This is a genomic window from [Scytonema hofmanni] UTEX 2349 (genome assembly GCF_000582685.1).
GTDB lineage: Bacteria > Cyanobacteriota > Cyanobacteriia > Cyanobacteriales > Nostocaceae > Hassallia > Hassallia hofmanni.
This window is the reverse complement of sequence record NZ_KK073768.1, coordinates 1,980,002-2,035,215: the sequence shown is the minus strand read 5'-3', so window position 1 is coordinate 2,035,215 and position 55,214 is coordinate 1,980,002. Positions and strand designations below refer to the sequence as shown.

The 55,214-nt window shown below is 40.3% G+C and carries 48 protein-coding genes and 3 tRNA genes; 23 read left to right on the top strand and 28 right to left on the bottom strand.

Annotated features, from left to right (window positions below):
• Positions 1–153: 153 nt before the first annotated feature.
• Entirely contained in the window at positions 154–282 is a 129-nt protein-coding gene (locus TOL9009_RS49335) for a hypothetical protein (protein ID WP_260675894.1), read from the top strand.
• A 178-nt stretch (positions 283–460) separates the two neighbouring features.
• Here TOL9009_RS49335 and TOL9009_RS47285 read toward each other — a convergent pair whose 3' ends face one another.
• A complete protein-coding gene (locus tag TOL9009_RS47285; protein WP_186227555.1) occupies positions 461–622 on the bottom strand; it encodes a hypothetical protein in 162 nt (53 codons plus the stop codon).
• Between TOL9009_RS47285 and TOL9009_RS0114165 the strand changes: the two genes are divergently transcribed.
• Together TOL9009_RS0114165 and TOL9009_RS0114155 are read left to right on the top strand one after the other, a co-directional pair.
• Positions 612–971, top strand: a complete 360-nt coding sequence (locus TOL9009_RS0114165; RefSeq protein WP_029633388.1) for a VOC family protein — start codon at positions 612–614, stop codon at positions 969–971. The two genes, TOL9009_RS47285 and TOL9009_RS0114165, sit on opposite strands and share 11 nt — an antisense overlap.
• A gap of 147 nt (positions 972–1,118) precedes the next feature.
• Complete coding sequence (locus TOL9009_RS0114155) at positions 1,119–2,411, top strand: recombinase family protein (RefSeq protein ID WP_029633387.1); 1,293 nt, start codon at positions 1,119–1,121, stop codon at positions 2,409–2,411.
• A 67-nt stretch (positions 2,412–2,478) separates the two neighbouring features.
• On the opposite strand, the gene TOL9009_RS0114150 is transcribed toward TOL9009_RS0114155, so the two are convergent.
• The gene (locus tag TOL9009_RS0114150; protein WP_029633386.1) at positions 2,479–4,044 is read right to left on the bottom strand and encodes a hypothetical protein; all 1,566 of its coding nucleotides are present in this window, start codon (positions 4,042–4,044) and stop codon (positions 2,479–2,481) included.
• 263 nt (positions 4,045–4,307) lie between these two features.
• Between TOL9009_RS0114150 and TOL9009_RS0114145 the strand changes: the two genes are divergently transcribed.
• Positions 4,308–5,921: an ArnT family glycosyltransferase gene (locus tag TOL9009_RS0114145; RefSeq protein WP_029633385.1), complete on the top strand. Its 1,614-nt coding sequence runs from the start codon at positions 4,308–4,310 to the stop codon at positions 5,919–5,921.
• An 8-nt stretch (positions 5,922–5,929) separates the two neighbouring features.
• A complete protein-coding gene (locus TOL9009_RS45635) occupies positions 5,930–6,163 on the top strand; it encodes a hypothetical protein (RefSeq protein ID WP_144238236.1) in 234 nt (77 codons plus the stop codon).
• Here TOL9009_RS45635 and TOL9009_RS49330 read toward each other — a convergent pair.
• Positions 6,080–6,451, bottom strand: coding sequence for a hypothetical protein (locus tag TOL9009_RS49330; protein WP_072022135.1), 372 nt, complete (start codon positions 6,449–6,451; stop codon positions 6,080–6,082). The genes TOL9009_RS45635 and TOL9009_RS49330 overlap by 84 nt on opposite strands.
• Positions 6,452–7,129: 678 nt before the next feature.
• On the opposite strand from TOL9009_RS49330, the gene TOL9009_RS0114135 reads away from it, so the two are divergent.
• On the top strand, positions 7,130–9,028 hold the full coding sequence (locus TOL9009_RS0114135; protein WP_029633384.1) for a chloride channel protein: 1,899 nt from the start codon (positions 7,130–7,132) through the stop codon (positions 9,026–9,028).
• A 105-nt stretch (positions 9,029–9,133) separates the two neighbouring features.
• On the opposite strand, the gene TOL9009_RS0114130 is transcribed toward TOL9009_RS0114135, so the two are convergent.
• Positions 9,134–9,550 (bottom strand): AbrB family transcriptional regulator, encoded by a 417-nt coding sequence (locus TOL9009_RS0114130; protein WP_029633383.1) that lies wholly within the window; start codon positions 9,548–9,550, stop codon positions 9,134–9,136.
• 434 nt (positions 9,551–9,984) lie between these two features.
• Between TOL9009_RS0114130 and TOL9009_RS0114125 the strand changes: the two genes are divergently transcribed.
• From TOL9009_RS0114125 to pyrR, 3 genes are all read left to right on the top strand, one after another.
• Entirely contained in the window at positions 9,985–10,428 is a 444-nt protein-coding gene (locus tag TOL9009_RS0114125) for an Rrf2 family transcriptional regulator (RefSeq protein WP_029633382.1), read from the top strand.
• A gap of 101 nt (positions 10,429–10,529) precedes the next feature.
• Positions 10,530–11,498, top strand: coding sequence for an adenosylcobinamide-phosphate synthase CbiB (gene cbiB, locus TOL9009_RS0114120; RefSeq protein ID WP_029633381.1), 969 nt, complete (start codon positions 10,530–10,532; stop codon positions 11,496–11,498).
• A 232-nt stretch (positions 11,499–11,730) separates the two neighbouring features.
• Positions 11,731–12,267, top strand: coding sequence for a bifunctional pyr operon transcriptional regulator/uracil phosphoribosyltransferase PyrR (pyrR, locus tag TOL9009_RS0114110; RefSeq protein WP_029633379.1), 537 nt, complete (start codon positions 11,731–11,733; stop codon positions 12,265–12,267).
• On the opposite strand, the gene TOL9009_RS47280 is transcribed toward pyrR, so the two are convergent.
• The 5 genes from TOL9009_RS47280 to TOL9009_RS0114090 form a co-directional block, all read right to left on the bottom strand.
• Positions 12,264–12,374, bottom strand: coding sequence for a histidine kinase (locus TOL9009_RS47280; RefSeq protein WP_186227554.1), 111 nt, complete (start codon positions 12,372–12,374; stop codon positions 12,264–12,266). The two genes, pyrR and TOL9009_RS47280, sit on opposite strands and share 4 nt — an antisense overlap.
• A gap of 3 nt (positions 12,375–12,377) precedes the next feature.
• Entirely contained in the window at positions 12,378–12,758 is a 381-nt protein-coding gene (locus TOL9009_RS0114105) for a nuclear transport factor 2 family protein (RefSeq protein WP_029633378.1), read from the bottom strand.
• A gap of 70 nt (positions 12,759–12,828) precedes the next feature.
• Complete coding sequence (locus TOL9009_RS0114100) at positions 12,829–14,715, bottom strand: hybrid sensor histidine kinase/response regulator (protein ID WP_029633377.1); 1,887 nt, start codon at positions 14,713–14,715, stop codon at positions 12,829–12,831.
• Positions 14,681–15,178 carry a response regulator gene (locus TOL9009_RS39125; protein WP_029633376.1) on the bottom strand — a complete coding sequence of 166 codons (498 nt, stop codon included), beginning with the start codon at positions 15,176–15,178 and terminating at the stop codon, positions 14,681–14,683. The genes TOL9009_RS0114100 and TOL9009_RS39125 overlap by 35 nt, the downstream gene beginning before the upstream one ends.
• A 234-nt stretch (positions 15,179–15,412) precedes the next feature.
• Complete coding sequence (locus TOL9009_RS0114090) at positions 15,413–18,712, bottom strand: PAS domain-containing protein (RefSeq protein ID WP_029633375.1); 3,300 nt, start codon at positions 18,710–18,712, stop codon at positions 15,413–15,415.
• Positions 18,713–19,000: 288 nt separating this feature from the next.
• On the opposite strand from TOL9009_RS0114090, the gene TOL9009_RS49325 reads away from it, so the two are divergent.
• Positions 19,001–19,135 carry a hypothetical protein gene (locus TOL9009_RS49325; protein ID WP_260675893.1) on the top strand — a complete coding sequence of 45 codons (135 nt, stop codon included), beginning with the start codon at positions 19,001–19,003 and terminating at the stop codon, positions 19,133–19,135.
• On the opposite strand, the gene TOL9009_RS0114085 is transcribed toward TOL9009_RS49325, so the two are convergent.
• A complete protein-coding gene (locus tag TOL9009_RS0114085) occupies positions 19,111–21,897 on the bottom strand; it encodes a PAS domain S-box protein (RefSeq protein WP_029633374.1) in 2,787 nt (928 codons plus the stop codon). The two genes, TOL9009_RS49325 and TOL9009_RS0114085, sit on opposite strands and share 25 nt — an antisense overlap.
• Before the next feature lie 64 nt (positions 21,898–21,961).
• Entirely contained in the window at positions 21,962–22,162 is a 201-nt protein-coding gene (locus tag TOL9009_RS45625) for a hypothetical protein (RefSeq protein WP_144238235.1), read from the bottom strand.
• A 321-nt stretch (positions 22,163–22,483) separates the two neighbouring features.
• Here TOL9009_RS45625 and TOL9009_RS0114075 point away from each other — a divergent pair, with 321 nt between their 5' ends.
• Entirely contained in the window at positions 22,484–22,978 is a 495-nt protein-coding gene (locus TOL9009_RS0114075; RefSeq protein ID WP_029633372.1) for a molybdenum cofactor biosynthesis protein MoaE, read from the top strand.
• Between the two features lie 320 nt (positions 22,979–23,298).
• A complete protein-coding gene (locus tag TOL9009_RS0114065) occupies positions 23,299–23,619 on the top strand; it encodes a hypothetical protein (protein WP_029633371.1) in 321 nt (106 codons plus the stop codon).
• Positions 23,620–23,749: 130 nt separating this feature from the next.
• Here TOL9009_RS0114065 and TOL9009_RS0114060 read toward each other — a convergent pair whose 3' ends face one another.
• Positions 23,750–24,043 carry a DUF2103 domain-containing protein gene (locus TOL9009_RS0114060; RefSeq protein ID WP_029633370.1) on the bottom strand — a complete coding sequence of 98 codons (294 nt, stop codon included), beginning with the start codon at positions 24,041–24,043 and terminating at the stop codon, positions 23,750–23,752.
• A 5-nt stretch (positions 24,044–24,048) separates the two neighbouring features.
• Positions 24,049–24,342 (bottom strand): ATP-dependent Clp protease adapter ClpS, encoded by a 294-nt coding sequence (gene clpS / locus TOL9009_RS0114055; RefSeq protein WP_318528452.1) that lies wholly within the window; start codon positions 24,340–24,342, stop codon positions 24,049–24,051.
• Between the two features lie 353 nt (positions 24,343–24,695).
• Between clpS and TOL9009_RS0114050 the strand changes: the two genes are divergently transcribed.
• Positions 24,696–26,504 carry an ABC transporter ATP-binding protein gene (locus tag TOL9009_RS0114050; RefSeq protein ID WP_029633368.1) on the top strand — a complete coding sequence of 603 codons (1,809 nt, stop codon included), beginning with the start codon at positions 24,696–24,698 and terminating at the stop codon, positions 26,502–26,504.
• Positions 26,505–26,821: 317 nt separating this feature from the next.
• On the opposite strand, the gene TOL9009_RS0114045 is transcribed toward TOL9009_RS0114050, so the two are convergent.
• The gene (locus tag TOL9009_RS0114045) at positions 26,822–27,364 is read right to left on the bottom strand and encodes a Uma2 family endonuclease (protein ID WP_029633367.1); all 543 of its coding nucleotides are present in this window, start codon (positions 27,362–27,364) and stop codon (positions 26,822–26,824) included.
• Between the two features lie 152 nt (positions 27,365–27,516).
• Here TOL9009_RS0114045 and TOL9009_RS0114040 point away from each other — a divergent pair.
• The 3 genes from TOL9009_RS0114040 to TOL9009_RS0114030 all read left to right on the top strand — a co-directional run bounded on the left by TOL9009_RS0114040 (position 27,517) and on the right by TOL9009_RS0114030 (position 29,096).
• Positions 27,517–27,597 (top strand) — tRNA-Tyr (locus tag TOL9009_RS0114040).
• Between the two features lie 89 nt (positions 27,598–27,686).
• Positions 27,687–27,758, top strand: a tRNA-Thr gene (locus tag TOL9009_RS0114035).
• 279 nt (positions 27,759–28,037) lie between these two features.
• Positions 28,038–29,096, top strand: a complete 1,059-nt coding sequence (locus TOL9009_RS0114030) for a tyrosine-type recombinase/integrase (RefSeq protein ID WP_260675892.1) — start codon at positions 28,038–28,040, stop codon at positions 29,094–29,096.
• Between the two features lie 76 nt (positions 29,097–29,172).
• On the opposite strand, the gene TOL9009_RS0114025 is transcribed toward TOL9009_RS0114030, so the two are convergent.
• Positions 29,173–29,544 (bottom strand): hypothetical protein, encoded by a 372-nt coding sequence (locus tag TOL9009_RS0114025; RefSeq protein WP_072022133.1) that lies wholly within the window; start codon positions 29,542–29,544, stop codon positions 29,173–29,175.
• Between the two features lie 53 nt (positions 29,545–29,597).
• On the bottom strand, positions 29,598–29,807 hold the full coding sequence (locus TOL9009_RS0114020) for a hypothetical protein (RefSeq protein ID WP_029633364.1): 210 nt from the start codon (positions 29,805–29,807) through the stop codon (positions 29,598–29,600).
• A 163-nt stretch (positions 29,808–29,970) separates the two neighbouring features.
• Between TOL9009_RS0114020 and TOL9009_RS39115 the strand changes: the two genes are divergently transcribed.
• Positions 29,971–30,519, top strand: coding sequence for an HNH endonuclease (locus TOL9009_RS39115; RefSeq protein WP_051502895.1), 549 nt, complete (start codon positions 29,971–29,973; stop codon positions 30,517–30,519).
• 2 nt (positions 30,520–30,521) lie between these two features.
• On the opposite strand, the gene TOL9009_RS0114010 is transcribed toward TOL9009_RS39115, so the two are convergent.
• Positions 30,522–30,595, bottom strand: a tRNA-Arg gene (locus tag TOL9009_RS0114010).
• 311 nt (positions 30,596–30,906) lie between these two features.
• Here TOL9009_RS0114010 and TOL9009_RS0114005 point away from each other — a divergent pair.
• The 3 genes from TOL9009_RS0114005 (at position 30,907) to TOL9009_RS47275 (ending at position 33,650) form a co-directional block, all read left to right on the top strand.
• Positions 30,907–31,566 carry an Npun_F0813 family protein gene (locus TOL9009_RS0114005; RefSeq protein ID WP_029633363.1) on the top strand — a complete coding sequence of 220 codons (660 nt, stop codon included), beginning with the start codon at positions 30,907–30,909 and terminating at the stop codon, positions 31,564–31,566.
• A gap of 129 nt (positions 31,567–31,695) precedes the next feature.
• Positions 31,696–32,583 carry a hypothetical protein gene (locus tag TOL9009_RS0114000; RefSeq protein ID WP_029633362.1) on the top strand — a complete coding sequence of 296 codons (888 nt, stop codon included), beginning with the start codon at positions 31,696–31,698 and terminating at the stop codon, positions 32,581–32,583.
• A 20-nt stretch (positions 32,584–32,603) separates the two neighbouring features.
• Complete coding sequence (locus TOL9009_RS47275; RefSeq protein ID WP_029633361.1) at positions 32,604–33,650, top strand: hypothetical protein; 1,047 nt, start codon at positions 32,604–32,606, stop codon at positions 33,648–33,650.
• A gap of 108 nt (positions 33,651–33,758) precedes the next feature.
• On the opposite strand, the gene TOL9009_RS0113990 is transcribed toward TOL9009_RS47275, so the two are convergent.
• The 3 genes from TOL9009_RS0113990 to TOL9009_RS0113980 all read right to left on the bottom strand — a co-directional run bounded on the left by TOL9009_RS0113990 (position 33,759) and on the right by TOL9009_RS0113980 (position 35,672).
• On the bottom strand, positions 33,759–34,703 hold the full coding sequence (locus TOL9009_RS0113990) for an ADP-ribosylglycohydrolase family protein (protein ID WP_029633360.1): 945 nt from the start codon (positions 34,701–34,703) through the stop codon (positions 33,759–33,761).
• Between the two features lie 199 nt (positions 34,704–34,902).
• A complete protein-coding gene (locus TOL9009_RS42155) occupies positions 34,903–35,277 on the bottom strand; it encodes a type II toxin-antitoxin system VapC family toxin (RefSeq protein ID WP_063628687.1) in 375 nt (124 codons plus the stop codon).
• A gap of 173 nt (positions 35,278–35,450) precedes the next feature.
• Positions 35,451–35,672, bottom strand: a complete 222-nt coding sequence (locus tag TOL9009_RS0113980) for a hypothetical protein (protein WP_029633359.1) — start codon at positions 35,670–35,672, stop codon at positions 35,451–35,453.
• A gap of 355 nt (positions 35,673–36,027) precedes the next feature.
• Here TOL9009_RS0113980 and TOL9009_RS0113975 point away from each other — a divergent pair, with 355 nt between their 5' ends.
• Positions 36,028–36,564 (top strand): histidine kinase, encoded by a 537-nt coding sequence (locus tag TOL9009_RS0113975; RefSeq protein WP_029633358.1) that lies wholly within the window; start codon positions 36,028–36,030, stop codon positions 36,562–36,564.
• A gap of 296 nt (positions 36,565–36,860) precedes the next feature.
• Positions 36,861–38,879 carry a sulfite reductase, ferredoxin dependent gene (gene sir, locus TOL9009_RS0113965; protein ID WP_029633357.1) on the top strand — a complete coding sequence of 673 codons (2,019 nt, stop codon included), beginning with the start codon at positions 36,861–36,863 and terminating at the stop codon, positions 38,877–38,879.
• Positions 38,880–38,964: 85 nt separating this feature from the next.
• On the opposite strand, the gene TOL9009_RS42150 is transcribed toward sir, so the two are convergent.
• Positions 38,965–41,661 carry an ABC transporter substrate-binding protein gene (locus TOL9009_RS42150; protein ID WP_051502894.1) on the bottom strand — a complete coding sequence of 899 codons (2,697 nt, stop codon included), beginning with the start codon at positions 41,659–41,661 and terminating at the stop codon, positions 38,965–38,967.
• Between the two features lie 17 nt (positions 41,662–41,678).
• On the bottom strand, positions 41,679–43,247 hold the full coding sequence (locus TOL9009_RS0113955; RefSeq protein ID WP_038296347.1) for an AAA-like domain-containing protein: 1,569 nt from the start codon (positions 43,245–43,247) through the stop codon (positions 41,679–41,681).
• A gap of 433 nt (positions 43,248–43,680) precedes the next feature.
• Between TOL9009_RS0113955 and TOL9009_RS0113950 the strand changes: the two genes are divergently transcribed.
• A complete protein-coding gene (locus TOL9009_RS0113950) occupies positions 43,681–45,084 on the top strand; it encodes a hypothetical protein (protein WP_029633355.1) in 1,404 nt (467 codons plus the stop codon).
• A 292-nt stretch (positions 45,085–45,376) separates the two neighbouring features.
• Here TOL9009_RS0113950 and TOL9009_RS0113945 read toward each other — a convergent pair whose 3' ends face one another.
• The 6 genes from TOL9009_RS0113945 to TOL9009_RS0113920 form a co-directional block, all read right to left on the bottom strand.
• The gene (locus TOL9009_RS0113945) at positions 45,377–46,537 is read right to left on the bottom strand and encodes a response regulator (protein ID WP_029633354.1); all 1,161 of its coding nucleotides are present in this window, start codon (positions 46,535–46,537) and stop codon (positions 45,377–45,379) included.
• A 429-nt stretch (positions 46,538–46,966) separates the two neighbouring features.
• Positions 46,967–48,058, bottom strand: coding sequence for a chemotaxis protein CheW (locus TOL9009_RS0113940; RefSeq protein WP_029633353.1), 1,092 nt, complete (start codon positions 48,056–48,058; stop codon positions 46,967–46,969).
• The gene (locus TOL9009_RS39100; protein WP_051502893.1) at positions 48,030–48,905 is read right to left on the bottom strand and encodes a CheR family methyltransferase; all 876 of its coding nucleotides are present in this window, start codon (positions 48,903–48,905) and stop codon (positions 48,030–48,032) included. The genes TOL9009_RS0113940 and TOL9009_RS39100 overlap by 29 nt, the downstream gene beginning before the upstream one ends.
• Positions 48,906–48,922: 17 nt before the next feature.
• A complete protein-coding gene (gene cheB / locus TOL9009_RS0113930; protein ID WP_029633352.1) occupies positions 48,923–49,984 on the bottom strand; it encodes a chemotaxis-specific protein-glutamate methyltransferase CheB in 1,062 nt (353 codons plus the stop codon).
• A 243-nt stretch (positions 49,985–50,227) separates the two neighbouring features.
• Positions 50,228–52,981, bottom strand: coding sequence for a hybrid sensor histidine kinase/response regulator (locus tag TOL9009_RS0113925; protein WP_029633351.1), 2,754 nt, complete (start codon positions 52,979–52,981; stop codon positions 50,228–50,230).
• Between the two features lie 119 nt (positions 52,982–53,100).
• Entirely contained in the window at positions 53,101–55,008 is a 1,908-nt protein-coding gene (locus tag TOL9009_RS0113920) for a methyl-accepting chemotaxis protein (RefSeq protein WP_029633350.1), read from the bottom strand.
• Between the last annotated feature and the right edge of the window lie 206 nt (positions 55,009–55,214).

Below are 55,214 nucleotides of genomic sequence, written 5' to 3'. Positions count from 1 at the left end.
GTAGAGACGTAGCAGTGCTACGTCTCTACAAGATTTTGGGTTTTATATATGTACTTCCTAAACCTGAAATCTGCTGTAAATTCAAAGTTTTGGCGATTTTTGCGTCATATCATGTCCTAATAAATAACCATAATAAAAGAACCCCACCCGCCTGTGGCACCCTCCCCGCAAGCGGTGAGTCCACTCGGCGGTGTCGGTTTCCGTCCCGTCGAAGTGGCGAACCCGGAGGGGGAGGGTTGGGGAGGGGTTCTTCATCAATTATGGGTGATTGCCCGGACATGATATCAGTCCTTATGTATTTATCCGGAACCGAAATCAAGGATGTGTAGCCTATTATGTAATTATACTGCCGTTCACAGCGTCATCCTAATTAGCTTTATTTGTACAAGTGGACAAGACGATGACCCAAGTAATAGAGGAACTACTTGACACATTGCCAAACACAAAAAAAGGTGATTCCTCATCGACCTACTGCCCTGTCAAGGAATAGCGGATTGAATCGGTTGTAGGTCAATTCGTCATCACCCAAAAATTCATCCCACACTCCGATATCGTGAGTGTGGGGCTTCTTTTTGTTCCAGCTAAATAAAGGCGATCGCATATCACCGACAATGCAAATCATACAAAGTCTGCATACAGCCATTCTCGTTACTAACCTAGAACAATCCGAACACTTTTATGGCACAGTATTAGGATTGCCCAAAGTTGCTCGTTCCCTAAAATACCCTGGTGCGTGGTATCAAATCGGCGAATCTCAACTTCATCTAATAGTCGCACCCACCGTCCCCACAGACAACCAAAACGAAAAATGGGGACGCAATCCTCATATTGCTTTCTCTGTCACCGACTTGGACGTAGCAAAACAGCAGCTATTAGATCATAATTGCCTTTTTCAACCCAGCGCATCCGGTCGCCCCGCTCTTTTCACCCAAGATCCAGATGGGAATATTGTCGAGTTGAGTCAGCAGTGAGGAGTGGGGGAGTGGGGGGATAAGGAGACAAGGGGACAAGGGGACAAGGAGACAAGGAGACAAGGGGACAAGGGGGACAAGGGGGACAAGGGGGACAAGGAGCAATGACTATTGACTATTGACTATTGACTATTGACTCGAAATTCCATGAAAATTATCGCTTACACTTACACTGACCCTTTACTAGAACCCGCACCCGATCCTCATAGTTGGGGATGGGAAGTGGATCGAGTTTATGAGGATTTGGGTAAGCGATCGCAATTACAAGAATTACTCACTGATTGTCAAACCGAAAGAGCAAATTATCTCCTGATTCGTCGCTTGGAGGAATTGGGAGATAATGCAGAACAAGTGAGCGATCGCTTAACGCAACTCGAAGCGATGGATATAGCAATAATTGCCACTGAACAACCTTACTCTTCAGAAACTCCCAATTTTCGCGCTGAATTATTCAAATTGTTACACGAAATTCAGCGCCAGCAACGCAGTCGTCGCATCCGTCAAGGTCACGCCCGCAATCGTTTGGAGGCTGCGCCACCACCAGGTAAAGCACCTTATGGCTATCGCAGAGGTAACGGAAAGTACATTGTTGATCGTAGTACTTCGCCAGTAGTCAAAGATTTTTTTGATAACTTTCTCCTTTACGGTTCTTTGCGGGGAGCAGTGCGTTATCTAGGGAAAAAATATGCTAAGAAAATCTCTGTCACCACTGGACGCCGGTGGCTGACAAATCCAGTATATCGCGGCGATACGGCTTATCAGAACAGGGAAATTATTTCTAACACACATGTGCCAATTCTTACTAAAGATGAAGCAGCGCAAATTGACCGACTTTTACGCCGCAATAGCCGTTTGCCATCTCGATGTGCAAGCGCACCGCGCTCTCTAGCAGGTTTGGTTATCTGTGGCGAGTGTGAATCGCATATGACAGTTACCCGTGTAACTCAGCGTAACCAAGATAAAGAGTATCTTTATTTACGTCCAATTAGCTGCGCCAAAAGTCCAAAATGTCGCGCTATTCCCTACGCACAAATTTTGTCAAAGACAATTGAAGCGGTTTGTCGTGACTTACCGAGTGCAGTAGCGAAGATGAATTTTCCTCAATTAGATGCAGTTAAAAATAGTTTAGGGGAAAAGAGCGATCGCCAGCAACAAATCCTCGAACAGCTACCCACCTTAGTAGAAACCGGAATTTTAGATGCAGAAACAGCAAAATTAAGAGCATACAAACTGCGTACAGAAATTTCTGCACTCCAAGCAAAACTAGCAACACTGCCCCCCGTCAACTTACTTTCTGTTGCTCAAGCTGTTTCCATTCCCCAATTTTGGTTAGACTTATCAGAAACCGAGCGACGATTTTACCTGCGAGAATTTATTCGGCAAATTGAGATTATTCGCCAAAATCAAAATTGGCAACTACAAATCATATTTATTTTTTAACTACGTAGTAATCGCTTTAGCGATTTCCTATCTCATTTTACCTCTCAACTTAACTTCTAGAAGAAGATCAAGGTCGTTTCCCTGCATTACGCACATTCACAAATTTACCAAGTAAATCGAACCAAAATGGCGCACCCATCGAAATAGCAATACCACTGAAAATCCAACCAGGAATCATAGTTAAAACTTTCAAAAAAGGGAAACTTTCGTTTTTCTTAGGTGTCCAAGCAATTTGCTGATTTAAATTAACATCAGACCAACCAATCGGTAAAGCAACATTGTCTAAAGCACCATCGGCATTTTTTGTCAATTCAATTAAAGTATTATTAACTTGGTCTTGCTGATAATTTGGATTGGCGATCGCCTGATTATTTTGATTTCTCAGTAATATTTGCCCAGCATTATTAGTAATTGTTTCTCGTAGAGCCGAATCTTTTGATAATCTACTAATCATGTGAAATGCATCCGCATTAGCGATGATAGCAAGACTCAAGCCCAGCATAATTGCTACTCCTTTAGCATTGCGCTTGTAAACACCAGAAGCTCGGTCCATTGAGCTATCAAAAGTGCGTTCAATTTCTTTTTGTAATGTATGAATACCTTCTTCTGTGGTTTGAATCCTTGACTGGGCACGTTTTCCTAAAATAGTAATATTTTCCACAACAGATTTCGGAAGTTTGTCAATTAAATCTATAGTTTTAACTGCATTTATAATTCCTTCATTGGCTGCACCTTCTTTATCTTTGACAGCATCTTGAATTTCATGATAAACACCACTACCTTTTCTAATAGTTTCGACAACTTCATTAATATTAGGTCTTAAACCTCCTAACAAAATTGCCTGTTCAATATCTGCAAAAATATCTTTTTTGATAAATTTTACTTTTCGCAATGCTTTTTCAAATAAATCCTGTTTCGGCATATCTGTCTGAAAAGTTTCTATATATCTATCCAAACTTTCTCCCAAACGACTAACGCTAGTATTCAAATCAGCTTTTTGATTTTCAAAATTCCAACTTATTTGTTCAAAGTCGGCTTGAGTTTCTGCATATTGCTGAAACATAGTGTTGATAAATGAAGCAGAGGTTTCATCATCTTTTGTCTCTTCTTTCAATTCGACTAAAACTTGTTCTATTTTAGCTAATTGAGCATTCTTAAATTTTTCCAGCCTGGATTTACTTAATGTTTGAACCATTGTCGGTAATTGCAACGTTTCCATTAATGTAGTTGCAAATATGTCTGAAGGAATGTAAGAAGGACCACTGCGTTTTTTCTCTCCAAAAATAGTTTCATCTTTGTCACCTCCTGGTCGCGCTGTTTTTACTGAACGATATAATGAGCCAATTCCCCAAGTAAGTCTGCGCGGTAAGGTGACAAGAAATCCTTTAGCTTCTTGGTTAATATTTTTTACTAAAGGATGAGAATAAATATTATTAGCTAGTTCAATCACATGAGCATTTTCCGAGTCCTCAACATCACCAGCTAAAAAGATTTCAACTGATTTTTTTAAGTGTTCAGCCCGCCATTGCAACACAGTGGCAATCAATTCTTGAATTTCTGAGGCTAATAAACTTAAAATTAAGTAAGTAAATACTAAACCTAACGCCAAATCGAAAATAACAGGTAGATTCATTGATAGACTCTCCATTCTTCGGTAGAATATTGTGTATTGTATTATGTGTATCAGTTTTTTCCGGCAAATATTTGTTAAATAATTTTAAAAAAATCTGAGAATAAATTATTAAAAAAGATTATTCGCGATCGCGCAAATATGAGCTAATTTTAAATTTAGGAATTCTTCATCTCCTGTGCTTGTTAAGTCCTGTGGCAACATTGAAGACTCCAAAACGTCTGGAGTGTAATCAAAGTGTGCTTTTCAAATGATTATCCTAGATTATGCAAGAAGGAAGCTTTACTTGGACTCGTCTAGAAAAAAAATATCGCGTGGTTGAGAAAAGGATTGATTGGGGATGGGTAATAGTGCTGTTGTTCGCAGCGGTGTTACTCTTTAGCATAAATCTTGGGGAATTGCCACTGCGAGATTGGGATGAAGGTACCGTGGCACAAGTTGCCCGTGAAATTTGGCGTGCGCCGGCTGGTTCAATGCGTTGGCTTTACCCGATGCTAGGAGGTGTACCATATCACAATAAGCCCCCGCTGATGCATTTGCTGATTGCCTGGACTTATTCGCTGTTGGGCGTAAATGAGTGGACTACGCGCTTACCAGGAGCAATGTTAACAGCTATTTCTGTACCTTTGTTGTATTGCATTGGTAGAGAGATATTTCGCCAACGTTGGGCAGCGATTTACAGTGCTTTGATTTATCTAACGATGTTGCCGGTAGTGCGTCATGGACGCTTGGCGATGTTAGATGGTGCGGTAATCTGCTTTTTTATGCTGATGATGTTGTGTGTATTGCGATCGCGTCGAGATTTGCGATACTGTCTGGGTATCGGCATCGGTTTTGGCTTAATTTGTCTAACTAAAGGTATGTTAGGCATATTATTAGGAGCGATCGCCTTTATATTTCTTCTGTGGGATACCCCACGACTTCTCAGTAGTTGGTATATGTGGATAGCCATCATCATTGGCAGTATACCCATTGTTTTCTGGTCTGGTTCCCAGTGGATACATTATGGTGAAAGTTTTGCCCGCATTGGTATCATGGGTCAATCCCTCAACCGCATTAACACAAATGTTGAGAATCATTCTGGACCACCCTGGTACTATCTGTTAGAAATTTTCAAGTACGCATGGCCCTGGTTGATGTTTTTGCCGCAAGCGTTACGCTTAATTTGGGAAAATCGCAATCTTAGCTGGGCAAAACTCGTGCTGGTCTGGAGTGGTGTTTACCTGCTAGCTATTTCGCTAATGGGAACTAAATTACCTTGGTACGTCTTTCCGATTTACCCCAGTTTAGCCTTAGCTTTTGGTGCGTTGCTGGCAGAAACAGAAAATCCATCTTTACAGTCATCTTATCCCCGCGCTTGGATAGCTAGTTTTTCACTACTAGCTGTAGTCGCTTCTGCTGGCAGCATTTATTACAGTTGGGGCACAACAGGTAAATCTGACTTACAGATGATTTTTGCTGCTGTAGCTGTAACTATGGCTGCTTCAGCTATATTAGCAGAGCGAGGTGACGGACAATTCCTGAAAATTTTGTTTTGGGGAAGTTATATTTCCCTGCTGCTGTTGATGAAATCAAACTATTGGGTTTGGGAATTAGAAGAAGCTTATCCTGTTAAACCAGTTGCTGTGATGATTCAGCGGGCAAAACCTACAGTCAGAAAGATTTATACATCTTTTCCGTATAATCGCCCGTCATTGAATTTTTATAGCGATCGCAACATTATTCCCGCTTCTGGTGCTGAACTAAAATATTATTGGCAATACAACGAGCAACCCTACTTTCTACTCGATGCATCTGCTCTGAAAAATCTCCATTTAGAATCAGTGAAGCGAATTGACGAAACCCAAGGCTTCACACTGATTACAAAAGACACATATTGAATTGGGCAATGGGCAATGGGCAATGGGCAATGGGCATTGGGCATTGGGCAATGGGGAATAAAGAAGCTCAAGATAGTGATGCGCGTTCTAATACAATTCTTTCCATGCCCCATGCCCAATGCCCCATGCCCCATGCCCCATGCCCCATGCCCCATGCCCTAGTCCCTATTTTCCACCTTCTCCGTTCCTGGAAGACTTGGGTGATGGTCAGTTTTTTGCTGAGTGATACCAATCATCCCTAAAAGAATAGCACTTACTACAGCTAAAGCTAGCAAAGGACGCTTGAGGACGATAAAATCTCGTATAATCCTAGCTAAAGGACTACTTTGACGACGTAGCGATGATGAGATTATCAGCTGTCTCAAGATAAACGGATCGCGGACGTAGTGACCGCTTTGAGAAACTACTAGGCGTTCCTGACAATACGGACAGGTAAATAAGCCGATGCACGTCTTAACTGGCTTTGGGGTTGCATTTCTCCGGCAAATTGGGCAAGTAACATAATGATTATCAAAGGTGTGTGTATTCATCTACCTTGTCCGCTTAGTCCACTCACTCGCTCTATAACAATAACTATATTCAATTTCCGAACGCCCTCGACAATTACTGAGTGTGCTTTGACATAAGTCATGAATCACACATCAAATATTTATCCGACAAGGGGGACGCTTATCTTAACGGAAGAGGGGGAAAAGGTTAAAAGGATGGAGTTATTTAAAATCAGTCGATAAGTGAGTGAAGATACTCTTCCCCTTTTCCCATGAGTCCCTTTTTTCCTTTTCCCTTTACCCCTCTTTTTGATTAAGCATGGCTTAAGTTCCGAAGTTTTGAGCAGTTGTCGCTCGAAACTTCTGGCTGCAACATGAGTATAGCTACATTTGAGTAGTTATGACTGTTAGAAGTTGCTGCTATGCGTGGGTGTGTGTCTGTGAGCTGAATCGCACTGTATTTTCGCACTTCTGAGAATAGAGTCTGCGCTAAAAAAGCACTTTACCGCTCACCATTGACTATTAATTCTCTCCCATTTAACCATTATCCCTATAAAAGTATGAAGAAGTGGCAAGTTTTACGAAAGCTTTGTAAAACAAGCAAAAAAGCTAAATAATTAACACATAAACTCTTTACTTGTCTAGATGCTAAATCATGCTTCACAATAAGAATTAAGACATAAAAATTTAATTTTTTTCTTACATTTACCCCGCCCATCAATGACTCTCCTGCCTCCTGCCGAACTTAGGAAGGTAACTGAACAACCTGCCTTCCCTACTTTTTCCCTGCTTTTAACTCGCTTAGTTAATCGTTTTCAACCATCTCCAGAAATTGTTGTGCTTTTTTTAGCGGTGCTAATTGGTGGCGGCACGGGTATGGGTGTCGTCACGTTTCACTATTTGATTGAGCTAATTCACCGCTTGATGCTAGAAAATTTCATGGGAGCGATCGCTCATTGGGGTTCTTGGACTTTAGCCTGTGTGCCGATTCTTGGGGGCTTAATTGTCGGCTTTATGCGCTGGCGCACTCAAGATTTTGGACCTGGGCTTTCAACTCTCATCGCCTCCCAAGGAACAGAAATCACGGGACAACTACGACCAGTAACCAAGATGTTAGCAGCTTCTGTTTCTTTAGGAAGTGGTGCTTCTCTCGGACCCGAAGGACCGAGTGTGGAAGTTGGCGCAAATTTGGGTATGTTGATGTCTCAAGTGATGAAAGTATCTCAAGAGCGACAGCGCTTGCTTTTGGGTGCTGGGGCTGCGGCTGGCTTTGCTGCGGGCTTCAATGCGCCGATCGCTGGTGTATTTTTTGCTTTAGAGGTGGTATTAGGTGCGACATCTTTTGCTAGTTCTGCCGTCAGTGTGGTGCTGTTAGCAGCGGTGGTATCGGGGTTGGTTGCTCAAATCGGTTTGGGAACACAACCCGCTTTTGATTTACCTGTTTATCAAGTCATCAGTCCGCTGGAATTACCGCTTTATCTTGGCTTGGGTTTGGGAGCAAGTTTAGTTTCTTTGACTTATACCCAGTCAATTCGTTTGGCAAAAGCCTGTTTTGCGGGGAAAGTTCCCGGTTTTGAATTTTTGGGACGAATTCCTCAGCCAATTCATCCAATTATTGGCGGTGCAATAGTAGGTGCTGTATCTTTAAAATTGCCCCAAATTTTGGGTATCGGTTATGGAACTGTGGAAGCGATGCTTCAAGATGTGAAGTTTTCGCTTTCGCTTTTGGTTGTACTGCTAATAGTCAAGCTGCTAATGACAGCAATTAGTTCTGGTAGTGGTTTTGTTGGTGGTGTGTTTGCACCAGCAATGTTTTTAGGTGCTTCTTTTGGAAGCGCTTACGCCAAAATTTTGGCTTTGGTAATTCCGGGAATCGCCGCACAAATGGCTGCTCCCCCAGCTTACGCGATGGTGGGAATGGCGGCGGTTTTGGCTGCAAGTGTCAGAGCCCCGTTAACATCAATTTTATTATTGTTTGAATTAACACGAGACTATCGGATTGTTTTACCGTTGATGGCAGCGGTGGGTTTGAGTTTTTGGCTGGTGGAGCGGATGAAGCCAACTTTTAACTCTAACTCAAAATTACAGCAAATCGGTCTGGCGGAATTAAAAGATGAAAAAGTAGAAATTCTCTCTTCAATTTTGGTAGAAGATGCTATGCTTTCATCTCCAAAAAAGCTGCCGGCAACCATGAAGGTGTTAGAGGCAGCTTTGGAAATGACACGCGATCGCGCTTCCAGTGCTTTAGTAATTGATGAGGCAGAGCGATTAGTGGGTATCCTTTCCTTAGAAGATATTAACCGTGCCCTTTCTGTTTGGGAATATCCAAATCCACAGAGCGAAATACAAGCACAAATATCCAATCAAAGCGTCATGGAAATTTGTAGTACAGAAATTGTTTATGGTTACTGGGATGAACCCTTATCTGAGGCTTTAGACCGCATGTCTGTTCGAGGTTTGCAACAGCTACCCGTGGTAGCACGAGACAACCACGAGCGCATTTTAGGTTTATTACAAAAAGAGCAAATTGCTTTAACCTGCAATTTAGCAGTAACACGCAAAGCAATTCACTACTATTTGCCAGTAATCCAAAAAACTGGTCTAGCTATTCGTCAGTAGTCAATAGCCAAAAGTCAACAGTCAAAAGTCAAAAGTCAACAGTTAAGAATTTTGGACTATGGACTATGGACTATGGACTATAGACTATGGACTATAGACTAGTTATTAAGCTGTAGCTTCTTCGAGTACATCAGCACCTTCTTTTTCGTCTGCGTCTACCTGTCGCAGACGAATGTGCTTTTTGCCTAAAGTAATTAGAAACTCATCTCCGGCTTTCAGACCCATCTGTTTTGTGTACGCCGATCCTATCAGCAAGTTACCATTTGACTGCACGCTAATTCTATAACTAGCACTGCGTCCACCACGCCCATTGGCACTGGGAGCGCTGTCCAACTGAATGCCTTCAGCATCAATTAGGGCATTTAAGAACTTCATCATGTTGACGCGCTCTATACCGTTTTTTGTAATGGTATAGTAGCCACACTTCTTAGCTTTGTCTTCCTTGCTAACGTTTTCTAGCTCTTTGACTTTATGGAGCAGATCTTCACCGACTAGGGGTTCAATTTTTTTCTGTTTAGCCATCAACTTAGATCGAAAATGAATGGTTGAATTTTTTGAATCGATTTTATTTTAGCTGACAAATAGCTCCCACGCTCAAAATCATGAGTGGGAATTATTTAGTTTTTATCTCAGCCTAGCCAAGTATATTACACCAATCGACAGAATTTTTACGATTTATTCAATATTTTCCAGGGCAATATATCTTAAAGAAGATTGTTATCGATATATCTATAGTTTGTGAAACACTGCTACACTATATTTGTTGAAGTCTCCTTGCCTCCGTTGTGATTGGCAAGTTGTTCAGTTGCCAGAACGCGATAATTGAGACGCAGAATGATAAGCAAAACCGATTTGCGTGTCAACAGCTAGTGTTTGGTGGTTAGTCGTTAGTAGGAGCGTGGCTGTAATCTAACTTAAATAACCAACAACTTACAAGCTTATAAAGGCGTTGCTGAATGAAACTAACGACCAAAGGACACTATAGTGTAAAAGCATTGCTAGATTTGAGTTTACAGACAGGATATAGTCCTGTATCTGTCAGAGCGATCGCCAACCGTCAAGATATTCCCGCTCCTTATTTAGAAAAATTACTCATAGAAATGCGTCGTGCAGGCTTGGTAAAATCAATTCGCGGCAGCGTTGGTGGATATCAATTAGCGCGATCGCCAGAACTAATCTCTGTAGGACAAATTTTAGAAGCTGTCGGTGAAAACATTACCCAATTACCTCATTCTGACATCAAAACTACACTTGCAGAAGATTGGGTAACATATACTTTATGGCACAGATTACAACAAAAACTTAAACAAGCTTTATATAGTATTACCCTAGCAGACCTCTATTATGATGCTCGTAGTTGGCAAGCAGCTCAAGGGGAAGAAGCTAGTTTTATTGTTTAGTCAATAGTCCATAGTTTATAGTCAATAGTCCATAGTCCATAGTCCATAGTCCAAAAGTCTTAACTGTTGACTTTTGACTGTTGACCTTTGATTCCTAACCAATGACACCATTTGTTATTTTAATCATTGCCGCCACTTTAGATTACTTAATCGGCGATCCTTGGGGTTTTCCTCATCCAGTGCAAGTTATGGGATGGGTAATTTCTCGTTTGAGCAAATTCGCATTTCAATTTTGTCACAATTCCATAACACAGCGAATAGCGGGAATTTTACTCGGCACAATTCTCATAATAGGTAGCGGCATTGTTGGCGTTTTCACAATTCAAACTGCGAGATGGCTGCATCCGCTATTGGGAATAATATTAGAAAGTATTCTTCTTGCCAGCTGTTTTGCTTTGAGAAGTTTAAAAACAGCCGCACAAGCAGTTTTACTACCTTTAGGTGCAGGACAAATCCAAGATGCTCGGTCTATTTTAAGTAATTATGTAGGACGAGATACAGAAAACCTTACCGAAGCAGAAATTTTGCGAGCTGTTCTGGAAACAGTTACGGAAAATGCTACCGATGGGGTCATGGCTCCTCTTTTTTATGCAATTGTGGGAGCATTTTTGCCATTTGTGGGGGCAGCACCCCTAGCTCTAGCATACAAAGCTAGTAGTACACTTGATTCAATGGTGGGCTACCGCTCTTCTCCCTATACTTATTTGGGCTGGTTCAGTGCGCGGTTAGAAGATTGTTTAACTTGGCTTCCTTGTCGGTTAACAGTGATAACATTAGCGCTTTTATCAGGTAAACCATTGCATGTTTGGCAAATTTGTCAGCGAGATGCGATTAAAGATGCCAGTCCTAACTCGGGTTGGAGTGAATGCTGTTATGCTGCTATTTTGGGTGTGCAAATGGGAGGTACAAATTGGTATCGCGGTATAGCTTCACATAAACCACTACTAGGAGATGCCATTTATGCGATCGCACCAACTCATATCCAAAAAGCTTTGCAATTAACTCGATATTGCTTTTTACTCTGGTTATTTTCAACTACATCCCTATTCTTTTTGCTCCTAAAAAGGTAATGATCTAGATAGTCGAGCTGCCCATACAACACAAGATAAAAATAACTCTCCCCCTTGTCCTCCTTCCCTTGGGCTAAACCAGGACAAAAATGGACAGCCTTCTTCTGAGTGACTCGTTTGGTGTTGCGGATCTTTAATACAAGGCTGTCCATTTTTGTCTACTTTTGGTGAAACCCCCACTCCCTCTAACACACGGTATAATCACTAACTCTGGGTATTGTTTATGATTATTATGTCTGCCAAAGTAGTTGAAATTCTCTCAGCAGAAGAAATACGTCGTACCGTAACCCGTCTTGCCTCTCAAATTGTCGAAAGGACACGCGATTTATCCGACTTAGTACTATTGGGTATTTATTCTAGAGGTGCATTGTTAGCTGAATTGCTAGCACGTCAGATTGAGATACTCGAAAACGTATCCGTGTCAGTAGGAGCATTGGATATTACATTATATCGGGATGACCTTGACCAAATTGGCTTGCGAACTCCAGCAAAAAGTGATATTTCTATTGACCTGACAGGAAAAACCGTTGTCCTTGTCGATGATGTAATTTTTAAAGGACGGACAATTCGTGCTGCTTTGAATGCAATACAAGAGTATGGCAGACCAGAAGTGATTCGTTTAGCTGTGCTGGTAGACAGAGGTCATCGTGAGTTACCGATTCATCCTGATTTTATCGGTAAGCAACTACCTACTGCTAAAGAAGAAGTAGTCAAAGTTTTCCTGCAAGATTGGGATGGACGAGATGCCGTGGAGTTAATTGGGGATTAGTAATTAGGCATTGGGCATTGGGCATTGGGAATTGGGCATTGGGAATTGGGAATTGGGCATTGGGAAAAAAGAATAATTCCCTTGTCTCCTTGTCCCCTTGTCTCCATCTGCTACCGCATAATTGGGCTACCATGATGATGAATTAAATACCACTTTCCACCAAGAAGTTCAAATACGTTGGTAGCCATTGATTGTGCTTGAATTCGTCTACCTTCAATGACTTGTAAGACGTTTTCTACAAGTACAATGCAGGCAATATTATCGCGAACTTCTGTAGTAATTATGTCTGTGTTTATTTCAATGTAGGCAGTATTTTTAAATATCTGTTCCCAAGAAGTGCGAACTTGCTTCCAACCCCGCAGTACATTCCATCCAGGATGAATACAAAGACTACCAGTTCCCTGGGACCATACTACACTCATTGCTTCGATGTCTTTCTTTTCAAAAGCTCGATAAAAAGCTGTGTTAACGGCTAAAACTTCAGGTGTCATGGGGAGTGGGGGAGTGGGGGACAAAGAACAACGAACAACTAACAACTAACAACCAACAACCAACCAACCACTAACTATTTTTAACTGTATTAATTGTTTCCAATAATTGCTTTGCGGTGTAAGGTTTGGATAAAAAAGCTTTGATTCCTAAATCGTATGCTGCACTCATTTTATCGCTAGTAGCAAGTCCGCTGATGGCGATAATTTTGACAGTAGGGTTAATTTTGTGCAAGGTGCGAATGGTTGTGATGCCATCCATTGAGGGCATTAGCATATCTGTTAAGACTAGAGATATTTTATCGCGATATTCTGCATAAAGAGCGATCGCTTCTATGCCATCGCTAGCAGTTATCGCTTTATAGTTATACGCTTCTAGGGATGTTTTGGTAATTTCTCGAATCGAAGGTTCATCATCAATGATCAAAACCAATTCTCCGCTGCCATGTGGCAATTCTAGTTCTTTTTCTTCGGCGGTTTCTGTTGTTTCCTGGGCAGGTAAATATACTTCAAATTTGCTGCCTTTCCCTACCTCGCTGTATACATTGATGAAACCAGCGTGACTTTTGACAATACCAAGTACTGTGGAAAGTCCTAAACCTGTACCTTTACCGAGTTCTTTAGTGGTAAAAAATGGTTCAAAAATTCGGTCTAATACTTCATTTGTAATGCCAATTCCTGTATCAGCAACTACAACGACGATATAGGAGCCAATTTTCGCATCAATGTGCATTCTAGCATAGTGTTCATCGACGATAAAATTTTGGGCAGAGATTGTCAAAGTTCCGCCATTGGGCATAGCATCACGAGCATTGACACACAAATTCATTAGTACCTGATGCAACTGGGTAGCATCTCCAGAAACAGTCCAAAGATTTCGTGAGGTTTCACATTCAACTTCTATTGATTTAGGAAATGTTTCTTTAATAACTTGGCGAATTTCTAATATTAAGTGCTTTAATTGTAAAATTGTGCGATCGCCTTCAACGCCGCGAGTAAAAGATAATACTTGCTTGACTAAATTCGCTCCCCGTTTGGCGTTCGTTACTAATATCGGCAGCAATCGCTTACTCCGCACATCATCCAGCTGTGTCTCTAGAAGTTGTGCGGTCATTAAAATCGGTGCGAGGACGTTGTTTAGGTCGTGGGCAATACCGCTAGCTAAGGTGCCAATACTTTCTAGTCTTTGGGCGCGTAAAAATTGCGCTTCCAGTTGTTTTTTCTGGGTTATATCAGTATTAACTACTAGAATAGATTGTGACTTTTTCTGAGATGGGACTAATGTCCAGCGGCTTTCGACGATGATTTCTTTGTCGTATTTGGTTGTTTGATATAACTCTCCTTCCCAAGAGCCATTTTTCATCAAAATATTGAGAGCTTCTTGCAATTGCAGCGCATGTTTGGTTTGCCAAATATCTTGGGTTCTTTTGCCGATCGCTTCTTCTTTCTTACAACCATATAAACGTTCAGCTGCTTTGTTCCAAAATAAAATTTTATTGTCTAAATCGCGCACGAAAATAGCATCGGTAGCGACATCAAGTAAAGCAGCTTGTTCGCGAATTTTCTGTTCTGTTTGTTTGCGCTCAATCGCGTAGCGAATCGAACGCTCTAACAAAGGTGCTGTCATTTGACTTTTTTCTAAATAATCTGCTGCACCGGCTTTCATTGCCTCGATATCTATTTCTCGATCTCCTTTACCGGTGAGTAAAATAATGGGAGCGGTGCAACTATTGGCGATCGCTTCGCTCAACAACTCCAGTCCATTCCCTTCACCCAAACGATAATCAACCAGATAGATATCGTGGCGATTTTGAGCGATCGCTTCTCTAGCTTTTGCATAAGTACTTACCCATTCCAGTTCGCTACCAGCCACCTGAAATTCATCGAACCAATCACGAGTCAAAATATAATCATCTTCGTCATCATCAACTAGAAGAACCTTGATTGGACTGTTGTTCATTTTTCGCTCCAACTACTTCTAGTGGTAATTCCACAATTTCAAACCAGTATTTGCCTATGGTCTTCATTACCTCAACTAACGAGCCGAAAGTGACAGGCTTAATGATGAAGGAGTTTGCACCCAAATCGTAAGTACGGTAAATATCTTCTTCTGCTCTAGAGGTAGTCAGCACAACAATCGGAATTTTTCTCAGATTAGCATCAGCCTTAATTTCTCTGAGTGCTTCCCGACCGTCTTTTTTGGGCATGTTTAAATCGAGCAAAATTAGACCCGGACGCGGTGAAACCTGAGAGTTAGTATACTGACCACGGTGGTACAGATAATCCATCAGTTCTTCACCATCACTGACAATGTGTAGATCATTTGACAATCGGCTTTCTGCCAATGCATCACGAGCTAACAAACAGTCATCTTCATCATCATCCGCCATCAAAATTGTCACAGTTGTTTGCCGACCCTTCACTATGAATTTTCTCCTTAGCGCTGGTGATTATATCTAATTGGTATTAAATCGCAACAAATTATCAAGGAGGGGAAAAGACGAAAGGGACGGAATTATTTAAAATTACTTCTTCCCCTTTCCCCTTTCCCCTTTCCCCTTTCCCCTTTCCCCCTCTGAATAAGTAGTGTTGTATTTAAATATCTCTATGGGGGTATGGATAAGCTGTGGACAGCAATAAAAAATAACGATAGCAAATTACATCGGTAGAGTAACAATAAATTTTGCTCCGTGTCCTGGTATACTTGTGGCTGTAATACTTCCGTTATGACGTTCGGCAATTTTGCGGCAGATAGCTAAACCGATGCCGGTGCCTTCATATTCGCTGCGACCGTGGAGACGTTGAAAAACGTTAAAGATGCGACTAAGGTACTTTTCGTCAAATCCAATACCTCGATCTTCGATCTGGAGCTGACAAAGTTCTAAACCGTTAATTTCTCTAGTAACTTCACTGTAGATTTTGACATAAGGCGGTTCTTGTGGACGGTGAAATTTTAAAGCGTTGCCGATCAAGTTTTGTAACAATTGTCGCATCTGGAATGGATCGCCAATAACGGTAGATAACTCACCTACCTCCACACATGCACCAGATTGCTGGATAGTCACTTCTAAATCAGACAAGACCTCTTGTGTTATTTTTGCTAAATTTACAGATATAAAAGGTTGTGTTCTGGTGCTAACTCGTGAAAGTGTCAGCAAATCTTCAATCAAAGTTTGCATTCGTTGAGCCGCGTTTTGCATTCTTTCTAGGTAATCGCTTCCTTGTTCAGTGAATGCATTGCCGCAAGTAGCTTTTAAGCGATCGCCAAATGTTTTGATTTTCCGCAGTGGTTCTTGTAAATCGTGGGAAGCGATAAAAGCAAATTGTTGCAATTCGTCATTGGAACGGGCTAATTCTTCGCGTTGTCTTTTTTCTTGTTCTAAAAGTTGCCCTTGGGAGACAGCAATACCAATTTGATCTGCTAGTTGTCGTAAAAATTGTGTTTCCCAGGTAGTCCAGTTGCGGGGATAAGCGCACTGATGAGCGATTAGCAGTCCCCAAAGTTGATTTTTAAACAGAATCGGCACAACTAAATTAGCTTTAGCACCAAACGATTGCAGCATTTCATAATAGCAAGGATCGATGTTAGTGTTGTCTATGTCGTGAATAGAACCAATTCTGCCATTGCGATATTTTTCCATGTAATTTTCACTAAAGCAAGGGTCGATAATATCCCGTGCCTGAAGTACTGGAAAACCCGGAACTACAGCTTCTTTCACTACCGTTCCCGAACGATCCGACCACAACCGAAATATAAGTACACGGTCAGCGTGTAGCAGTTGTAACACTTCGCTGACGCTGGTGTGGAGAATTTCATCAATATCTAAAGACTCACGAATTTTGACGGTGATATCGTTGAACAATTGCGATCGCATGTTTTGTTTGAGTAATTCTTCTTCTACTCGCTTGCGATCGCTCATATCCATCATCGCCCCAATTATCCGCACTGCCTTGCCAGTATTGTCATAAACGACATAACCACGATCTAAAATATCAGCATAAGATTTATCGCCACGCAGAAAGCGGTATTCATTCGACCAGAATTGCTGACAAAGAGCGATCGCTGCGTTCATATTAGAAACAACCCTCTGTCTATCTTCTGGGTGTAAGCGATCGCGCCACCACTTAGTATCTAAACTAATATTCTCTGTCGAGTAACCAAGTGTCTGCACATTTTGATTCCACCACATCTGATTTGTCAATAAATTCCAGTCCCAGACAACATCATTGGTAGCACGAACAACTATCTGGAAACGCTCTTCACTCTGATGCAGTTGATCTTCTGATAGTTTCCGCTCAGTAATATCTGTATAAGAACCAACCATTCTGATTACATTATTGTCTTCATTCCAATGTGCCTGACCGCGAGCTAAAATCCATTTGTAAGTATTATCTTTACATCGCACTCGATGCTCACTGATGTAAAACGGGGTTCTTTTGGCAAAGTGGTCTTGAATAACTTGTTTCACCCGAACGATATCATCAGGATGTATTCGTGTTAAGCATTCATCTAAATGGTTGGAAATCTCTTGCTCTTCATAACCGAGCATTTCTTTCCAGCGAGTTGAGAAAAAAACTTCTGACGTTTTAACGTTCCAATCCCAGATACCATCATTAGTACCCTGCACAGCTAAGTGCCAGCGTTGCTCACTTTCTTTGAGAGCATCTTCCATCTTTTGACGGTCAATGGCTGTAGCCAGAATATTGGCAATAGCTTGGAGAAAATAAATTTCGTCTCGGCTGAAGTTGCGTGCTTGTGTTGTGTGTGCGCCTAAAACGCCAAAAGGACGCTCTTGACCTTCAATAATAACACTCATACCGCTAACTACCCGATGGTCATACAGTAGCTGCGGTCCTGTGAACCTAGTTTCTCTACGCAAGTTTTTGACAATAACTGGCTTTTTGGCAAACAAAGTGTACCCAGCTTGGGAATTTATGTCGGCACCCACGGTTGCCTTTCCTACTAGCCCTGCTTGCCACCCTACACCCGCCCGTAACAATAATGCCTCACCGTTAGCCAGTAGTTCCAAAACTTTGCAATACTCAACTTTCAGCGATTGGGCAATCACCGTCACGGCTGAATTCATTAATGTAGTTAAATCTGTCCCAGCTAAAGCGCTTTGGCTAAGTTCTGCCACCAACGCTTGCCGTGAAGCGTAAAGTTCCAGCCTTTCTTCCGCTTGCTTGCCCTTGGTGATGTCGATTGTCACTCCAGACATTCGCTGTGCCATCCCGGAGGAGTCACGAAAAACAACTCCTTTACTTGCTGCCCAACGCAGGCTACCATCACGGGCAACAAAGCGATATTCGATGTCGTATTCTGCCTCTTTTTGAATTGCCTCGATTACCGAGCGGCTGATATAATTGCGATCTTCGGGATGTACACACTCAATAAAAGTTGCATAAGTAGTCTCAAAACTACCTTGTTCCAAGCCAAACAGTACTTCTAAGTTATCCGACCAAGTTATTTGATTGGTGACGACATCCCAATCCCAAGTAGCCATGCGAGCTGCATCTAATGCCATCCGCAATTGCGCTTCTTGCAGTTGCGCTTGCTCTGTTTGCTGTCGTAATGTTTTCACATGAAGACTAGCTTTGATCAAACGGCTAACTCGTTGACGCAATACTTCCCATTGAATCGGTTTGGTAATATAGTCAGTCGCACCGACTGCAAAAGCTCGCTCTACAAATGCTTGATTCTCAAGAGCGGTAATCATTAAAATGGGTGTATTCGCACCACCAGGAAGTTTTTGTAATTCAGTGCAGCAGGTAAATCCATCCATCACCGGCATGATAGCATCAATCAGCACTATTTCTGGCTGTAGGCGAGTATAAGCAGCTAGCGCTTCGGAACCATTACTTGCTTGTGCCACCTGATATCCTGCTTGTTGCATCAAGTCGCACAGCTGTACTCTTAATAAATCGTCGTCGTCTACAACCAGAATTAGGTTTGGCATAGGTCATTGGGCATTGGGCATTGGGCATTGGGCATTGGGCATTGGGCATTGGGCATTGGGCATTGGGCATTGTAACTCGTTAACTCTTGAACAGTCACAGACTGGGAATGCTTACCGGAGTCAGTCTGAAGCTCCAGATTTTACCCTAGGCAGAGCCTCTGTAGTTACATTACAAAGCTCTGCCTTGTAACGATAAAAACGAGAAATTTCCAGTTTCAAGCACTAAGTTTTAGCTTAATCGGCTCAAAACCTTAATATTATGAATTATAAACTCTTAACCGATGCCCAATGCCCTATGCCCTATGCCCAATGCCCTATGCCCCATGCCCTATGCCCTATGCCCTATGCCCTATGCCCTATGCCCCATGCCCTATGCCCTATGCCCTATGCCCTATGCCCTATGCCCCATGCCCAATGATTTGATATAAACTTTGTAATAATTCTTGTGTCGTATAGGGTTTTGGCAAAAAGGCTGCGTGCTGAGATGTTTTATTTAATAAGACTTGCTCGCTTGTTGGCAATCCACTGACTGCAATAATAGGCAGTAGCGGATTCATTTTTTTCAAAGTCTTAATGGTGGTGGCTCCATCCATGTTGGGCATCATTATATCAATAATTGCGGCTTTAATTTCGTTTTTATGCTGGGCGTACAGTGCGATCGCTTCAATGCCATCACTTGCTGTAATTGCTTTGTAGTTATATTTTTCTAAAGAGGTTGTGGTAATCTCCCGAATCGAGGCTTCATCATCGACAATCAAAATTAATTCTTCATGTCCGGTAAGTATTTCCTGATTTTCTTCTTCCCGGATTGCATCTGTATTCATCGCTGGGAAATAAATTTGAAATTTTGTGCCTTTAGCGATCGCACTTGATACGGTGATAAAGCCTCCATGACCTTTAACAATACCCATTACTGTTGAAAGTCCTAAACCTGTACCTTTACCAAACTCTTTTGTGGTGAAAAATGGCTCAAAAATTCTCTCTAATATTTCTTGAGAAATGCCAATTCCTGTATCTGCAACGCTCAAGAGTATATAATAACCAACTTTCGCATCAAGATGCATTCTGGCAAAGTTTTCATCAATGAAAATATTCTTAGCAGAAATGTTTAATGTGCCACCATTGGGCATAGCATCACGAGCATTGACGCACAAATTCATCAATACCTGATGTATTTGGGTGCTATCGCCACAAATATGCCATAAGTCTGGTTGAATTTCTTTCTCAAGTGTAATTGATTTGGGAAATGTTTGCTCCATAATTTGCTTCATTTCTAAAATCTGATGTTTTAGCTGAAGCACAGTGCGATCGCCTTCAATTCCCCGCGCAAAAGAAAGCACTTGTTTAACCAAATTTGCACCACGTTTGGCGTTGTTTTCTACTATCGATAGTACCTTGACACTGCGCTCATCCGAAAGTTTTGCCTTTAACAGTGGCACTGACATTAAAATCGGTGACAGCATATTATTTAAATCATGAGCAATACCACTTGCTAGTGTGCCGAGACTCTCCATCCGCTGGGCACGTAAAAATTGCGTCTCTATTTGTTTTTTTTGTGTTATGTCAGTATCTACAATCAAAATTGATTTAGCTTTTTGATGCTCATCGCGAACTAAAGTCCAACGACTTTCAACGATGATTTTTTTCCCTGATTTAGTCTGCTTTTGTAACTCTCCCTGCCAATTTCCAACTGACAAAACAATCTTATAAATTTCTTGCTGCGGGAAACTTTCATTATCGAATTGATTAATATTCTTGCCTATAGCTTCTTCAGCTTTCCAACCATAAAGCTTTTCGGCGCTTTTGTTCCATAATAAAATTTTTTTGGATAAATCTCGTACAACAATTGCATCTGTAGAGATATCAAGTAATGCTGCTTGCTCGCGGACTTTTTGTTCTGCTTGTTTGCGTTTGGTAATGTCTCGAAAATAAACATATAGTCCTTCTTTCGATGGATAGGCATGTATTGCAAACCATGCATCAAATGGCAGGTAGAATTCTTCAAATTCAACGCTAATTTGCTGAGTTATTGAAGAGTGATATTCTCGGTAAAATGTAGAATCCACAGCTTCGGGAAACTCATCCCAAATATTTCTACCAAGTAATTCTTCTTTGCTTCTTTGTAATAGCGGCTCGGCTTGTTTATTAATATAGGTGAAGCGCCATTCATTATCTAAAGCAAAAAAGCCATCGGCGATACTTGCAAAAATATTTGTAATTCTATTTTGTGTTGCTTGTTCCCGCGCTAATATTTGCAAGCGTTCTTTTTCGGCTTGCTTGCGTTCTGTGATATCCTCAACTATATAAGCAAATCTCAGAGGGCTATGGCAACATGAAGTAATTGAAGAGACAGTAGCTCTGAGCCATTTATTAGCATCTCTAGTTTCGTGAAGATATTCAAAGCTGACAGGCGATCGCGTTTTTTCTGCTTGACGGTAGTGATTAATCCACTGACGTACATACTTTTGAGGCATACCCATATTGCTCGCAAAGCGATTTTTCATCCCTTTTGGAGTGAATCCAAAAAATTTGGCGCTAGCAGCATTGTCAGAAATATGCCGGATGTCATCATACCTTAACTCCACAGTTCCCATCATCATTGGTGCGCTGTCAAAAAAGCTTCGCAGGGTACATTCACTTTGACGCAGTTCTTCTTTTGCTTGCTTATAGTCAGTTTTAATGCTTGCTAATTCAGTTAAATTTCGCCGGATTTCTAATTGTCTAATTATCAGACGGCTAATAGCTTTGAGTCCTTCTAATTGTTCGTCATTAATTTGGCGTGGTTTTTGATCGACTACACACAAAGTCCCGATCGCTTCTCCGCTTGGTGTTATTAAAGGTATACCAGCGTAAAATCTTACATAAGGTTCAGAGGTAACTACACTAGCTGAAGCATATCGTTTATCAGCCAAGGTATCCGGAATAACCAAAGCATCTTCTTCTTCGATGCAAAACGGACAAAACCCAATATCTCTAGGCATTTGCTGTACATCCAGCCCGATTTTGGCTTTGAACCAGTGACGTTTACTGTCTATGAGATTAATTACGGCGATCGCTGTGCCACAAATTTGCGCGGCTAAAAATGCCAGATCGTCAAATACCTGTTCTGGTGGAGTGTCGAGAATTTGATACTGACGCAAAGCCTCAAGTCTTCTTGCTTCGTTTTTAACAGTTAAGGTATTCATAAAACTTTCCTAACAATTACTTAATTACAACTTGCCCTTGTCTTATTTATGGTTGTTGTTCGCTTCAACAAGCAGGGAAGGTGTAAGGGTGATAGCTTGAGAATGCTACATACCTAAAATTTTTCTCACAGCCATACACATATGCCAAAAACTTGCCTTGCGCTTGGTTTGCCCACATAGCTACAAAGAATGCGATCGCTTTACTTAAAGCTTCAAACACTTTACTATCAGGATATCTAAAACACTCAGCAGATAAGCTCCTCACTGTCACTATAGTAATATCTCTTTAGGAGGATGACAGGTTTATTGCTAAAATCCCGCAAATGCACGTAATCGATGCATCAATTACGTATTTATTAGCATTCTTTTTAACAAAAAAGCTCTTAAAACTAAAATTTTACGTTGAACTACTTAGTATTTATAGTATAGATGAAGTTATAAAGGGATGGGGAGAAAGAAGAATTATTCTCCTTATTTTCAAGGAGTCCCCCTGTCCCCCTGCAAGAAAGCCTACTCCTTGTCTGTTTAAATTAAGCAGGGTGCCAGCAAAGCTTAAACTGAAGACTAGATACTGATGCCGAATAAAATGAACTCAGTTAAGACAACAACACCTGCCTTTGCGATTAAACCAAGTGCTGAAGATAGCTTTGCGATTACTTTTGCACCTTTGTCTGTTGAGGAAGCCTATGCTAGAGCAGACGATCAAGCCAATGGTGCGATCGTGCTGATGAGTGGAATGGTTCGCAATCAAACAGATGGTAAAGCTGTGATGTCACTGGAGTACCAAGCTTACGAACCGATGGCGCTACGGGTATTTTATCAAATTGCGGCTGATATTCGCTCCTCTTGGTCTGATGTGAGTCGAGTTGTGATTTATCATCGCGTTGGGCACTTAAAAGTCGGCGAAATCAGCGTTTTAGTAGCGGTGGGTTGTCCTCATCGCCGTGAAGCCTTTGAAGCTTGCCGTTATGCTATTGATACCCTCAAACATACTGCACCGATATGGAAAAAAGAACATTGGCAAGACGGTTCGAGTACCTGGGTAAGCATTGGTGCTTGTGAAGTTCAAGATTGTGAATAAACAAGATTGGGCATGGGGCATGGGGCATGGGGCATGGGGCATGGGGCATGGGGCATCGTTTAAGTGAAATTCTAAAACTTCTTTTTATTCCCATTGCCCATTGCCCATTGCCCATTGCCCATTGCCCATTGCCCATTGCCCATTGCCCATTGCCCATTGCCCATTGCCCATTGCCCATTGCCCAATTCCCCACCTTCATAATTTGTTTTAATTGTTTACATTTTTCTCGGTTGATATTGCAGTTTGTAAAAGTTTTTTGTATCCCAAACGACTATTCCTTTAGACTGATCAACAATCGGAAAAAGTTGGGACATCCAAACATGCATTCAGTCAACTTAATTTGTCACGAATTTGTCGTTGCTGTTTCTTTTGTGGCTTGTATTGCTGGTTTGTTGCTTCTGTGGGATCGCAAGCAAGAAAAAAATGAATGGGAAGAAACAGAACGAATTCTGTTAAGAATGAGCTTTACTTACTGGTTAGTTTACTGCGTTGCTTTTGGTATAGAGAAAGTAATTTTACCGGAATGGTCAGCAGTAGTGATGTCGTTGAGAATGACAACAGCATTGTCATATTTATTAACATTTTCTTGCATTCTCAGTCTGCCGCTACACAAATTTGCAGTGCATAAGGTTGAAGAATAGTTATTTGTTATTTGTGACTAGAGACAAATTACTATTAGACACAAGAAGTGGAAAAAATGTAGAGACGTAGCACTTGGTAGTCTCTTAGGGTTTTGGGTAATGCGTAATTAATTTCCACATCGGTTGTCTATTACTTTCTCATAGCGATCGCGATCGCTTCTTCGAGTTTATCCTGATCCAAAATGGTCAGGATAAACACCTCTTGCACCGTTTTACCTTGACGTGCAATTACCTTAAAACCTCCGCGAATCGGTACAGACACGCGCAATTGCATTTTTGGGCAGTGACCTCTCACTCGTCCAATCACTCCCGGCGTGACAGTTTGCAGTCCCTCGTGCTGGCAGAGACGTTCTAAAATGGGGATAAGACCGGGAATGTGGGTTGAGTGATTCCAAACTAATCTGGCATCCTTAGGTTTGCCCATTGTGATTATGCCGCTTCTAAAGGAGCCATTGTTAAGCCAGCCCGACGCAACTGTTGATGATACAGTTCCGCTGGTTCTTGTGGACCAACCCAAACGATCGCTTGACCTTCATAATGTACCTGGTTAGTCAAATCCCAAGCGCGATCGGGTGTCATACCTGGAATATACTTTACCAAACATTCAGCCACATGCTGAAATGTATTAAAATCATCATTTAAAACAATAACTTTAAAGTTTGGATAAAGCTTTTGAGTAGCTTGACTAGACCGTTCAGGAGCTACAGTTGGTGCTGTCGCCATCCCGTAAACAGCTGCTGAAAGTCTGGGAACCATAGAACAGTATTTTACAAAACTACACTACAAATTACTAGTTTAGTTCATAGATGGTGGATAGTGGCTAGTGGGTAATGGATAGTGGCTAGTGGTAGGTATGAGTAATTTTTGACAATCAACAACCATTAACCAACTTTTTTGATCAGCTACTCCCAAAGGATGATTTACTTTTTTCAGTATTGACTACAATGTAGTATGTAGTAGTATTAAAAGTCAGTGGCTTAAGTGCAACGTCAAATAGTAAATAGTTAAAACACAAATCATCACTTTTTTACAGACATTCGGTGCGGAACGTCTGTAGTCATCAAATAGAGTGCATCATGGCAAAATTTAGAGACATTCTCAAATATTACGATCGCTATCGAGTAGCGGTTATATTTAGTATTGCCGCAGCGAGCATCTTTGAAATTATCGATTTGGTTGTACCATATGCCACAGGACAGATTTTAAACGTACTTTCGGGACAACCGCTAGATAATGTAATAGAGAATGCGATCGCTGCAATTACTAACCTGACTAACTTACCACAAAATCGGTTATCATCGCTTCTGGTACTAATGACTGTAATCTTCTTAGTTACCGTTGTCAGAGCGCCGATTCAAATCTGGTCAACTTGGTGGTTTCATTGGGATATTGCTTTGCGTACCAGACGAGATAACTTAAAAAAAACGGTAGCGAAAATACTCACCTTGCCGCTAGAATTTTACGATGAAAACAATCCTGGACGCATTGCAGGTAAAATATCTAGAGGTTTAGAAAATCACACTTGGACTTATCCGGAAGTTGCCGGACAAATGATTCCTAAACTGTTTAGAGTATTGGGAATTTTTGTAGTCATCTTGTTGATAGAATGGCGTATTGCTATACTATTTTTGATTTCGTTCGTGGCAATCATTAGCTTCAATATGAAAGATTTAAAGAAGCTGATGGAACAAGAAAAACGGCTAGATAAATACATGGAAAATACCCAAAGCCGCAATTCCGAAATTATCACTAACATCAAAACAGTTAAAGCATTTGCCACAGAACGGCTAGAATTCAAACGCCAAAAACAACGACTTAATCGCGAGTTTAAAGTAGCTGATTACCGCATCCATGTTGGTTATATCAAGTTAGGTACTTTTAGAACAGCATTCGTTCAATTTTGTGTGTTTGCAATACTAGGTTTAACTTTAGCAGCGACGGTAAAAGGTGAAATTTCCTTAGGACACTTTATCACGACTTTAACAGTTTCTAGCATGGCTTATGCCGAGTTGGAACCTATCAGCAGCCTTGCGGAAGTTTTTACCCGTCGTTATGCTTCAATGTTGGGGTATCACGAATTAATGCAACAGCCGATTGGGGTAGATGCAGCTAGTTTGGTAGAGAGTGAATCAACTTATAGTTTTACCGGCAAAATTGAGTTTTCTCATGTAACTTTTGGGTATGATGCTAACCGTCCGGTTCTGGAAGACATCAACTTGTTAATAGAACCATATCAGACAGTAGCGCTGGTTGGGCGCTCAGGTTCGGGGAAATCTACTTTAGTGAAATTGCTGTTTCGCTATTTTGAGCCGAATCAGGGAAGGATATTAATTGATGGGGAAGATATTGTCACATTAGATGTTGGTAATTATCGCCGACGTTTAGCGATCGTTCACCAAGAAGTAGACGTTTTTAACGGTACTTTGTTGGATAATTTAAGATATGGCAATCGAGAAGCGAGTTTTCACCAAGTTGAAGAAGCTTGTAGAATTGCCAAATTAGATGACGTAATTCGCTCTTTACCCGAAGGTTATTACACAGTTGTCGGTGAACGTGGTGTTAGGTTATCTGGAGGACAAAGACAGCGTTTAGGAATTGCTAGAGCGCTATTAGTTGAACCAGATGTATTAGTATTTGACGAAGCGACATCTAGCTTAGATTACGAGTCTGAGAGATTGATTCAATTAGCCATGCGATCGATTCAAGGAACTCGGACTACAATAATTATTGCTCACCGTTTGAGTACAGTACGCGAAGCAGATAGGATTGTGGTTCTAGATCAAGGTAGGATTGTTGAAGTGGGTAGTCATGATGAATTGTTGCGTCATGAAGGAATTTACCACCGTTTGCACTCTCTGCAAGAGACTGGAGAATTGTTGAGTTAACCTTTTAGGTAATTTTTCCCCTCAATAACATCAGAATTTTTTCCGTATAATATCCTCAAAAGGATGATTGTACGGAAATTTTTAATTTATATTGCTCTCATGGGTAGACGCAAAGCGGCTTGTCGTCAGACATTGCCCCTATCAAATGTCACAATGTACCCTAACAAGATTTATCGCTCCAACTAGAACAAGTTCGTAGGTTGGGTAGAGCAAAGCGAAACCCAACTGCTTAGACTACAACTGAGACAGTCCATAGTTTATAAGGAATGTGGAGCGAAGCAAAACCCAAGACAACACCACTAAGGAGGCGATCGCACTCAACCCAACAGTTTCTCAACCGATACCTCAATGTCTAAAAATGCCAACGGTGTAATTGTTCCCTGCACAAGAATTTGTTCTTTAGCATACTTCCCGTTTTTGGGTTCTCGAAATACAATTATTTGCTTTGCAGATAAATCCAAAACCCAATATTCTGGAATTTCAGCAGCAGCGTAAATAGAAGCTTTCAATTCTAAATCTTTCTTCAAGCTTGTCTTGGCAACCTCTACCACCCAAAAGATATCTTCAGGTGCAGGATGGCGATTGTTGTAAGCTGACTCTGGTAGTCGTGCGATCGCTATATCTGGTTCAGGTTCAGAGTTAGATAAAGTAATCGGTCCATTAAAACGAACATCGGCTTTACCTAAGAGTAATTCCTCTAGGTATTTCGTGCCTCGTTTTGCGGTACTGTAATGAATCGGGGTTTCTGGACTCATTTCAACAATTTCCCCAAAGAGCAATTCTACACGGCGATCGCTCAGAATTCCCGCTTGAACCATGCGATGATAGTCATCCACAGACCACTTAGCTAGCGTCTTCATTGCCGAATCGCTCACATTACAACAGTAAACCTAGCTTTATTCTACGTTCTGTTGCGGCGATGCCTGACAATTAATGCCTTCCCAAAATTAGAGTGCAAAAACTATTGGCATTTCCAAAACCTTATGCTACTATTATAAATCGTGAGCCAAATGGGTCGATGTCCGAGTGGTTAATGGAGACGGACTGTAAATCCGTTGCGAAAGCTACGCTGGTTCAAATCCAGCTCGGCCCATCTCACTATAAATAAAAAGTGTTGATTTTAAATTGAATTATGCGTTAGCATAGTTGAGAAATCAACACTTACAATATTTAAAGCGTTTTGCCCGTGTGGCTCAGTGGTAGAGCACACCCTTGGTAAGGGTGAGGTCACGAGTTCAATCCTCGTCACGGGCTTTTTTATTGAACGAAAAATCAAGGGTTTCAGCCAATAGGATGTTCAAATTCTCCTTTTTGAGCATCCTATCTTGCTTTTTTTGTCTATTATTTGGATATCCTACTTGTTTTTTGGCTATGATTTGGCTATGATTTTGTAGAACACATGATATTCATAGCCAAAATAAGAGCATGAACACAACACAGAAAGCTACCAAGGGTTCGGTAGGTATCGAATCTTTTCAAGATAGATTACGGTTGAGACTCCCAAGGCAAGTATGTGGTAACAATAAAAGATATATGGTGCTTGGTTTAGCCGACACCCCAGATAATTTTAAGTTAGCAGAACAAAAGGCAAAGGAAATAGAACTAGATATACTTGCTGGTAACTTTGATGAAACATTGGCAAAGTACAAACAACAAAGACATTTATCTATAGTTAATCGAAAGGAAGTACAGAAGGTATCAACAATTTCAGAATTGTGGGATGAATATATTAACTATAAGCGTCAATCTTTAAAACCTACAACGCTAGATAAATTAGCTGTACTTGAAAAACATATTAAACGCTGTTCATATCAATTATTGGATGAACCTATAAAAATTCGTCTTGCGCTGTTCCAACAAACAACCAATTCACAAGTAAAAGATGTACTGATGTATCTTTCGGCAGCTTGTAAATGGGGAATGAAACACGGTTTAGTTACAAATAATCCTTTTGATGGAATGTATAATGAACTCCCCAAGCATAAATGGCAAGATGATTCACAACCTAATGCTTTCAGTGAAGAGGAAAAACAAAAAATAATCCAGGCTTTTAGAATGCACAAAGCATCTAAAGGTATAGGCTATAGCTATTATGCACCTTTTGTAGAGTTTTTATTCTTAACTGGCTGTAGACCTTCGGAAGCAATCGGTTTACAGTGGAAACATGTTATATCGGATTGTTCTAAGATTACCTTTGAAGGTGCATTAGTTCAGGTAGGTAACGGTGAAAGAGTCAGAGTGAATGGTTCTAAGAATAATAAAAAACGAATATTTAACTGTAATCAAAAACTACAGCAATTACTTTTAGAAATTAAACCGGAAAATCCTGAACCAGAATCTTTAGTATTTCCTTCTCCAGAAGGATTATCAATACATTACAGGAACTTTTCACGCCGTGCTTGGGATAAAATTGTAGATTCTTTAGTAGAACGCAAAACAACCCCATATTCTTGTCGTGATACTTTCATATCAGAACAAATCGCTAAAGGTGTTCCTACTGCTGTAGTGGCTAAATGGTGTGATAACTCTGTTGAAATGATTGAACAAAAGTATCTTGATTCTCAGGTTTTAGATCAACTTAAACCACTGTAGCATGTTCACTATTAAGCAACTAAGAGATAGTAGAAATGCTACTATCCCTACAAATAAAATGCTAAGACTTGAAAGCTTACTTCATTCGTTTTAACTTATCTAGAAACTTATGTCCTGTACTATTAACCATATAACAATTTGTTCCACCACCAACAATCGCACCTGCAACAGGAATTAATTCTGCAAACTTAATTCCACCTCTAACACCAACCTTGATCCCTAAAGCCTTCAGTATAGGTACTAGGAGGGTCTTTATTAAAGGCTTCAGAGCTGCTTCTCTAGCGGCAGCATTCATCATCCCTAGTTCTGCAAGCTTAAAAGCTCTATCCGTAAGGTCAGAATCCCCTGAAGCACCAGCTAACACAAAAGCTTTTACTGTGTCATCGCTAGTGTCTAAACCGTAGATTTCAGCAAGTACGCCGCACATTTCTACGATATGATACATCAACGATGTTATGTCTGTTCCACCAGCACCCAGTGCAGCTAAACCGCCAAAAATTCCTAAACCCCCCCCTGTACCGTCATTTTTGTGGCAGCTTGATATATCACCTGATTAGCCGCATCTTCTTTCCATCCTTTAGCAGCTTTAACATCACAGGCATATCGCTTAAAACGTGCTGAATCGTATGCAACTCCTAAAATTTTTGCTATGACACCACCATCACCAACCTCGGAAAGTGCATCATTCCATGCATTTGATGAATAACTCATGTTTTTCTACCTAATTGACTAACAAATTTTTATCTGTACAGTCTTATTGTTCCCAGGTTCATTAGATACTTAACGCACTTAGCCACGATATTTTTCAATACTTCCCAAAGCAACTTTATTAGTGGATAATAATTTGATAATATCCAGTTAAGCTACGAAAAGAATGCCGAAGTGTAAAAAATGTGGATCTGGATTTCCCAATAGATTACTTATAGAGGGAAAGCTAAAAAATATTCAAAACCGGAAATTTTGCCTTGACTGTTCACCCTATGGTAGGCATAACACTGTTGATTTAACGCTTGTTGGAGATAAGTCAAGCAAAACTTGTCCAAGATGTAAACAGCAACTAGCAGCAGAAGCATTTTATCAAAGAAGGAATGGTAAACACCTCAGCCCATACTGCAAAGATTGTACCAACAGACAAACTATAGAGCGAATGCGACAGTTTAAAGAAAAATGTGTTGCTCATAAAGGAGGCAAATGCTCAAGATGCGGTTACAATCGCTGCATAGATGCCCTAGAATTTCACCATATAAATCCTTTAGAAAAAGACTTGCCACTTTCAGCAGGGAAGGTCTATAGCTTTGAAAAAGCCAAAGCTGAACTAGACAAATGTATTTTAGTTTGTGCCAACTGTCACAGGGAAATCCATGCAGAAATGAGACTTATTTTAGCTATGCCAGAAGAACTTGAATACAACTCCACACAATAAAACGGGCGCAGCAGGACTCGAACCTGCGGCCGACAGATTAGAAATCTGTTGCTCTATCCAACTGAGCTATGCGCCCAACATAAATTACTAGCTCTTATGAGAGTCATTTCTTATTATATACGTGAGAGTTAGCAAAATGCAATCTATTATAGATTATGCATTTTCACTTCGAGTAGCTTGAAGAAGTTGCGTTCTTACCAATTTAAACGAAAAACGTTCACAAATCGAGTATTGCTTGCTTGTATATTGTGTTGTGAATGAATTGGTGAGGGCAAATGCGCTCAAACTAAAACCCAAGAAGAAAGCACTATGAGCTAATATAGCTCCCGGTGCGATTATAGATACCATATCAAGAATGCCCCTGTCAAAAGTTAATTTCGGTGTGCCATGTTTATTCTCAAACGGCAGGATGTTGAAATATCGTCGATTCAGCACCCAAAACAGGATCAGCAAGTACCGATCCTCCATTATCAGGGGCTAACGTTTCGTTTGATTAGCGTCTTCAAGGCTAATCAAGAGGAAGAAGCTAGAGCCTTATGGAGGGAATTAACTGATAACCGAGGTAAAGCCTGTGTCTTACTAGAGGAACCGGAGCGCTACAGCGTTTGGGGTAAAATCCGTTTAGAGCAACTAGACGGTGACACGGGTAGTCATAGCAAGACAGGAATTTTGATCCAAGGGAGTCTATTGCTACTGCAAGCGGTTTATATTGACATTGAAGAGTTCTTAGGGACTCGACAAGCGTCATTATTTGAGAAAGATATTGGTGAGTTATTGCAACAAAACCAATTTCCTCAGGTATCCTCATCAGAGACAGCTCATAACTTGCTGACAAACAACCCATTGGAGTTAGCCAAACTTCCCGCTTGGCAAGAAAATCATGTAATTCTGCTTTTGCAAGAGCTGCATCGATTGGGGAAAGGATATTTTGGCAATGCCAACTTTGCCAAACTGATGGCAGGTACATTAGAAGATATGCCATCGGCAGAGCGATCGCACTTTATCAGTTGGCTAAATCAATCTCCACTGAGTAAACTATGGCAATAACCAACATATCATCGGCAGTTCTTTTGGTGAAAAAATTTTTTACTAGGCTCCGAAGTTAAATTAACCCGTTAAGTTTCACATCCTTTTTGCCAAAATACTCCTGTGAATGTATTTATACAGTTAAGCCATATGAGAGAATCTTACAAGAATTCATATCCTCCTAAATCACTGTTGACCACTCAAAACATCGTTTTAGCTAGTATTGCCTGGGGTATGCTGGCACTATTGTACTTTTTGTTGTTTAGTGCCAAAATTCCCGGAGCAGATGGCACACAAAGTCGTGCGGCATGGTACGTAATTGGGACAAATATTTTTGAAGCATTGGCTTATTTAAGTGCTGGGATATTATGCTTAAGGAATTGGCGCAGTCCGCAAATTGTCAGCGATCGCAATGTTTGGCTGGCAATTGGCATCGGGATGCTTTCTTATTTTCTTGGCGGAATATTTTTCGGCTATACGGAAATAGTATTAAAAGAAGAGCCAATCGTTTCCCTAGGTGATGTATTTTTTGTGGTGACATATTTGTTCCTTGGTGTAGGCATGATTTTAGCAGTTGCATCTTCGCGACTCAATCTGGAAAAATGGCAGTGGATGATTGTGTCTGCAATTGGAGCTTTTGGCAGCGCTTTGGCATGGCTGATTTCTCATCAACCACCAGGAGCAGATAAAATTAGTGAACAAGTGTCATCACGAGTAGAAAATATCGCTCTGATTTTAAGTACTATCTACATTGTCAGCGACGTGTTATTGTTAATTATCGCCACCATGCTACTGCTTGCTTTTTGGGGCGGACGAGTTTCTTTGTCTTGGCGAATGATTGCCGCCGCCGCATTTTCGCTCTACATAGCAGATATGTGGTTTCAATATGCCACTAATTGGATTCCCAATTATCAAAGTGGAGAGATACTAGAGGTATTTTGGGTAATGAGTGGAGTGTTATTTGGCATGGGAGCCGCCTTGGAATATGACGCATCATTAAGCCGATCGCGGCGTGTGGGCGGACGAAAACGAGCTTAACAAAAATTTTGGTGTCTACCGTGAGAAAACTAACAGATTCTGATAAACAAGAAATTCTTAAATTATATCGAGAGACTGCCGAAACAACTTCAACTTTGGCAGAACGCTATGAAGTTAGTAATTCGACAATTAGTCGCTTGCTCAAAAGTACTTTACCAGAAGACGAGTATGAATACCTCGTTTCTTTAAAGCGTGCTGCCCGAACTCCCGAAGGCAGAGCGCAGGTAAACTATGACCAACTACAACCCAGGGTAATACCACAAAAAGATAAAGAAGTCAAACAAGTCGAGGTGAAAGCAACTCCCAAGGAAGAAAGCTTTCCACCCGAATTGCCGAAAACTTCTCTGCCAAGTCCGCGCAAGACACCTCCAAAAGTCAAAGTTGTTGAGCCTCCACAGCCAGTAGTAGAAAATTTTCCTTACCAAGAAGATGAAACCGAGGAGGAAGAAGCCGCTAACAGACGGGTGCGACGCCGTTCGTCAGCACCGATACCAAGACAACCAGTTGGGGAGCAATTAGAACTTTTAGAACAAAAGCCGACTGTAATAGCTAGTATTCCTAGCCCAATGTTAGAGGGTGAACGTCCAGACCCGAACGTTATAGCGCAAATGCTTGGCGAAGACTTGCTAGACGAATCAGAGGATTTGGACGATCTAGACGACGATTTAGATGATGATGATTTCGATGATGAAGATGACGACTTTGAGGAGCCAAGACCTCTAGTCACAAGACGAGCTTTAGGTGATGCAGCGGTGCCAGTTTTGCCCTTGTCGGCAGCTCATTTGCCCAAAACTTGCTATTTAGTAATCGATCGCTCCTCAGAGTTAATCACTCGACCCCTGAAGGATTTCGGCGATTTGGGACAAATTCCCACCATCGAAACTCAGCAAAGAACTTTGCCGATATTTGATAACCACCGAGTAGCAAAGCGCTTTTCTACCAAGCGCGATCGCGTGATTAAAGTTCCCGATAGTAAAATGCTCCATAAAGCGCGAACTCATCTGCAAGCTAAGGGGATCACACGATTGTTAATTGATGGTCAGGTATATTCTTTGTCTGGTGTTTAATCATTAGATATCTGGTAGAAAACACGTAGAGACGTAGCATTGCTACGTCTCTTGGGATCGGGCAACGCATAATTAATTAACTCTGTAGAGACGCGAAATTTCGCGTCTCTACACCGTGTAAACAACTGCTGCTAAACGCTCTGCTAAATTAATAATGTCCTGTTTTCGGGCAGTTTGCTCAACCCATTCTGAGGGAATATTCTCCACTCCATAGTAAATTCCTGCCAACCCTCCAGTAACAGCGGCAGTAGTATCAGTGTCTCCACCCAAATTTACCGCTTTGAGTACCGCTTCGGCGTAGTTAGAACTATTTAATAAACACCAAAGTGATGCTTCTAAAGTATCAATTACATAGCCGCTAGAACGAATTTCTTCCAGTGGTAACTTGTCAATTTCGCTGCTGAAGACTCTGGAAAAATGCGGCATTTCTAAAGCGTATTCAGATGTAGAGTAAATTTGGCGAATATTTTCTAAACCTTGTAAATAAGCTGCTTGCGGCTCAAGTCCTTCTAGGAGGCAAACTGCGATACTGATATATATACCACAGGCAATTTGCGATCGCATATGAGCATGGGTAATACAAGAAACTTGATGTACCCGCGAAATCAATTCGGCAAAAGTTAAGTTTTTGTAACAATAAGCCATAGGTAAGATTCTCATCAAAGAGCCATTACCGTTACTTTTTTCCGTCTTTCCTCCCGCTTCCAAGGGTGGAATTCCTTGTTTCAAGTTGGCGATCGCTAAAAATGTAGTATTACCAATGTCAAATACTTCACCATGAGCAGTCCAGTACGATTCATGATACCAGCGCCAGAATGAATTAGCGATCATATCCAACGAAAAACCATTACAAAGACATTCTGCTAAACAAAACGTCAGTGAACTGTCATCAGACCATGTGCCAGGTGGTACATCCCAAGTACCGTAACCCTGCATCGATGTCACAGGAGACGCAATTCGTTCAGCACGGTTAGTAAATTCCACTGGGACACCTAAAGCATCACCAACACACAAACCCATCAAACCAGACAACGTTTTTGTAGTAGTTAGCATTATTTACTCGCTGGAATAATTTTCAACAATCAACTTCATATCCGCACTTGATATAAAAATCATATTTTATTTCTGAAAATAATTACGAGATAATACGTAACTGGAGTAATCTTGTGAAATGATGTTTTCTAACCAGTCACAGGGGTTTTGGTTCATGGTTGGTGGAGTGTCATTATTAGCACTTAGTATGGTGAAGAAGTTAAATAGACCAAGGATTAACAATCACAACCCCTGTCCCAGCAAAATCATTTTCGTTACGAGTAACAAGTGATAGAGAGTTTTGAAGTGCGATCGCTGCAATGAGAGAATCCATAGCGGGTAAAGGGCGCCCATTCTGTTCTAGTTGCCCGACTAAATTTCCCCACAACACCATTGTTGAGAAATCTATACTTAAGATTCTTTGTTCAAAGCGATTGGGTAGAGTTTCATTCAGCCAATTTGTTAGAGATTTTTTCCGCTTAGATGCGGTCATTTTGCTGATGCCTTTAGCTATTTCGCCAATTGTGATCGCGCTGATGTAAGTAAGTCGGCGCAATAAAACCAAACTGTGTGAAGAAAAGTAAACAAGGCTCAAATGCTTTTTCCCCCTGCTCCCTGCCCCCTGCCCCCTGCCTTGTCATAACGATAAATTTTAACGCCAACCTACTTAAAGTGTTTCTGGCACTTGGGCATTTAACCAGTCTAAAACTTGTTGATTTGGTTGTTTGGCAACCATTTCGGAAATCAGGCAAGTGTCAAGGAGGTAGGTCATGGATTGAAATCATCGCGTGGTAGGCTGCGATCTCGGCTAAAATCGAGTTCTTCGGCGATTCCAACCAAGGGGGATTGACGGAAAAATTCTACGAGTGTGGTGGTTTGTTCTGGGTGGGTGTTGTGTGTAGTCAGGCTTTGTGCCAGGAGTTGGATAATATACAGTTTATCGTTGGGCGAAAGCTGAAGGAGTTGTTTTTCGAGTTCTGGGATAACCATTATGTGGTTTAAGTGGAGGATAAATTTATTTTACTTTCAGTTAGGAGTGCCTAATTATTTCTAAATTTATAAATTACACCGCTAATAAAGGCTGTTTTTTTTTACTTAACCAGACAAACTTTTATTTCTCAAGTTTGTACCAGTTGAAAAACTGTCTATTTATGTGAAAAAATACCGGATGTAAACAGAAATCTCCGTAATGCAAACAGCTAATTAATAATTGTAGTTAATTAGCTTCTCGGTGACGTGCATTAATAGTGACAATTTATTTAGAAAGTATCAAAATTTCCTGGAACTTTTTTCATTGATTCTCGACCTAGAGTTTAAATGCAACACCTACATATTCGGTGACATTATGAAGCGCTTTATCAAGTCTTTTGTGACAATTTCTGCATTGTCTTCTTTAGTAATTGCTCCTATTTTTCTCTCTGCCGGTCAAGCTTCTGCTGAAACCAAAAATGGTACTGATGCCAGCTATGTCGGTGCTGGTGTAGGAGTTGGTGTTACCAACGGTGGACAAACAGGTGATGCGGCAACATTTGGTGGTAATCTTACAGGTCGTCTGAAATTAGGAGATACTCCATTTTCCGCACGCGGTCATGTTCTCTGGAGCGACGAAACAACTGCTATTATCCCCCAAGTTTCCGCAGATGTGGGTATTGCTAAAAATACCAATGCCTATTTAGGTCTTGGTTACTCTTTTGTGGAAGCAAACGGCAAACCAACTCCCCTCGGCAACAAAGATGGCGTAGCTGTAACTGCTGGGATAGAATCTGAAGTTACTAAAAATTTCTTGCTCTACAGTAATGCTACTTTAGGAATTGATGCCTACAGAAATAGCTCTGCTTCTGCTCTGAGCATCCAAAGTGGTATCGGTGTTCGCTTCAAGTAAAATTAATTTAATCTACCATCAGCCTCCTCACACAAGACTCCTATAACTTTTAGCGCTCTCCTTTGGTTTAAATCATAGCTTCAAATAATTTTTAGAAGCGACTCATAACCATATAAAATATTGCTGGGTTTATTAAGTGTTGCATCACTGATAAACTCAGCTTTTGCCATGTTAAAATGTAAAAAATTCCTCTTTATTCCGACCGGATTACCGGGGATCAATTAGCCGAATAAGTGCTAAGAACTAGCACATAACGGCGTTGAATAATGCCTTATTGAGAACACTATACAACTCTAATGGTTAAATCTGCTCCTGCCCCTACCGCCAAACGTAAGCCTTCTAAAGTCGAAGGTCTCAAAGAACATAGTAATTTTTTACGTGAACCTGTCGCCAGCGAACTAGTTGAGGATACAACTCATTTTAGCGAAGATGCGGTACAAATTCTCAAGTTTCACGGTTCTTACCAGCAAGATAACCGCGACAATCGCGTCAAGGGACAGGAAAAAGATTACCAGTTTATGCTGCGAACCACCAGTCCCGGTGGGTTTATTCCGCCAGAATTGTATCTGACTATAGACAAGCTCGCTGATGATTATGGCAACCATACAATGCGAGTAACTACCCGTCAAGGGTTTCAGTTACACGGGATTTTGAAGAAAAATCTCAAAGCGGCGATCGCTGGTATGGTTAAAAGTATGGGTTCCACTTTATCAGCTTGCGGTGATGTGAATCGTAACGTCATGGCTTGCCCAGCACCATTCAAAAATCGCCCAGAATATCAGTATGCTTGGGAATATGCCAAGAATATCTCTGATTTACTTAAACCCCAAACCGGCGCATATTACGATATTTGGCTAGATGGAGAAAAAATAATTAGTGCCGAAGAAAAGCCAGAAGTCAAGGCAGCACGACAAAATAATAGTAAGTCGATTGTTGAGAATAGCTTAGAACCAATTTACGGCAATCTCTACATGCCGCGCAAATTCAAAGTTTGCGTGACGGTACCGGGAGACAATTCTATAGATTTGTATAGCCAAGACCTCACCTTGGTGGTCATGACTGATGATAAGGGTGAATTAGAAGGATTTAACGTTTTTGCGGGTGGTGGTTTAGGAAGAACGCACAACAAAGAAGAAACCTTCGCACGCATAGCTGACCCGATTTGCTATGTAACGAAAGATGACGTTTATGAAATAGTGAAAGCGGTTGTTGCAACTCAAAGAGATTATGGCGATCGCACTGACCGACGTCACGCTAGACTAAAATATCTCATCCACGATTGGGGGGTTGAGAAATTTAAGTCAATGGTTGCAGAATACTTTGGCAAATCGCTCACACCTTTTAAAGAACTTCCAGAGTGGAAATATCAAGACTTCCTCGGCTGGCACGAACAAGGCGATGGTAAGCTGTTTTTAGGCGTTTCCATCGAAAATGGTCGCATCAAAGATGAAGGTTCGCTGCAACTCAAAACCGGTTTGCGGCAAGTTGTCGAGCAATTAAATTTGCCGATTCGTTTGACACCGCATCATAATGCAATTCTCTTTGATATTGAACCTGAGAATAAACAAGTTATTGAAGAGATTCTACAGCGTCACGGTGTCGTCACAGACCCTGGTAAAATAGATTCCTTGGTGCGCTATGCGATGGCTTGCCCCGCGATGCCGACTTGCGGCTTGGCAATCACCGAATCAGAACGAGCAATACCAGGTATTTTAGAAAGAATTCGCTCGTCATTAGATAAAGTTGGTTTACAAAACGAGCATTTTGTGGTAAGGATGACTGGTTGCCCGAACGGTTGCGCTCGTCCTTACATGGCAGAATTGGCTTTTGTCGGTAGCGCACCAGAAAGTTACCAAGTATGGCTGGGTGGTTCTCCAGACCAAACTAGATTGGCGTTACCTTATATGGAAAGGCTACACCATAATGACATAGAAACCCAGCTAGAGCCAATTTTTGTCTTCTTCAAGCGATCGCGGAAATCTGGGGAAAGCTTTGGTGATTTTTGCGATCGCGTTGGTTTTGATGCGATTCGGGAATTTGCTGCTAATTACGAATCTGAAGTTGTTGGAGAGCCAGAAATTACAGACGATAGCGATGGTTTGGTGGAAGCAATGGCAGATTCTACTGTAGAAGAAAGTGGAGGCAAAGAAGTAGCGATCGCTAATACTACCATTGCCAGCAGCAAAAGTCGGCATCGAGTCAGCATTCAAGATGATATTTACCTCAAGCTGAAAGCTGCTGCTACCAGTCAAGGGAAGCCGATGAGTGAGTTGGTGAACAAAGCGCTAGAAGCTTACTTTGAGAATCTGTCGTAAGAATTAGGCACAGACTTAGCTTGTAGTTTGCGCTTTAGCGCTAAAGCGCAAACTACAAATTCATCACATCAATCTTGACGCAACACTAATTTTCATCCACTTTTACAAAATCACCATTAACGACTTTAACCAGGACTGCTTCTTGTTCACGCTCACCATTGATGAACTGTAGTCCATCTCCTGAACTTTCATCAGGCGAAAGATTAATAGATGGGAGTTTTTCAAGTACACTTTGTCGAGACGGATTGTCAGACGAAGACATAGCTTTAATAAAAGCCTGAGTCGCATCATAACTAGTAGCGGTTTCCCAGCTAATTCGATCTTCTTCCCATCTTTTCCTAGCTTCACCTACAAATTGAGATTGTTGTGAATTGGATGATTTGTCGTTATACCAGGGAATTGCCAAAATTAAGCCTTCAATAGCCTTTTGACCTATTTTAAGAATCTGTGAACTATATAAAGAATCTCCTCCCAGCATTTTTAGTTTTCTAGGGAAGTTGGAAAGTTGTTGTGCGCGAGCAATCTCAATCGCTTTATAAGTTAGTTCGGTGTTTGGAAAAAAGATAGCTGCATCGGCTTTATACTCAATTGCACTAAGATATACTTCATAACGTGCATCCAGTTTCGGATCTGCCAAATTTTTAGTCCGTAGAACTTTTCCACCTTGCTTTATAAAGAATGTTGCAAACGCATTCGTTAGGCTCTCACTATAGATATCTTGATATCTATTGTAAATAACTACTCGTTTAATGTTATTCTTTATGGCGTAATCGGCTAATTTTTCACCACTTGCCTGATCGGAAGTGACTGTTCTGAAAAAAACTTTACTTTGTTGATGTCTTAATAAAGTACTGGTGCTAGTAGGAGATATCATTGGTAAACGAGCTTTTTCATACTTATAAAGTGCAGCTCGAGTAGCTTCACTATTATTATGCCCAATCACTCCCAAAACATTTTGGTCTTTAACCAATTCTTGGGCGACTTTTTGCGCTCGGATTTGATTATTACTGTCATTGGCGATTACAATATTCAATAATCTACCTTTTAATCCCCCTTTGTTGTTAAAATTAGCCTGCGCTTGTGCGACTCCCCTCAATATTTCTTTAACATTTTCCTTTCTAGCATCTACAGGTACAACAGCTGCCAAACTTAAATAATTACCCTTTTTATGTGCTAGCGCATTGTTGTAGTAAATTTCAAACTCTGGATTACCACGCTCAATATTTTTCAATTTTTCAAATTGATTAATGGCTTCTGAATAATTTTTATTTTTAAAAGTTGTAATGGCATCTTCTGAGCTAACAACTCCATCGCCTATACGAAAAGTCCGCTCTCCTTGGCTAAATAGTTCTGGGTCCAAGACGTATGGAGGACTTATATTTTGTTGTATTTGCACTATTTGAGCATTAATTCTTTGCCAGTCATGCCATACAAAGAAGCCACTTCCAATGATTAGTAGACTTGCAGGTATTCCCCAGATAAAACGCCAACGATAGTTTTTTATTGCTAATTCTTCGCTAGCATTGATAAATTGATAATCTTCAATAGTCAAATTTTTTCCAGCGCACCATTCCATTGCGGTTCGTAATTTTTGCCCCTGCAACAGCCAAGATTTATTTTGACCAGAAGATAACCATCCTAATAACTCTTCTTCATAGGGTCTTTTATCTGCTAATAGTTCACTAACCCATTGTGAATCAAAGACAAATTTATAAATGCGGTTATAAATTTTTAATTTTCGGTTATTTTCTAATACTAACCCTGACAAAATTAATTCACTTTGTTCGGGAGTGTCGTCAGCTAGTAATTCTTGGTTTTGTCTAATCTTTTGGTAAAGCTTAAGTAATTTAAAAGTTGACTCTTTACTGTTGATAATTCTATCGCGAATAGTCCTTAAATGCTGTGGATTATCCTGTTCTTCCCAGTTAGTTATTATGCGAGATATAACTAATTCCTCAACATATTTAGATATCAATCTTTTCTCAATAGGAATAATTTCTTCATCATTCACTATTATTTGACATATTTTTTGAGTGAGAAAAGGTTGACCATCAGTCCAGTTGAGTATCTCTTGAATAATTGCTTCAGCAATTTGAGAATCACTTACTTTACTTTCTAAACCTTGAGCTAGAGTTCGAGCTTCATCAAATGAAAAACCTTTTAGTTGAATCGCTTCACCAATATTAAAAGGTGTACGCTGATTATCTTGAATTAGTTGTGAGGGTGTAGCTACTCCCAACAAAGAAAAAGTAATTCGTTTAAAATTAGGATTAATAGCGCGTTGATTATAACAATATCTAATGAAAGCAAAAAAATCATTGGTCGGAAAATCTAGACTGAGAACTGTATCAATTTCGTCTAAAAAGATAACAATATTTTGATAATTTTCTAGGAATAATATTTTTTCAAAAAACTCACTAAAGCGCTTCACATGTGTCAAAGACTTGCTCTCATACAACCAAGTTTCTAATCGCTCATTTGGTAAGTCAAGTTTATCTGCTAAATCTTGAATGAAAGTATAATACCATTGCTCTTGAGTCACTCCTCTAGCGCCAAAACTTTCCAAGCTAATTAAAACACACCGAAATCCTTCATTTGCTAATCTTTTACTAACTCGTACTTGTAAGCTAGACTTACCCATTTGTCGGGAATTGAATACGTAGCAAAATTTACCAGCTTGTAGTCCTTCGTAAAGATTTTTATCGGCTTGTCGCTCAATATAACTAGGGTCTTCAGGTTTTAAAGTCCCTCCTACTTGGTAGTATTGCTGTTGGTTACTCATTATTTTTTCCCTGGTAGTTAAAGATGAACGCGGAAAAATTGACGATATAATTTGCAACGTGGTTTGACAAAGTTTCTTTCTAGCTTCACCAGTCCCAAACGATGTAATGACCTAGCAATATTCGGAGGTAACTGAACTGGGTTTTCAGCCGTAACAACTTGACGAAATGCCGTTTTTAACTCTTGATTATTTCCAATTTTACTCAAGTGTTCGAGTAAATGATTTCTGAACGGTCCTTCTAGGGTAGGAGCAATTTCCAATAATTTTTTAAAGGGAATTTCATGAAGTGTCAGGTAATCGCAAGCCATTCGCAGCAATAAAGGATGTCCTCCTAATAAATCCATAAGTTGCCTCACCTGAGCTTGTGTTAAATTAAGTTGATGCAACTTGAGCAAACGTTCTACTTGATCCAATTTTAATTCGGGTAATTCAATTACTAAACCCACATTAGCAAGTGGTGAAGTATTAATATCTAGGGAAGCATAAACTTCGGTAGAATGGACAATTATTAAGCGGAGTTTTTGCCAAATTTCGCTAATTTTATCGCCGCGTCTTGCTTTGTCGTGCCAATCTCGCAGCATATTACAAAAATTGTTAGCGATCGCTGGCTGTTCAAAGACTAAATCTAGATAATTTAAGGCTAATACTAGAGGACTAGAATTTGTCAGCAAGTATTTTTGAAAGTACATCGTGCAGTTGAAGATGCAAGTCACTTTATCGTCCCAATGTTGATTTAAATTATTAGGTAACTCTAACTCGTCACCTACAGCCACACATAGCGATCGCAAGAATGTTTCCTCATCGCTGGAAATCCCATCAACTAATCCTTTAATGCTTAAACTTACTGTCTTATAACCATTTCCTCTGGCATAAGCGACTATCCGATTCATCAGCCACGTTTTGCCCATGTTCTCAGGTGCTTTGATGCGAATCAGACAACCGGGTTGCTTAATCTCTTCATAACAACGCTTTTCCATCGTCGGACGTTCTAGATAAAACATCGCAGGCGATCGCTCTTCTTTTTTCCGCAAAACTGGGGTTGACTCTTCGGGAATTCCTTGTAGTTGAATTTCCACACAGCCAAACTCATAAGCTTCTTCGATTGAACGCTTTGCCCCCAGCGCTTTGTAGAAACCAACTGCAAAAGCGATCGCTGCTTTATCGCCGATCGCTCTTTTCATGCCAATCACAAAAGGTATATGCTCAACAATAGCAAGAGCCTGAATATCTGAATAACAAGCATTCAGCACCACGCAATTAACATGAGCCGTAACTAATTTAAACAATGCGGCTAAAGCTTCAGGTGTTACTGACTGTGTTTTACCAAGCTCATTTTCAAAGCAAAGCTCACCAGTACTTTCTCCATGACCAGAAAAATGTACAATATTTGGCTGAAAATCATGTATGGCTTGGCTTATATCTTGCGGACGTGCAGAACGTCGCTCATCTAGTACAAACATTCCTTGCAGGTTCGCTAGTCGCAGCCTTTCTTTAATATCTTCTAACTCGCGCCCTAAACGAAGTCTAGCACTATCAGTAGGTTCAGCAGTCAAAAACAGAATTTTAATCAGGCGATCGTTGCTCATTCAGAATCGTTCCTTAAGCTAAATTACTTACCATCGTTTATGACTAAATATGAGTTTTGTTAAACTTGTACCAGTACACTTACTAGAATTTACTTAAGTATTTCTTTCATTTTAATGTTTTTATAAAGAGATATAAAAAGACTTCATCTCCACCAAAACTCATTCCGGACAGCAAACAAATCATTCCTACCTTCAAGCGTGCGTAAAATCACATGGCTCAATTGCAACAAATCGCGCTCTGACTGTATTTTTCCATTAATATCGACCTAACCACATTCGACCAATCAAGAGTTATGTCATTAATTAATAACCGGGCGATCGCATTCCCATAAGATAAAAAATTTTGATATCTTTTTTCATTAACAGTCATGAAAAAACTCAATTTATAGGGTATGCTATTCGACAATAATTCTAATTTGGTGGACTTCTCCAAATGAGTAATACATCAGCGGTGCAAAGAGTCAAGAGCAGAAAACTACTTGGTAAAGCTAATTTAAAAGTTACGAAGAAACAGATTTTATTTACTACTCTGGCTATATCTCTTGGTTTGATTAGTGTGGGAGCTTTCTGGTTTACTTCCAGATATAAATTTGACAATCAAAACTCAGTAAAATTACAAGAAATATCTAATGCCGAGTATCCTGAAAATCCTGCTCCATTAGCCAAAAGTTTCCAAAGATATTCCAGCAGAAAGTTAACAGTTGTCAAAAGAGATAATACTCACTTCGATTTTGTACTGGAACCAACTAACGAAAAAACAGCAAAGATAGTTGTCAAAAATGTTGATCTGAAACTCTTAGTACCGAAAGTACCTGAATGGGTTAAAAAAGATGAAGGTTTAGAAGTAATTGCCTTAACAGACAGAGAGTGGAACAGACAACAGATTAGTTTTCCTGCTAATTCCGAACATATAGAAATTAGCGGAGGAGATGGTTTTGAAAAGCAAAATCTCACTGAAATTGCTTTAGCCAATAACTGCTTAAATGCAGGATATTGGGAAATTTTGCTTTTTACGAAAGAGGATAATAATAAATCCCTTTACTATCAAAGCTGGTTTACCTTCCCGATGGGACTCTACAAAAATGTCTTTGAAAATATCAATAACATGTCTTATTGGAAGCATTGGTGGAGATTAGAACATTGGCAAGATCCGAGCGGGACAGTAGTAAAAACTGATTTGCTCAGAAAAGTAATTGATCAAAAAGAAGTTGCTACTAAGTTTCTGCCTGATGAAAGAATAATTGTATCAGGAGAGCAAGCAAGAAAAGTTAGAACTACACTCGCGAAAAATCTGACAACATGGAAAGATTTTTACAGTAATGAAAATGAAATAAAATTTGCAACTTTCCGTCCACCAGGAGTTTACGATTCTAAGAAACCTTGGGGAAATGAATACTGGAGAATAGGCAAATTTGAAAAGGCGATTTTGAGAAACATTAAGCCTGTAGGTGTTGAGCAGAATTTACAGGAAATTGAGTTGTTATTCAGCGATACAAAAACTGGTGAAACAAATAAATTATTCATCAGCGGTGTTAATTTAAAGGAACTTCCCAAGTTGGCAGTAGCGGACTATTCCAAGGGTTTGTATATGCCTATGGGAATTGGAATACCTCCTTTTTATCAAAGCTACGAAGAATTAGAAAAGAATCATCCAGATCAAAGCCCTTACTTCAGTGTTTTGCTAGATTCAAAAGATAAGTGGATAGATCATCACCACTTAGCAGTTGATGGATCAGCTATGCACCTTGATAAAGATAATCCCAATCTCCTGCATATTTACTTGCTGTCCTACGAAAGGAATACTTTAATTACTCATTTCTCAATTAATTTGCAATAGACTTCTCCACAAAATACGTAGAGACGTAGCATTGCCACGTCTCTACATTCATTTTCGGGTTTTATATATGTACTTCATTTACCTGAAATCTTCTGTATATTGTAGAGACGTTCCGGTGGAACGTCTTTACTTTACGAGGGTTACGATGTTTCTATTAGTGTTAATTAACCGGACATGATATGAAACTAATCATCAAATTGCAATAATGCTGTAGTACATTCAGTGAAAGTAAAACTTTAAAAAGCCGGATAACAGAGAAACTTTCACATTTTCCTCTGTATCCGGCTTTTTGTTAACCAACTTTAGATGACTTTGATTGCCCAAGATATTTTTGAACAATATATAGCAATTCTTGCGGCTGTGGAGGCTTGCCTAAAAACTCAGTTGCACCAACTACAGTAGCATGGGCGCGATCAATTGGTGTATTTTGACCTGTCAAGATAATAATCGGCGTATCCTTAAAAACGGGAGTGTCTCGCAAAAATTTACAGATACTATAGCCGTCAGCATTTGGCAGAAGCAGGTCTAACAAAATTAAATCAGGCTTGTGTTCGATGAGTTGAGAGAACCCCCGCATCGGTTCTGGAATACTCAACATTTGATATCCGGCTGGGAGCAAGATTTTTTTTAAAGTGTGAGCCAACACGGGACTATCATCAATACAGGCGATTAAAGGTTGTTTCTCGACAAATTTAGGAGGTTGGGTTGTTAATTGGGGGAGTGTTGCCGCAACTGTTTGTTTGACAGTTGGTAATTGTAAATCTGGAATGTTTTGGAATTCCAGCATACCCTTCTCAACCCAAGGAATTAAGGAGAGAGTTACCTCTGTCACCGATTTTTCTTGTTCTAAAGCAATATCCCATAAGGTAAACTGACTGTTGAGATACTTCTGGAAAATTGGGAGCGCTAAAGGTTCTACTCCTGGCTTTAAAACTGGAGCAAGGGTCGGACTGATGTTACCTAAACCAGCAGCTTCCCATTTTTGCTGCATGTTCGTTGCTTTGTTAACAACTGATAGTATTTCCCAAGAAGATAAGGGTATGACCACCATAGAGAGATGCCATATATGCTTTTGCCTGGGTTTCCAGTCCATCTTGAAGTCTGCGTAGCTATTTAGCTCAAAAAAACATTCTTGGACAATATTACGGATTACTAACTTAGCTTGGATAGCGCTCAGTTGCCTTTGACTGATTCCTTGAGCGAGAATCTGACATTCCCAAGGCAAGTCTTTCGACAATTGAGAGGAGTCAACACCCCAGTTCCACTTAGGGCAATGCTGTTTTAAGGCTCTATGCCAACGCCTTACAGGATGCACCTCACTTGTAGCATAGAGTAGTTTACCACAGGTAAGATAAAGATTCCAAACGACTGTATGGTTGCTTAGAATTAGCACTCCATCATTATCATCTTTACTCAGGTTGTCTAATTCTTTAGTCAGCCTTGTTAGTGTCATTTGTAATAAATTAAAAAATTACCGTTTTTATCAATAAAGAAAAATGCTGACCCTGATTTGGTATTTATACGTGTCAAACTTAGAGCTTAAAAAAATAACATTTGGCTCATTTACTGCTCCATACTAAATAAATAGACTCCAAATTATTATGCCGTAGGTTAGACCATAGTTGACTAAATTAAAGTCGAAAATTTTGCAATTAACGAAAATTTTACAGTGAATTAAAAAAAAACTTAACTCGGATTATTGGGAGCATCCCAATGAATGCAAAATCTAACAATATAAGCGTCATTGCGAACGTTCCTCTCTACGAGACGCGCAACGCGAACGCAATGACAGATTAAATTTTATTATTTCATCGAATAATAAAAACTGGGATGCACCCGGATTATTTAAAGTTAGAAAAAGCGGTATTATAATCACAATCAATCAAATAACCTCATCAACGATTAAACCACCGTTAAGGAAGATTTTTGGCAAATCCAGAATGCTCATTATTTTTTCATGATAAAGAACTGTCCCTTGCAGGTATTCATCATTAACTGAATGAATAGCAGTCGTTACTGCTCTTATCTCTCGTGGGTTTAGAGAAAACATCACATCGCAAACTTGTTCTACCATTAAACCAGCAACTATACCCTCAACCTCCACAACCATTGCCTTAGAATTATTAGCTATACCCATCAACGGTAAATTCAACAATCCGCAAATATCAATTAAGGTGAGAATTTCACCTCGCAGATTCATGTTACCGATGATATGCGGTTTCACACAGGGAATAGGAGTTACTTGGCGGATATCTGTAAATTCTCGTACCATTTCTAAATTAATGCCAAAAAAATTACCATTTAAAGCAAATACAGCTAAGGTGATAAAAGTCTTTAAATCCTGACTTTCTGGTGGAAGTCTTAGATTATCAGCTCGTTTGGGAAAAGTTGTTGTTTCTTCCAAAGTTGCATTTGGACAAAAAACAGGCTGTTGAATCAATGACAACTCAGAGCTATTGGCTGGAAATATGTCTGCATTATGATTAGAAATAATTTTTGGTTCTAATAAGTTTTTACTAGACAAAAATTGGTTAATTTCTACATAGTTAAACCAATTATTTGGATTGATAAATATGAAAACATTTGCCGGAATATCAGCAACACCAGCAATAATTTCTCTTTGTTCAATTACCACCAATTCTTGTTCATAAGTAAATTGCGGGGTAATTTTATCTGGGGAGATATTGATGACTTCATAGATTTGATTAACAATGATGCCCAGTCGGAATTCTTGCCATTTTAAAACCACTAGACTATCTGTCAAACGATAGTTTAGTGGTTGAGAACTTAAGGTAAAATTAAAATCCATGACTGGCAGAATATTCCCCCGAATATTAACAAGTCCAACAATTTTATATGGGTTTTCTGCAATGGTTGTTAACTCTGGTAGAGAAAAAAATTCTTCGACGTAAACTTGGCTGATGCCGTAAAGGTAGTTATTTAAACTAAAGGTGAGATAAGAATGTTCTTTCATTTTGTTTATCAAACGCTTTTTTTATATAAACTAGTGATTCGGGAAATAATTTTGTCTCAAAGTGGCTTAAATCCTGAGCAAAAAGTTCTGTATGACCTGCGATCAGATAACCTGATGGTTGGAGGATCTGATTAAATTTATCTAGTACTTTTGCAATGGCTGATTTTTCAAAGTAAATGAAAACATTCCGACAAATAATTAAGTCAAGATTTATCATTTCATTGTGTTCATTGAAATAATCTTTGACTAAATTTACATATTTAAATTTTACCATTTGTTTAATTTGCATATCAAGGTAATATTGATTGTTAAAGTGCAAAAAATATCGCTCCCTTATTTCTGGATCAATGCTTCTTAATGACCAAGGTGTGTAAATTCCTTGTTTAGCTTTTTTCAGTGCTTCTTGATTGATGTCTACACCCAAAATCATCAAGTTCCATTGCTCTGGATAGGGAATAAGTTCTTTCAGGAGAATAGCGAGAGATAATGGTTCTTCTCCATTTGAGCATCCTGCACTACAAATGCGGAGAGTTTTATTATGTTCTTTAGATTGAATTAGTTCTGGAAGAATACGATCGCGTAAAAGTTTAAACTGCTCTTTATCTCGAAAAAAGTAACTTTCAAGATTAGTCAGCAGTAAAACAAGTTGTTGCCATTCTTGATAGCTATATCTTAAAAGCTGATAATACTCTTCTGGAAAGAATATATTGAGAGCTTTCATCCTGACAAATATTTTTTCGCTGAAATCTGCTTGGTCTCGCTCTCTAATCTCTAATCCGGTTTGCTGGGCAATTAACTTAATAAAAGCCTCTGTTAAGGCTACACTTAAAAATTCTGCCTTTGACACTTTATTCTCTCCACATATCAATAAGTTTCATCTTGAAACATAGCCAGTAATCTTGGTGCGATCGCCTGAATTGGTAAAATCTGTTTTGCCGCTCCTAAATTAATTGCTTCTTTAGGCATTCCAAACACCACAGAAGTGGCTTCATCTTGCGCGATAGTAAAACCACCAGCTTGAGCGATCGCTTGCATTCCATCTGCTCCATCTCTACCCATACCACTTAACAATATTCCCACTGTTGCCTTGCCATAAAACTTGGCTACAGACTCAAATGAAACTGTTACAGAAGGTCGATGTCCTGCCACTAGTGGTGAATTAGAGCAAATAAATCGACCCCAAGCATCCAATTCTAAATGCATCTGTTCAGCTGGAAAATAAATCTTTCCTGGTTTTGGTATATCCCCAACTTGAGCAATTTGAATTGTCAATCGGCAACTAGTTGCTAACCAATCAATTAATCCCTCTAAAAAACCGAAACAAATGTGTTGCACACAAATCACTGGCACAGGAAAATCCCCTGATAGCTGAGTGAAAAGTTCTTTCAAGGCTTGGGGACCACCTGTAGATGCACCAATAACTATTATTTTTGGTTGAATGTAGGATTTATAAACAAAATCAGAAAAATTGTCAGCTTCTAAATTCTTTAGTTGAGAGGTGGACTTTCGCTTTTTCCTAAATACTCTTACCCCAGATAGGATTTTTATCTTATTAATCAACTCCCGTTTAAACAACTCATTATCCGCTGCCAGTCCTGCGGTTGGCTTAGGAAAAATATCCACTGCCCCTGCTTCTAAAAGCTGAAAAACATGTTTAGTATCATCTTCCTGCACCGAAACACTAATTACTAGAATTGGTCGAGGATAAAGCTCCATAACTTGAAATGTAAATTCTAAACCATCCATCTGAGGCATATGAAGGTCTGTACAAATGACATCTGGCTCAACTTTGGGAATCAGTGTTAAAGCTTCTAAGCCATTATGAGCTTCTCCCACTACTTCAATCTCCGGTGACGTGTCCAGAATTCTTTTCAGAATTACTAGAGCAATCCGTGAATCTTCAACTAACAAAACTCGAATAGGCATTATTTATGGTTAGGGGTTAGTGGTTAGTTGTTGGTGGTTGGTTGTTGGTGGTTAGTTGTTGGTGGTTGATGGTAAAATTTTATTTAGCCCTGGCGATTAGAAATCGCGGCTACACAGACAAAACCCGCCTACGCGGGTTATTTTATTAAGTCCACGTAGGTGGACTTTGTTTGTGTAGTAGCGATTTCTAATCGCCCAATTTCTTCTATCAACCATCAACCATCAACTATCAACTATCAACCATCAAACAAGTCTTCCTAATATTTCTAATAAAACATCTTGATTAAAATTACTTTTGATGATATATGCATTAGCTCCGGCTTCAGATCCTTTTGCGATATCCTCATCGGTAGCAAGGGTTGTTACTAAAATTATCGGCAATGCTTTATATTCTTGATCCTGACGAATTTTGGCAGTGAGTGACAATCCATCTAAATTGGGCATTTCCACGTCAGATACGACTGCATCAAAGTCACGGGTTTTTAGTTTGTTATAACCATCTAATCCATCCACAGCGATCGCCACTTCATATCCAGCTTTTTCCAAAAGCCGTTTTTCTTGGGTGCGAACGGGGATAGAATCTTCTACTAGGAGAATAACAGGTTTCCTTTGAATTATTTTCCTTGGTTTGATAGAGACTACAGATGTGTTTTGTTGCTGCAATGATTTGAGTAAATCTGGAGGGTTAAGAATCATGCAAACTTCCCCTGAACCGAGAATAGTTGCTCCCATGACATTACGCACCCGTTTTAATAACTGACTTTGGGGTTTGATTACTATCTCTTGAGTATGCTTAATGCGATCGACAAACAAGCCAAATTTTTCTTCTCCCACTTTCAGCAGAATACAAGAACGTAGACGGCTATTTTGTTGTTCTTTTGCGGTGTAAGCAAAAGCAGGAGAGTTTGAAAGTTCCAGCAAATCAGCTAGATTTGCAACAGAAACAGTTTCACCGTCTAAGTCAATAGTTGCTCGATTTTCAGTAATATAAATTTGCTCTTGAGAGATAAGTAAAGTCTTCTGCACAAACTCAATTGGTACAGCATGGACAATACCTTCAACTTCTAAAAGTACTACATTAATGATTCCCAAGGTTGTGTTTAGCTGGATGCGGAAAGTGCATCCTTGTCCGGGGGTTGATTCTATCTGAATATTACCTTGCAGCCGTTCGATGCTCGTGCGTACTACATCCAACCCGATACCTCTGCCAGAAATTTCTGTAATAAAAGTCCGGGTTGAGAAGCCGGAAGCCAAGATTAGGGGATAAATCTGGCTTGGAGTCATAATTTCTAGTTCTTCTGGGCTGTAAAGTCCACGCTTGACTGCGGTTTGTTTTATCTTTTCGATGTCTAGCCCTCGCCCATCGTCTGCCAGTTCAATTATGATGTTAGTGGCGGTTCGGTAGCCTCTAAGCCAAATAGTAGCGATCGCTCTTTTGCCGAGTTGTTCTCGTTCGGCTGGTGTCTCAATGCCATGATCGATCGCATTGCGAACCATGTGCATCAAGGAATCTTTGATTTCTTCGAGGATGCGTTTATCAGCGGTTGTTTCTCCTCCTTCAATAATTAATTCCACTTGTTTTGATTGTTGTCTGGCTAAATCCCTAACTATGCGGGGTAGCAACTGAAATACGGTGGATAGGGGTACAAGCCGTAGGGTGTAAATTTTTTCTCTTAATTCCCCAACGATAATGTCTAGTTTGGTGCTGTTTTCCTGAGTTGAAATTCTCAGAGAGTTGATCGTTTTTTCTAGGCGTTCTACGTAGGGATTAGTATTTAAGAATGAAGAATCAAGATATTTTTCTTGGCTAGAAACAGCTTTCCAATCTTCCCACAAAGTTGCCATTGCCTCAATTTCAGTGGCAGTATGGGCTATAGCGGTTTTGGTAAGTGTTAGTTCTTCAGCTTGTGACATTAAAGCATCGAAATGGCGAGTTTGAACGCGAATGGTGTCGATATTGTAGGGTTGAGCAATTTCAGCCTTGTCAAGCTGAGTTGCTGTTTTCACAGGAAGTGGTAGGGACTCCTGAATAGTTGGTGTAGAAACTGCTCCGAGCAACTGGTCAAGTATTTGTTCGGTATCAATTCCACTCGATTCACCGGTTACAGCTTCGTATACTAAAAGACCGATCGCATCTAATCCTTGATAAAGGCGATCGCACACATCTGGGCTGAAAATTATCTCGCTTGTTTTGATACCTAAGAAAATCTCTTCAACTTGATGGGTGAGAATGACAACATTTTCTACCCCAACACTTCTAGAATCTCCTTTAAGGCTGTGAGCTTCCCGCAACAAATGTTCTAAAATAGCTTCGTCTGATGGATGCTTTTGGAGATATTGCAAACCATTTGCCAGTTTGTCTAAATGTTCTTCGCTAGCAACTTGATAAATATCTCGCAGTTCTTCATCTTGTATAAAGTTTAATGCTGGTTGGGGAGCATTGTCGTTGATTTGTGCTGTGGGGGTGGTTGTGGTAAGTAGTGTTTGCGGTTCTTGTTCAACTTCTGGAGCGATTTCAACTAAAGTCAGCGTCGTGGGCAGATTCTCCAGACTAGTTACAAGAATGGGAGGAAGCTCGATTGAAGCAACTTCCGTACCAGTGTCGTGTATTTGTGGCTCCAAAAATACTTGCATCAACTGGTCAAGTATCTGTTCGGTGTCAACCCCAGTCGATTCACCGGTTACAGCTTCGTATATCAATAGACCGATCGCATCTAATCCGTAAGTCATGCGATCGCACACATCTGGGCTGAAAATAATCTCTCGCCGTTTAATGCTTAAGAAAATCTCTTCAACTTGATGGGTGAGGGTAGCTACATTTTCTACCCCGACAATTTTCGAGTCTCCTTTGAGGCTGTGAGCTTCTCGCCGCAACCGTTCCAAGGTAGCTTCATCTAATGGGTGTTTTTGTAGATGCAGCAAACCTGCTTCCAGTTTCTGCAAACATTCTTCGCCAGAAATTTTATATAGATTTCGGAGTTCTTCATCTTCTATCATTTTTCGGTAATACTACAGAAATAAGGCAGTATATATTTTGACTCTCTTAGACATCGACCGAATTGAAATATGTGTTATCCAGAATCTCTAGAGACGTTACATGTAACGTCTCTACATTACTACACCATCTGCTTAAGAGTCCGAGCAGCTTTGTTAAGTTGCTCAGTACCATATCTGGTTTGACTGATGCCAGTGGCAGCTTCTTTTGCCCCCTTATTGATGTTATTCATCGCTTCGACGACTTGTTGAATGGCATCTAATTGCTGCTTCAGATTTAGCGATATTTGTTGATTGTTAAAAGCCATGTGGTTGACGGCTTTCGACACCCCTGCGAAGGCTTGATCTGTATTTTGAGCGATTTGCACCCCCGTTTTTACTGTCTTCGTGCCTTCCTCTGTCACCATCACCGTGGAATTAATCGCTTTTTGGATATTAAAAACCAGGAGATTAATTTTTTCGGCAGATTTTTGACTTTGGTCGGATAATCTGCGAATCTCATTCGCAACTACGGCAAAGCCTTTACCATATTCTCCAGCGCGGACAGCTTCAACTGATGAATTTAGTGCCAACATATTAGTTTGGTTTGCCAAGTCAGAAACAATCTGGGAGATGCTGCCAATTTGACTGGCTTGCTCGGAAAGATGTACAATTTGTTCGGCGATCGCTCCCACTTTATTTTCCAAGGTGAACATTCCTTCGAGGGTTTCTCCTACTGCTTGGGTGCCTTTTTCTGCCAACGCTAAAGCTTGCTGTGCGGCAACTGCGGCAGATGCAGCTTGCTCAGATGACTGTCGGCAAGAAGCTTTAAGTTCATCCATTGTGGTGGTGGTTTCATTCACCGAAGCAGCTTGCTGATTAGCTACACGTTCTTGCTGTTCTATGGTACAGAAAGTTTGCTGGCTAGAGGTGGATATTCCATTCACCAGTTGCTTAATTAGATTTACCAGTTGCCGTGCGCGATAAATTCCCAGTGGCAGCACCACGGCAAGAGAAAGCAGAATAATGAAGATAGCGACGGTTTTAAAGGAGTTAATGGCAGCAAAAACGCTATTTTTTGGAACTTTATTGATCGCTACCAAGAATTCCGGCTGCTTTGGACTGGGATCAACCTTATGGTAGGTGAAGAGATAGTCTCCCTTGTCAATAAATCCCTGTTCATTACCCAAGATTTGCTTGGCAACTTCTTGCGAATAATCTTTTTCTAATTTCTCATTATTGCGGAACTCAAACCCCCATTCCTTTTTCGGGTTGGGATGGGAAATGTAGTAGCCTTCTTGATTGACTAGAAAGTTTTCTTTGCCTTTATATTTATTTTTCTCGTCTGCCTGTTGATTATCCTCTTTAAAAGGTTTTATAAATTGGTTAGCAAATACATTGGCGATCGCAATTCCTCTATTTTGACCCGAAACGTCAAAAATTGGTGTAGCGTAGCGAATCACTGGTTTAAAAGGTCGTTCAATTTGACCCCGTTCCTGGTTCAAATTCACTGGTGAGACATAGAAACTACCAACAGGCAACTTCATCGTGTCGCTAAAATATGGTCTATCTGCCTTGTTTTGCAGCTCGGCTTTGGGGATAACTTTGATGTTAGTGCCATCAGAATCAACTCGCACTAATTCGTTGCCCTGTTCGTCTATGTACCGCAACTGCATATAATGCGGCTTCTGCTGCATCATGGCACTAAAGGTAGCCTCCAACTGCTCAACCCAGGCGTTATAAGAATTACCTTGCGGGTCTACTCCCCCACTGGCTTTAGCTTTGATAATACCTTTAATCGGGGGAGTTTTGCTCAAGAATAAAACATCATCACTAACACCATCTAAAAATGCATTGATATTTCTGGCTTCTTTGGCTGACTCAACCTCCAGTTGCTGTTTAGCGACTTCCGATAAGGCGGTAGTGGAAGAAGAAATACCATACAATCCCACAATAGAGACGGGAATAATGGTGCTTAAAAGCAGCAGGAGTATGATTTGATTTTGCAGTTTCAGTTGATTAGGAAATTTTCGGAAAAATTGTTTAAACATCGCTGGTGAGTTACAACTAAAGAATTCCCCAAGAAAATCCATCCCTCTTTAAAAGATGGGATCGAAGGTGAGTAAATCAGGATTATTCAATTACCCAAGCAAATATCCATACCCTAGTAAATATACTAAGGTAAGTATTTGACCCAAGATCCCTACCAGAAACATCTAGTAAGTTACCTAATTAGATATGCAATGCAGAAAGCACC

Coding starts and splice junctions, on each gene's coding strand:
- TOL9009_RS0114165 (WP_029633388.1), top strand. CDS start 612: ATGCAAATCATACAAAGTCTGCATACAGCCATTCTCGTTACTAACCTA.
- TOL9009_RS47285 (WP_186227555.1), bottom strand. CDS start 622: ATGATTTGCATTGTCGGTGATATGCGATCGCCTTTATTTAGCTGGAAC.
- TOL9009_RS0114155 (WP_029633387.1), top strand. CDS start 1,119: ATGAAAATTATCGCTTACACTTACACTGACCCTTTACTAGAACCCGCA.
- TOL9009_RS0114150 (WP_029633386.1), bottom strand. CDS start 4,044: ATGAATCTACCTGTTATTTTCGATTTGGCGTTAGGTTTAGTATTTACT.
- TOL9009_RS0114145 (WP_029633385.1), top strand. CDS start 4,308: ATGCAAGAAGGAAGCTTTACTTGGACTCGTCTAGAAAAAAAATATCGC.
- TOL9009_RS45635 (WP_144238236.1), top strand. CDS start 5,930: ATGGGCAATGGGCAATGGGCAATGGGCATTGGGCATTGGGCAATGGGG.
- TOL9009_RS49330 (WP_072022135.1), bottom strand. CDS start 6,451: ATGAATACACACACCTTTGATAATCATTATGTTACTTGCCCAATTTGC.
- TOL9009_RS0114135 (WP_029633384.1), top strand. CDS start 7,130: ATGACTCTCCTGCCTCCTGCCGAACTTAGGAAGGTAACTGAACAACCT.
- TOL9009_RS0114130 (WP_029633383.1), bottom strand. CDS start 9,550: ATGGCTAAACAGAAAAAAATTGAACCCCTAGTCGGTGAAGATCTGCTC.
- TOL9009_RS0114125 (WP_029633382.1), top strand. CDS start 9,985: ATGAAACTAACGACCAAAGGACACTATAGTGTAAAAGCATTGCTAGAT.
- cbiB (WP_029633381.1), top strand. CDS start 10,530: ATGACACCATTTGTTATTTTAATCATTGCCGCCACTTTAGATTACTTA.
- pyrR (WP_029633379.1), top strand. CDS start 11,731: ATGTCTGCCAAAGTAGTTGAAATTCTCTCAGCAGAAGAAATACGTCGT.
- TOL9009_RS47280 (WP_186227554.1), bottom strand. CDS start 12,374: ATGGAGACAAGGGGACAAGGAGACAAGGGAATTATTCTTTTTTCCCAA.
- TOL9009_RS0114105 (WP_029633378.1), bottom strand. CDS start 12,758: ATGACACCTGAAGTTTTAGCCGTTAACACAGCTTTTTATCGAGCTTTT.
- TOL9009_RS0114100 (WP_029633377.1), bottom strand. CDS start 14,715: ATGAACAACAGTCCAATCAAGGTTCTTCTAGTTGATGATGACGAAGAT.
- TOL9009_RS0114090 (WP_029633375.1), bottom strand. CDS start 18,712: ATGCCAAACCTAATTCTGGTTGTAGACGACGACGATTTATTAAGAGTA.
- TOL9009_RS49325 (WP_260675893.1), top strand. CDS start 19,001: ATGCCCTATGCCCTATGCCCAATGCCCTATGCCCCATGCCCTATGCCC.
- TOL9009_RS0114085 (WP_029633374.1), bottom strand. CDS start 21,897: ATGAATACCTTAACTGTTAAAAACGAAGCAAGAAGACTTGAGGCTTTG.
- TOL9009_RS0114075 (WP_029633372.1), top strand. CDS start 22,484: ATGAACTCAGTTAAGACAACAACACCTGCCTTTGCGATTAAACCAAGT.
- TOL9009_RS0114065 (WP_029633371.1), top strand. CDS start 23,299: ATGCATTCAGTCAACTTAATTTGTCACGAATTTGTCGTTGCTGTTTCT.
- TOL9009_RS0114060 (WP_029633370.1), bottom strand. CDS start 24,043: ATGGGCAAACCTAAGGATGCCAGATTAGTTTGGAATCACTCAACCCAC.
- clpS (WP_318528452.1), bottom strand. CDS start 24,342: ATGGCGACAGCACCAACTGTAGCTCCTGAACGGTCTAGTCAAGCTACT.
- TOL9009_RS0114050 (WP_029633368.1), top strand. CDS start 24,696: ATGGCAAAATTTAGAGACATTCTCAAATATTACGATCGCTATCGAGTA.
- TOL9009_RS0114045 (WP_029633367.1), bottom strand. CDS start 27,364: ATGAAGACGCTAGCTAAGTGGTCTGTGGATGACTATCATCGCATGGTT.
- TOL9009_RS0114030 (WP_260675892.1), top strand. CDS start 28,038: ATGGTGCTTGGTTTAGCCGACACCCCAGATAATTTTAAGTTAGCAGAA.
- TOL9009_RS0114020 (WP_029633364.1), bottom strand. CDS start 29,807: ATGAGTTATTCATCAAATGCATGGAATGATGCACTTTCCGAGGTTGGT.
- TOL9009_RS39115 (WP_051502895.1), top strand. CDS start 29,971: ATGCCGAAGTGTAAAAAATGTGGATCTGGATTTCCCAATAGATTACTT.
- TOL9009_RS0114005 (WP_029633363.1), top strand. CDS start 30,907: ATGTTTATTCTCAAACGGCAGGATGTTGAAATATCGTCGATTCAGCAC.
- TOL9009_RS0114000 (WP_029633362.1), top strand. CDS start 31,696: ATGAGAGAATCTTACAAGAATTCATATCCTCCTAAATCACTGTTGACC.
- TOL9009_RS0113990 (WP_029633360.1), bottom strand. CDS start 34,703: ATGCTAACTACTACAAAAACGTTGTCTGGTTTGATGGGTTTGTGTGTT.
- TOL9009_RS0113980 (WP_029633359.1), bottom strand. CDS start 35,672: ATGGTTATCCCAGAACTCGAAAAACAACTCCTTCAGCTTTCGCCCAAC.
- TOL9009_RS0113975 (WP_029633358.1), top strand. CDS start 36,028: ATGAAGCGCTTTATCAAGTCTTTTGTGACAATTTCTGCATTGTCTTCT.
- sir (WP_029633357.1), top strand. CDS start 36,861: ATGGTTAAATCTGCTCCTGCCCCTACCGCCAAACGTAAGCCTTCTAAA.
- TOL9009_RS42150 (WP_051502894.1), bottom strand. CDS start 41,661: ATGAGTAACCAACAGCAATACTACCAAGTAGGAGGGACTTTAAAACCT.
- TOL9009_RS0113955 (WP_038296347.1), bottom strand. CDS start 43,247: ATGAGCAACGATCGCCTGATTAAAATTCTGTTTTTGACTGCTGAACCT.
- TOL9009_RS0113950 (WP_029633355.1), top strand. CDS start 43,681: ATGAGTAATACATCAGCGGTGCAAAGAGTCAAGAGCAGAAAACTACTT.
- TOL9009_RS0113945 (WP_029633354.1), bottom strand. CDS start 46,537: ATGACACTAACAAGGCTGACTAAAGAATTAGACAACCTGAGTAAAGAT.
- TOL9009_RS0113940 (WP_029633353.1), bottom strand. CDS start 48,058: ATGAAAGAACATTCTTATCTCACCTTTAGTTTAAATAACTACCTTTAC.
- cheB (WP_029633352.1), bottom strand. CDS start 49,984: ATGCCTATTCGAGTTTTGTTAGTTGAAGATTCACGGATTGCTCTAGTA.
- TOL9009_RS0113925 (WP_029633351.1), bottom strand. CDS start 52,981: ATGATAGAAGATGAAGAACTCCGAAATCTATATAAAATTTCTGGCGAA.
- TOL9009_RS0113920 (WP_029633350.1), bottom strand. CDS start 55,008: ATGTTTAAACAATTTTTCCGAAAATTTCCTAATCAACTGAAACTGCAA.